A 57,671-nucleotide genomic window follows, 5' to 3' on the forward strand; every position below is an offset into this window, starting at 1 on the left:
AAGACAGCCACTTGGACTCGCATGGCGTTTACAACGAACCGCCTTTTGGTCATGGGGAGTAGGGATGCTCGTATTAGGATTAGCCTATGGCTCCATTCTAGGTGATTTGGAAGATTTCTTTGCAACCAATGAAATGCTAACGAGTATGCTAATTAGCGATTCAGGCAGCACTCTGGCAGCTCAATTTCTTCCTATGCTTATGGTTGTCCTAGCGTTAATCAGCTCCATTCCGGCTCTTTTAGCACTTAACAAGCTCCAATCAGAAGAAAACAAATCCCGTTTGGACCTTGTATTAAGCAGAGCGGTCTCCAAGAGAATGCTGATGGCTTCATATCTTATTGTAGCTCTTTTCAACGGGATAATAATGCTAGGTCTTTCCTCAATCGGCCTATGGATAGCAAGCCAGACCGTGATGGAAGATCCGTTTTCTCTTGGTACTTTGCTCGGTGTAAGTTTTGCACATCTGCCAGCGTTGATGATTCTCATCGCTATAAGCGCATGTCTTATTGGTTTTTACGGAAAGAAGAACTTTCTTGTCTGGCTCTATGTTCTGTACTCTTTTGTCGTGATTTATTTCGGAGGATTATTCCAGTTGCCCGGCTGGATGGAGAAATTGACGCCATTCGGTTATGTATCTAAATTGCCGATTGAGGAAATGAATTGGCTGAATATAGTTGGAATGCTTGTTATGACGATTGTGTTGCTTGCCGTTAGTTTTGACCGATACATGAAAAGGGATCTACATGGTTAAGAAAAGATACCTCTCAGAATCATACGCTCTGCAAAGGCAGGAATAGCAGACCCTTGCCAAGTGGTAATAAACACATCTTTACGTGTTGATTTCATTAGCCAATCATACTCGGCTGCTATCTCATATACCTCTATAGCAACCTAGAAGGCAAAACAAAAAACCCGTTTGCACGGGTTTTTGTTTTATTTTTCAAGCAGTTTCACAGATTCACGGACGAACGCCGGAATGTCATCAGGTGTCCGGCTTGTCACTAGCTGGTTTTGGCAGACGACTACTTCTTTGTCCGCAAATTTGGCGCCGGCGTATTCCATATCGACTTGGATGGATTTATAGCCTGTCGCATCTCGTCCTTCCAGCGTTTTCGCTGTGATAAGCAATTGTGGGCCATGGCAAATGGCGAATACCGGTTTCTTGTCGTCCATGAAACGCTTCGCAAATTGGACGAAGCGATCATCAGCGCGAAGCTGATCCGGCGAAAAGCCGCCCGGGATGAACAAAGCATCAAAGTCATCCGGATTGACTTCATCAATTCCTTTATCAATCTTTACAGTCGCTTGACCTTGCTTGCCTTTTACTTCCTTGCCCGCTTCTTTTTCAATTGTAACGACGTCATGTCCCGCTTCTTTGTAAGCGGACGCCGGTTCCGTATATTCCGAGTCCTCGAATAGATTCGTCAGTACTGTAGCAATCTTTGCCATTTGATTCCACTCTCCTTCAGAATATGCTAATGTCTCACTTTTGTCTATTCCCTTCAGGATAAGGGAATAAACTCAAGGACGGTACTTCGACACGTACGGATTGTCTTTTTCATAGAAACGCCAAGGATAATGAACCGCTTCTCCCGAGTTTCCGATGCCGACGCGGGGACCGCTTTCAACCCGCTGCGCTCCCGGCCCTTCGGAAATGAAAAGCGGTTCATCCCCCCAGTGATGACCGTAATATTTCATTGTCACACCGAGTGCCTTCGACAGCTTTCCCGGTCCGTTTGTCCAATCAATCATCCGCAAGTGTTCCCCCCGGTTCTCCTTCATCCACTCCAGTCCTTCCACCGGCTCACCCGCGCGGATCAATACTGCATGCGGTGTTCCGAGAGGACCGCTGACTACGTTCATCAGCGTATGGGTATGCATCTGATATGTGTAGACCATGCCGGGCTCACCAAACATGACTTCCGTTCGTTTCGTCCGGCGGTTGCCAAAACTATGTGCCGCCCGGTCCTCTGGGCCATGGTACGCTTCGGTTTCTACGATTCGCACAACAAGCAAGCCCTCCGGTCGTTCGTGAACGATGTACTGTCCGACCAGCTCGTGCGCAAGCTGTAAAACAGGCAGTTTAAAAAAATCTTTATCAATTGGCTTGTACAACTTCTCCACTCCAATCATCCAATGTCATGATCGCGACGAAAATATTCAACTTCATTATGGGAAATATTTCACGTATACTCAAAGAAAACATAAAGGGGTGTTGAGTATGAAACAACTGCAAAAAGAAATCCGTCAATTCACAGATGAACGGGGCTGGACAGGCAATCACGATGCACGAAACCTTGCCATTTCTATATCGCTTGAGGCGAGTGAACTGCTGGAGCATTTCCAGTGGCAAGCTCCGGAAGACGCCATTGCGTTGCGGAAAGATGAAATCGCTGATGAAGCAGCCGATGTGTTCATTTACCTTTTGCAATTTGCGGAGGCACTTGGAATTGACCTGGAGGAAGCTGCCCGCTCCAAAATGAAAAAGAACGCATCCCGTTTCCCTGTCAATTCAAACTAAACAGCCCTTATCTCACGATACCCTAAATGGAAAAGTGTGAACCAGAATGTATTTATACTAGTTAATAGCTAGTGTCATCCCTTTAAAAGAACCGGAAATGGAGATCAGTTAGCAGTGTTTTGGAAGGGGGAAAACGATTTGAATGAAGCATCCTTTATTGAGTTAGAGAAAAAACTTAAAAGCATTAAAATTGAAGCTTTTATCATTCATCAAGGGGAAAACCGGATCTTCGAATACTTGAAGAATAAAAAAATTGCAGAAAAACCGGCTAAAGTGTATTCGATCACCAAGAGTATAGTCTCTATCTTAATTGGAATTATGGTGGACAAAGGGATGATTAAAGATATTCATGAACCCATCCAAAACTATTTTCCAGACCTAGATGCGCTTAAGGATCCACAAAAGAGAGAAATTACGATCTTCCATTTGCTCACCATGACTTCCGGGTTACAGGCAGGACAATTTCAAGGATCAAAAAATCGGATCAAATTTATAGTTGAACAACCCATAACACATGAACCTGGTTCCACCTTTCAGTATAATTCAGGGGACTCTCATCTGCTAAGCGCAATCATACAGAAGATCTCTGGATTTACGACCGCGGCATTTGCTGAAAGACACTTATTCTATCCATTAGGAATACATAAATATATTTGGGTAAAGGACCCGCAAGGAATTAACGGGGGTGGTTTTAGTCTCTCTTTAAACGTGGAGGATATGGTGAAGATAGGATTATTGTTTTTAAAGGAAGGACGATTTAATTCAAAACAGATCATTTCTTCCAACTGGCTACATCAAGCGAAAACTCCATATAAACAGTTTGAAACCGAAAGAGAAGGTACAGCCGGCTATGGGTATCAGCTATGGACTTATAAAAGCACTATCAACCCAATTGACTACTATTATGCTAATGGCCTATATGGGCAATATATTTTTATAGTGCCCAAGCTAAATATGATAGCCGTCGCCAAAAGCCATCTGCAGGATGATCAACAACAATCAGCACCAAGACTCTTTTTCGATGAAATAATAGGCAGTTGGCTTAAGAAGAATGATTAAAAGCAGTCGCCCATTAATGAAAAATGTACACGCCTAAAATTAGGGGTGTACATTTTTCATATACCTTAGCTTTTCTATTCAGATGATAAAGTAACAAATCTATATTTTTTACGCAAACAGCCCTTGCCCTTCGGCAAACTCCCTATATAAGGCATGCTTCGCTGCCAATTCCTCGTGCGTTCCAATTCCGGTAATCTGGCCGGCTTCCAGAAAAATGAGCTGATCCGCATGGATGACTGTCGCCAAACGGTGGGCGATGATCAATGTCGTCCGCCCTTCCATCAAACGCTGGAGTGCTTCCTGTACATGCGTTTCAGAGCCGCTGTCCAAATTGGAGGTCGCTTCATCGAGTAGCAGGATTTCCGGATTATGAAGCAGTGCACGTGCAATCGCAATACGTTGGCGCTGGCCGCCCGAGAGTTTCATGCCTCGCTCACCTACAAGTGTATCGAACCCATCTGGCATTTCCTCAATGAATGCAAGCGCATTGGCCGCTTCTGCCGCTTTCCGTACTTCTTCAAGAGATGGCCGCTGATCCAGTCCATAGGCGATGTTGTCAATGATTGTTCCGCTTAACAACGGACTTTCCTGAGACACATATCCTATTTTCTTTCTCCATTCAGAGAGTGACATATCATGAATCGGAAGGGCGCCAAGCCGTACTTCCCCTTCTGTCGGAGAATAGAACCGTTCAATTATCGAAAAGATCGTCGTCTTCCCGCCACCGCTTGGCCCGACAAATGCTGTAACTGTCCCGGGTGCCGCGTTGAACGAGACCCCTTTCAGCACTTCCTTTCCGGATTCATAAGAGAAGCTGACGCCATCAAATTGTATGGCCCCGTCTACCGCCAATTGCGTTCCATCAGCCGGCTCGCTCTCCATCTGCAAGATTTGCTGAATCCGGTCCGTAGCGCCGACAGCTTTCTGGAAGATGGTAAAGACTTGCGCCATCTGGGCAAACGGCATGATGATCTGGAACATAAGGAAGATGATCGCTACGAGTGTTCCGGCAGTTAAGTCTCCCCGCGACACTTGTGCTCCGCCATAGCCAAGAATGACGACGAGGATGCCCATCATGACGAGCGTCATGACAGGCGAAATGATCGCCTGGATTTTCGCTTCTTTCAAACCGAAAGAAAAGAGCGAACGAATCGCCTTCCGTCCATTCTCCTCCTCAGCCGGTTCCGCACGATACGCCTTCACTAAACGAATTTCCCCTAGCACACGTCCTAAGTGGCCCGAAAACTTCGCCATTTCTCCTTGCGTCGCCTTTGCAATTTTATGCATAATCCGGCCAAGCGGCAGAATGATTGCAAAGCTGACAGGCACGCTAATCAACATAATGAGCGTCATTTTCCAATCAAGGAATAGCAAAATGGCGACCGCCCCGATAATCGAGATGATGCCTGTAATAAAACTGACCATATGATCAGACACAAGCGTCTTCAACATTGTCGTATCTTGTGTAATCCGGCTCATTGTTTCTCCGGTCTCATTGTCATCATAATAGGAGACTGGTAGCCTTAGGATCTTCGCCCAAAGCCTGCCCCTGAGGTCAGCGACAATGGTCTCCCCAATATAGGCCAGCAAATAGAATGAGACCCCGCCGAGCACAGCCTGCAAGATGAAAACGACAAACAGGAAAGCCCCGGTCTGCCAGGTGAAGGACGCTTGTGTCAGTGAATCGACAAGCTCCCTTGTGACAAGTGGGACTGCGAGGCTCGCAATTGTTGAAAACAATGCGAGGGTGAGTGCCAGCGCTGTTTTTCCCTTCGGCCAATCTAACTGTTTGAGCAAGCTAAAGAATTCTTTCATTGAACCTTTGGCATGTACTTCTTTTTCCACTGCATTCACCCGATCTCTTTCAGATTTTGGAGCCACTTCTTCTGCTCAGCAGGATTCTTCAAAATGAGAATATCCGCATTGCAACGACCCAGCATCTCGAGGACGCCGGGACGTTTTTTCTTTGGATAGGTCCAGATGAACTTGATGAATTCGCAATCCACTTTTTCAGGACATCCTTCCCCCATGTCAGGACGCGTCTTTCCCCTGTACATCCATCGTCGTTTCAATATCCGGGCGAGACAGAGCCAATTCGGGAAATCGAGAAAGATTACCAAATCTGCATACTGAGCCCGCATTTCGATCGTAGAATTGAAATTGCCATCGATGATCCACTCGGGTTTCTCCAGCTCCTTTTGCAAGGCTGCGCGGAATTCAGCCTTGGGGGTAGGCGTCCAGCCTTTATTCCAAAATAGAGCATCTAAATGAAGGACCGGCAGATCCATCTTCCCTGCTAGCTCCTTTGACAGCGTCGACTTCCCCGCCCCACTGCTGCCAATGATTAGGACTCTCTTATATGTCTTCATTGATTAGCGTCCTTCCAAAAGTCGTCCGATTTCCAGCCAGTCCGCCTCCAGTGCAGGACGGTGCGAAGGCCGGTAAAAGATGGAGGCCGGATGGAATGTCGGGACAATCGAGTATGTTTTCTCCGTCCATCCAAATGTACTGCCATCTAAACTTTCTAAATGGCGGATTGGCCCAGTGATCAGCTGTCCGTGCAATTCGGTCACTTTCGCCTCTTTCCCGAGCAGACGCTGCAACCCGACATTACCAAGGGTTACAATGAGTTTCGGCTGCACATGCGTCAGCTCATAATCCAACACGGGGGCATGGGCGATGATTTCCTTCTGCGTGGGAGGCCGGTTGTACTTCCGTTTCACAACCGTGCCATCTCGCTCCTTTTTTGTTCCCCACTTATAGGGCCTGCTGCGGACAGCACTCGTTATGTAGACGTCTTCTCGAGTCAAACCGATTGTCGCAAGTGATTTCATGAGTTCTTTGCCCGCTCGCCCGATAAACGGGATGCCATCCACGATTTCAAACTCCCCCGGCGCTTCGCCAATGAGCATAATTTCGGGGTTTTGCGGTCCTTCTCCGTAAACGAACCCTTCCACAGGAAAGCCTTCGATTCGCTTCCGCCCAAGCTCCGCAACCGATTCAGGTATCCGGAACATCAGATCACTCCCTTTCAGGATTGTAATAAAGAAATCGTCTCCTCGATAAATTGCTTTCCATCGCCCTGTTTAATCTGTTCAATCCCTTCCTCTACTCGGTCATACCGGAAAGGCCGGATGACCGAGACCAAATCGGGGATGACCTGTAATTCAAGCTCCGTAAAGGGCCGCTCTTTCGTGTAGGCCGCCAAGAAGGCTTCATAACGCGCTTCTTCGGATTCATCCCCTTTGAATCCTTCATAATGCCAGGCGAGATAGATAGCGCTCGCTACACTATCGTTAACCAAGCGCTCATCTCCCGCAATATTATAATCATACACAGCAGATATCCGATTGCCATCAAAAAGCATATTATAAGGCGCCAGATCACCTTGCGTCGCTCCAATTGGCAGATCGTCCCAAACTTGGTGGAGTGCCGCCCGCCTTGATTCATACAGGCTGCGAATCAACTCCTGTTCCTCGGGAAAGGAGCCATTCTCCTCAAGCGCCTTCATCAAGTCCAGAAAGCATAATTCATTTTCGTCGTAATCGCCAAGCGCATCAGTCGCATTGCCGCCGAACATTCCCCAGGAAGTCCCCCTGCCAAGCCGCAGCTCTTTGGAGAGGGAAAGCGCATGTTCCTTCCCCGTTAAACAGGCGATCTCTTCTATTTGCCGTAGATTGATTCCTTCCACTTCTGCCCCTTTGCCTTTTCGTTCGAGGATGAACAGCAAGCCCTCGCGCTCCACATAATCTGCCCCGTCTAATGTTTTTTCCGGTCCGATATACGGCAAGCCGGACATGCTCGCCTCTCGGATAAAGGCAATTAGCCTCTCAAGGAATGGTTTCTCGATTTTTTCACCTTTTAAATAAAACGTGTCTCCGTTCACCAGAACTTCCGCAACAAGCCGTTCTTTATCTCGCAATATTTCAAAGCTCGTGAGCGGCTCCTCTACGAACTTTCCCATCACTTCAGAAATCAAAACGATCTTCCCCTCCGATCCGGTGAGGCGCAAGCGCTCTGGCGACGCTATTCGCGAAATTACTGCCCGCGCCCCAGTCAAAACGGAAGAACACACCTTCCGAACTTCCAGCCGCCACCACATGAACAGTCGTCACGCCTTCAAAATTATCAATGGTTGACGTGACAGAAGCCCGATTATTGGACCGCATATAATATTTTTCCATGATCAGCACATGCATTTCATACTCGCCGACCTGGCGGGAATAACTGTCAACCAGTGTACCGCTAATGTTGCGCTGCAATATTTCATTTTCGATCAAATCTCTCGCCTCTCTAGGCGATATGCTCACTTGAAAAGTTTCTTTTGCCATTGGAATAACCCCCTTCTTTTTATTACGAAAGAAGGCAGGTAGAAGTTTCAAAATGGAAAAAGACCCCTTACACAGGGGTCTGTCTTAGTCCTTCGAAAACTACGTATCTTCTCGGTTAGCTACGATAAACTCATACCAATTCGACTGCTCATATCGAAGAATGTAATGGAAGTCTTCCCAATAAGATTCCCGATTCGTCCGCTCGAACGCTTCGGAAGTCTCTTCCTTGAGAGGATACACTTCATCCATAATGCGCTGTTTCTCCTCATCATTTAATTCCGGTTGGACGGATTCAATGACGGTCTCTATGAGTACATTCGCATCCTCTCGGGGTGCCTCAATACCCTCAAGCTCCAACTTGATCGCTTTAATTTCCTTGTTTTTAGGCATTTCAATGACACTCAGCAGAACATCTTTATCCAATTGGATGGATGCCGTCCGCGTATCGTCACTCTCCTGCCATTCATACTCCTTAATTGTAACGGGGAGTTTACGCCTTTCTGCATTGGCATTGAACGCCTCCTCAAATTCATCCATCGTCAAACCGATCGTCAAGTCATTCTTCACACCTGTTTCCTTGCTGTCTTCCTGTTGGCCCGCATCGGACTGTTCGTCTTTTGATGTGTTGCCGCCCTTCGAGGAGTCCGACTCATCAGTTTTATTGCTGCAGGCGGCCAGACTCAAGACCAATGCGAAGACGAGCAGGAGAAATGTAATCCGTTTGTTCAATCTGCTCCCTCCTATTCTTCAGTCAGAGTAATCTATTATCTTTACCCGTTCCCTCTGAGATGAATCATAGAGTCCTGTTCCGCGCTTACCGTTTTTTAAGGCGTTTGGCATTTCGGCTGTGCGTCGAGTTTTGTTGACGTTTCTCCGACTTGGTGTTTAATTTTGGACGTTCCTTGTGCGACTGTTGTTTCTGATACTTCAGCTTCAGCGGCCGCTCGCCTTTGTAGTAGGAACCCGTCCGCCTTTTTCGTCGCATCATGATGAAAGTTAAGCCGACCAGCCATGTCAAGACAATCGTTACGTAATAAATCATCATCCGAGAATTAAAAGCGAGTTGAAATACACTCATGGTATCGATCTTCGATACAAACACATTGTACGGGTTATCTTTCATATAACGGATTGGGAGTGTGCCGTCCTGCTTGTTGTAAACTGACCCCGTCACTTCTTTACTAACAATTATTCGTTCGCCTTCCTTCGTTTCAAATGTTAGCATCAAGTAATAAATTCTATTTTCGTACCGGTTGCTTCTTCTCTCATAATACATATCACCGACTTCAGCAACTGTCTCCACTTGCTCACCAGTTGCAAACCTCTCTGCGACGTTTTGAATGACCAGAATCGCTGTCCAGTAGGAGTACAAGAGACCGATCGCGATAACGCCCAGAAAAATGTATGGAGAAAAAATGTTGAACAGCTTGTCTTGACGATCCAACCACCGATTGAATGCCGGTATTTTGAACAATATATACAAGAGGTAACCCAGTGGATAGACCGACCAGACGAGCAAGAAAATCGGAAACTCACTGAAGGAGCCCTTTATATCCAAATCACTGTAGAAACTTTTCCCGATTTGATAAACCGGAATAGTTTCGTATACTTCCACTGCATCGAACTGTTCCTTCGTCAACTGGACAAACGTTCCCGGATCCAGCTTAATCGGATTTCTCCATTGATCCATCATTTGCAGCGTTGCAATATAATCCAGATCACCGAACAAATCCTTCACGCCTGTCTTGCCGTACACCATCGCCTCCGTCTGCTCACCTTTTGATTCTTGTCGCACTTCCAGAAACTCTGTCAAATCTTCAATGAACAAACTGACAAACACATAACAGACAAAAAGCAAGATACTCTCTTTCGCGATCTTCTTAATTAATTTCATCTGATTCTCCTTATACAGTAAAACTAAGTACCAGTTTGCTAGAAAGTTGGGGTGGATACAAGTGATAACAATTTGGATTGATTTGTTGGGGTGGAGATTTTCCTTACATGGAGTGTTTTGATTTAGGGGCACGGTTATGCACGGCGTTAATCTGGCTGCTTTATGCGCAAATATCCTCCTGATATGCGCGGGTGGCACCGTTTATGCGCGGGCTTCCCCCCTGCCGAAAGCATAGCGCCACTCCCTTCAGCCGCTGCGCATGGCTGTTTACAACATACTATCAGATCCACTCCACAAAAAAGAGCCGCTCCCAGGCGGCTCCTTTATTCCAGTTCCATTTGTTTCGTTTCCGTTCCTAGCGCCAGTACCGCGATAACACCAATTAGTATGGCACCGCAGAAAATGGAGAAGATGACTCCAAAATCGTAGCCTGCGGTCAACAGCCAGCCGACAAGCAACGGGCCGAAGATGCCGCCGATCCTTCCTACCGCAGCGGCCATCCCGGAACCCGTGGCCCGTACTTCTGTCGGATATTGCTCGGGAGAATAGGCATACAATGCGCCCCATGCACCCAAATTGAAAAACGACAGGAATGCGCCCGAGGTGAGCAGCCAGACAAGATGATCGGCATTGCCGAAGAAGAAAGCACTCGCAGCTGTTCCTAGAAGATAGGTGGCCAGCACAAATTTCCTTCCTGCCCGTTCAATCAGCCAAGCGGCCGTGAAGTATCCTGGCAGTTGAGCCAGTGTCATCAAGAGAACATAGCCGAAGCTTTTGATCATATCAAATCCTTTTAGGACCATGACGCTCGGCAGCCATAAGAACATCCCATAATAGGAAAAAACAACGGTGAACCAGACGATCCACAGCATGAGCGTCCGGCGACTATAGGGCTTCGTCCAAATAGATTTGATTTTAAACCACACAGATTGTTTTGGCTTTCCGTCTAACTCAAACTTCGGGGAGTCCGGCAAGTTTCTACGCAGGTAAATTGCGTAGAATGCTGGTAGAGCCGTTATTACTAACGCCACCCGCCAGCCAAATTCCGGGATGATAAAGTAAGCAATCAACGCGGCAATTAGCCAACCGACCGCCCAAAAGCTTTCCAGCAGAACGACCACCCTGCCCCTTTCATGCGCCTTTACACTTTCAGATACTAAAGTTGAGGCGACCGGCAATTCTCCACCAAGCCCTGCTCCTACCAGAAACCTGAGAACTAAAAAGATAAGCAGCGTGGAAGTGAGGGCCGACAATCCGCTCGCCACGGAAAAGAGGACGAGGGTCATCATGAATACTGACTTCCGGCCGATCCGATCAGCCAGCAAACCAAACACAAATGCGCCGACCGCCATCCCGATCGAGTTGACACTGCCGATCCAGCCCATCTCCGCCGGGGATAAATGCCACTCCACCGCTACTGCTGCAATGACAAAGGACAAGATCCCCACATCCATTGCATCAAACATCCAACCCGTTCCGGCAATGGCTAATAGCCGGTTACGGGATAATTTCTTTGTTGTTTTCAAGTGAAAAAATCTCCTCGCTTGTAAGTGTCTTGACACGTGTAATTATAGTTCGAGATTCACAACTTCACAAGAAGATTTTTTCCAACGAGACTCCTTTTCATTCTAGAAGATGGTCTTCCCCTCCGTATTCATGCTTATACAATCAGCTTCCCATCCACCATTCGTGCAAAAATTCCGATCTGGTCCTTCTCTACCAAATGACATTCGGTACCTACCCAAAGTTCCGTGCCGGTTCTCGCTAATCCAATGGTAATTGTGCCTGACTCACTCGTTTTTAAAACTGTCTTCCCGCCCGTCGCCGATCCGGATTCTAGAACCGAAATTTTTTGATCGGCATACATCTCACCACCCCTGCAGATGCCTTCCACATATACATCTCTCCTAGCGGATACCGAACAGTTGCAAAGACCTCTGTCTGTCACCATAATTGTTCCATTGCAAGTGAGTACACTGTTAAGGGCATAGGGCAACTCCAGAAGGGAATCGAGCTTCCCATCCTCTGCATGACGGTCATGCATTTGCCTGGCCTCGATCACAAGCCGCGAAAACTCCTGTGCATTTCGAACGCCAGACTTCACAGTATCGGATAAAACATTGTACAAGTGGTTTGCTAAAACCTCCCAATCATCCGAAAGCTGCGATGTATGTTTTTTCACCTTTTGAATAAACTCTTGTTTCATCCGCTGGAAGGGAATGAACTTCTCCTCCAGAATCCAGTGGAAGAGACGGTTCAGCTCGGCCGCATCAATCTCCTCAGGAGACCTGTCCCGTACAACAAGAATTTCACTGATCGCCCGGTCAATCCGTTCCAAGTAGTGGACGACCCCTTCCAACCGTAAAGACAATTCATTTTCCAATGCATCCCGGACACCAACATGAATTGCAGAGGACAGTACATTCCCTCTGATTTGGACTTTCCTTTCCCCTTCCACAATCGCCTTTTGGACAGTGCCTCCGATCTCAATGCTTCCGACTGATTCAATGAACAGCGAGGGTTGGACATTGCCTGTAATGTGAAGATCCCCACTGGAACTGATATTTCCAGTACTGCGATCCACATCGCCATGTATCATTAAAGCCACGCCTTCACAGTTCGCCAAATCATCGGTTTGTTGACGTCGGAACGCCTTCAATTCTACCGGCTGGCCAGGCACATACAATTCCGTCAGCAACTCAATATCCATCTCTTTTCTCTTTTTCAAACTCAGTTCTACAAGCGCCTGCTCAATTGCCTCTTCCAAGGTTGACGCCTTGACTACGACCGACTCCACCATACCCCTCGTCCCTTCTTCCCGGCTCCTTTTTTTCTATCGTAGCATAGACGTCTTCCCAGCGCGCTCGGCTAAAGGTAATGAAAACACAAATAGCTTTCAAATTACCTTATTTTCCGGTAAAAAAAGATCCACCTACCGAGATGGTAGGTGGATCCAGAGATTTTAAAGTCCTGCTTCTACTTCCGAAATCATTTCTTTCATTGAAATCAAACCGCCACCGGATAAGTACCAGTACTCACCGTTCAAGTAGACGATTTTTCCGTTCTTATAAGCATTTGTCTTTTTCACAAGGTCATTTTCAATCGAGTCTTTTGCGCTTGCTCCATTGCCGACAGCCGCATCCCGGTCGACCACGTAAAGGATATCTGGATTCTGTTCAAGAATGTATTCAAACGTAATGTTTTGGCCATGAGTAGAAACTTCAATTTTTTCATCTGACGGTTTTACGCCAAACACGTCATGGATCAGGCCGAAACGTGAGCTTGGTCCGTATGCGCTCACTTTACCTTCTGTAGCAAGTACGATCAGCCCTTTGGAATCCATGCTAGTTGTCTTTTCCTTAATGGCATCGATACGCTTGTCGATGTCTTCCAACTCTGCTTTCACTTCATCTTCTTTATCGAAAATCTGTCCCATCAATTCCGCATTATGTTTGAACGATTCCATATAGTTCGCTGTGTCTAAGCCCACATAGACAGTTGGGGCAATTTCAGCAAACTGGTCATACAACTCCGCTTGGCGGCCCGAAATGAAGATAACATCCGGCTTCAACGCATGTAGCGCTTCAAAATCAGGTTCTTTCAAGCTTCCTAAGTTTGTATACTTGTCATCATCGTACTTAGATAGGTAACCTGGTACGTTTGTACGTGGCAGACCTGCTACCTCAACGCCTAGATCATCCAATGTGTCGAGAGTACCGAAGTCGAATACGACAACTTTTTCAGGATTTTTTGGAACTTCCACATCTCCATATTCGTGTTTGACAGAAACTGTTTCCGATTGTGCAGGCTCTGAAGAACCATTGGAATCTTTTGATGACGATTTGTCGTCTGATTTACTTCCGCAAGCGGCAAGCACAAGCATAAGTGCTGCAAGTAGCAGCGTGATTGAAAACTTTTTCATCCTAAACCATCCTTTTTTGATTTTATGAGTTAAAATAAACGCAAATATTGCAGTTGTTCATCTTTTGAATTGGAATATCCATGTCGTAGATTTCCTTCAATGCATCCGAATTAATGATTTCATCCGTTGGACCATCCTTGACGACACGTCCATCCTTTAATGCGACGATACGGTCGGAATAGACAGACGCAAAATTGATATCATGTAATACGATGACGACCGTTTTTCCAAGGTCTTCAACGAGACGGCGCAATATCTTCATTATTTGAACCGAGTGCTTCATGTCGAGATTGTTGAGTGGTTCGTCAAGCAAGATATAATCCGTATCCTGTGCAATAACCATGGCAATAAATGCCCTTTGGCGTTGCCCGCCTGATAATTCATCCAAATAGGCATACTGCATATCCATTAATTCCATATACTCCATCGCTTGCTCGACGATTCGGATATCCTCGGCATTCAAATGCCCTTTGGAGTGAGGGAAACGGCCGAAGGAGACAAGCTCACGTATCGTCAACCGGACATTCATGTAGTTGGATTGCCGCAGGATTGACACCCGCTTTGAAAAATCATTGGACTTCATTTTCTTCACGTTGTCATTGTCGACTAGCACTTCACCTGTATCTGCATCAAGCAGACGGCTTACCATCGAAAGAAGTGTCGATTTTCCCGCACCGTTCGGACCGATGAAAGAAGTGATTTTACCTCGATGAATGTTGACATTCACCTTTTCCACAACCGCTTTCTTCCCATAAAACTTCGACAGCTCTCGAACTTGAATCATGAAGATCGACTCTCCTTTAACAGTAGATAGATAAAGTACACGCCACCGACAAAATTGATAATGACACTAAGTGTAGTAGAGAAAGTGAAGACACGCTCCACAACCCATTGACCGCCGACCAGTGCAATTATACTCATGATCGAAGCGCCTGCAATCAAGACCGAATGCTTGTAAGTCTTGAAAAACTGATAGGACAAATTGGCAACGATGAGACCGAAAAATGTAATAGGGCCAACAAGCGCTGTTGAGACTGAAATCAGTACAGCCGCAATGACAAGCATCAGTTTGACGACTTTGTCATAGGAAACCCCTAAATTAATCGCCGTATCCCTTCCTAGCGAAAGGACATCGAGTTCATTGAACGACCGCATGCCGATTAGAAACATGAGAATGACGATTGCCAAAGCCCACCAAACGAGCTCTCCGCTAACATTATTAAAGCTGGCGAACATTTTATCCTGCACCCGAAGGAACTCATTCGGATCGATTAGCACTTGAAGGAATGTCGAGATGCTCTGGAAGAATGTCCCGATAATAATCCCGACAAGCAACAAGAAGTAAATCGGCTGCTTTCCTCTTTTAAATAAAAACCGATAGAGTATCAAAGCGAAAACAACCATGGTCGCAACAGATAAAATAAAATTCACATGCCGGTTCACAATCGTAATATGGCTGGAACCGAGGAAGAAAATAACGACCGTTTGAAGCAATATATAGAGTGAATCCAATCCCATAATACTTGGAGTGAGGATCCGGTTATGTGTAATCGTCTGGAATATGACGGTCGAATAAGCGATCGCCACTCCAGTGAGCGCCATAGCCAGTACCTTGATGCCTCGGCGCGGCAATGCATAATCATAGCTTCCATTCAATTCATGGAATAAATACAGTCCGCAGAACAGAGCAGCGAGCGATGCTAAAATGATCATTTTATTTGAGTTACGCATAGGCTTTCCTCCTAAATAGCAGATAGAGGAAGATTCCGCTGCCGATTACTCCGACCATTAAACTGATGGATATTTCATAAGGGTAAATGAGAACCCTGCCAAGAATATCACAAACTAGCAGGAAAATAGCTCCTAACAACGCTGTGTGCGGTAATGTTTTTTGCAAGTGATCCCCTTTGAAGATCGAAACGATATTTGGAATGATCAATCCTAGAAACGGAATCATCCCGACTGTCAAAACGACCGTCGTTGTAATTAATGCAACGAGGATCAAACCGATGTTGACAATCCGTTTGTAAGCAAGGCCCAGATTTTTTGAGAAATCTTCGCCCATTCCGGCAACCGTAAACCGGTTGGCATACAGATAAGTAATGATAAGCACCGGAATGCTTATGTATAAAAGCTCATAACGACCCTTCATGATCATCGAAAAGTCCCCTTGCAGCCAAGCCGACATATTCTGGATGACATTCGATTTATACGCAAAGAACGTTGTGATCGAAGATAGAATATTCCCGAACATTAGACCGACCAGCGGAATGAAAATCGCATCCTTGAACTTGATTCGGTCAAGGATTTGCATAAACAGCAAAGTGCCGGCAAGTGCAAATGCAAAGGCGACAGCCATTTTTTCCAGCATGGAAGCGTTCGTGAATAATAGCATCGAAACGAGTATGCCCAAACGAGTGGCATCGAGAGTACCTGCTGTCGTTGGCGAAACAAACTTATTCCGGCTCAGTTGCTGCATGATGAGACCAGCGATGCTCATACCGGCGCCGGCGAGTAAAATGGCGACTAGCCTCGGCAAACGGCTGATCAGGAATATTTCAGTTTCCTCCGACTTAAAATCTAGCAGATCCATCGGTGTTATATGGCTCACCCCTACAAAGAGCGATAGGAATGAGAGCAGAATGAGTGCGATGATCAAATAGCGTTTCTTCATGAAGATAAAATCCCCGATATCGAATATTTGCTTCTAATTGAGAAACATCAGATGAAAACGATTATCAATTAGCTGCAAATTCAATTATAGCAGGAATGAATGGAGTGTCAACCTCTAACTGAAAATGATTATCACTGAAGAAGAATGTGCCCCCTTTCCAACATGAATAGGGTTGGGAAAATCGCTTGGTTATGAAGTTTGAAGCATTTGTGACGGGATTTTAACATCTGACTGCTGAGGTTTGATTAGAGGAGAAATAGGTTGCGGCAATGAGAAAGAAGTAAGAACGCGAACTGTAGATTACACACCACTGAACTGAAAACGCATTGTTCTTGCATTCGGCTATCCCATCTATATGTCCCCCTTCCACCTCCCATTCTTCACAAAAGATAAGAATTCAAAACTAATAGGTTTACATGAGCGCCACCTTGGGAATACTATTACCATCCCACCCCTTTCTTTTATAAAAAAAAGCACTGCCGACGACATTATTGTCGGGCAGTGCTGTTTTTTTATTCACCCATTAATTCGCTCATATCAACTGCATTGTCAATAACATCTTGTGGAACTGTCACTTCAACTTCGTTGATTTTCGTGATGACAGCCTTCACTTTTTGGTCTGTGTTAACTGTTTCCCCATCGATAACCATATCGAGGCTCATGTCCATGTTGAAAGCAGTTGTGTAGAACGTTTCTTTGTCGATGAAGATTTCAAAGTAGACATCGTGCAATGTCATTTCTTCTGCTTCCGCTTCCGCTCCGCTTGCTTGATCTTCTTCCATTTGTTTCAAGAGCTTTTCAAACTTTTCGCCAGACGCTTTTAATTTTAGAATATAAGAGTCGTCTGTCTGTTCAAATTTGAACTCATCTACGTAGTCTTTGAATAATTTCATGTCTAATGTAGGATCTTCACCGGCCATCTCTTCAAACATTTCAGCAGCAAATTCTTCAGGGAACTTGATCCACTGACCAGTTTCCGGATCGTTCATGTATACTTCTTTTTCAGAGATATACATTTCCATTTCATTCTGGCCGTATTCACCCATATCCATTTTCATTGTTTGGTGAATCGTCATCGGCTCAACTACCGCATCCATATTCAACGTAATTTTACTATTGACTGTCTCGCCGCCAGATTTCATGACTTGCTCAATATCCATGTCCGTATGCATGCTCTTTTGCTCTTGGCTGACTGCCATTGCCTTCTCGTATACTTCTTGAGCTGTCATTTTGCTAATATCTGTAGTTTCCTTTTCCTTGCCTGTCTCGGCATCGACCGTTGTTTTCGGCTCTGCTTGATTACCGCAAGCGGCAAGCGAGAATGCCAATACTCCGGCTCCAATTACTTTTAACCATTTCTTCAAATGTAACGCTTCCTTTCGGATGATAATTTTTGTTGCTGTGTTACATACGACAGGTTTCAACATTAGTTTCATAATCTATTAAAATTACTACATTTGACTTATAATCTATCCACTTTTCGGGATTTTTTACCCAAATTTTTAAAAGAGTCCTTACTCACGTATATTCTCTACACAAAAGGGTATACTCTTTATATCCCACCCCCCTTTCTCTTATATCATAAAAGCGGCACCGCCACTGGTTGATCCAGTGCGGTGCCTTTTTTTTATTAATGACTAATTATATAGGGGTCGAAACGAGACTTCAGCGCTTCCGGCATTTCAACCGTCAGAACCGTCCCGTCTTCCTCATACTCTGTCCGTTTGACAGTCGCTTTTTCATTTAGGAACGAAACAAGATCGCCCCGATCAAAAGGAAGCCTCAATTTACATGTTATATACTGATCAAAAATATATTTTTTGATCAATGCAATCAATTCATCCAGACCTTCGCCTTCTTTAGCCGAAATCCATACATTATCTCCATGAACCCGAGGATATTCGATCATCGCCATATCTGATTTGTTATAGATATGAAGGGTCTGTATATTCTCCACTCCGACATCTTCCAATGTTTGCTCCGTCACTTTCATCATATAATCATGTTCCGGATTGGAGACATCCACGACATGCAAGAGAAGATCTGCCTCTCGCGCCTCTTCCAGCGTCGAGCGGAATGCCTTGACGAGGTGATGTGGCAGTTTGGAAACAAAGCCAACTGTATCTGTCAGAAGGAATTCTTTATGATCTTGGAGACGGACCTTGCGCACGGATGTATCGAGCGTGGCAAACAGCATATCCTTTTCAAAAACTTGCTTGGCATTGGACTCATCCATCCGGAGCAATAACTGATTCAGCAAAGTCGATTTGCCAGCATTTGTATAACCGACAATGGAAACGACCGGGATGCCGCGCTTCTTCCGTTGCTTCCGCTGGGTTTCCCGTTGATCTTTTGCGTGTTCCAAGTCTCTTCGAAGCTTGGCAATTTGGTCCTCAATCTTCCGGCGATCGAGCTCCAATTTCGTCTCTCCGGCCCCTTTGTTCTGGAAACCGCCGCCTGTACCGCCGCCTTGCCTGCTGAGAGAAGCACGTAAACCGACAAGCCGCGGCAGCGTATATTGCAATTGTGCCAGTTCCACTTGCATTCGTGCCTCGTGCGTACGGGCACGCCGTGCAAAAATATCAAGGATGAGCATAGTACGGTCAATCACCTTCACTTCCAACTCGGCTTCCAAGTTTCGGATTTGAGAAGGTGCCAGTTCATCATTAAAGATAACAAGGTTTGCCTCTGTCGCTTCATACATATGGCGGATTTCATCGACTTTACCCTTTCCGACGTAATGTGTCGGGTTGCGTCGCTCCAAGTTTTGTGTCACGCTTCCGACGACTGTTACGTCAATTGCTTCCGCCAAGTTTTTCAGTTCTTCCATTTCATATTCGAAATGCTCGTCATCCGCTTCTTTTACTCCGACGAGCACTGCATGTTCCACTAAGATATCCATAGAAGGCCCCTTTCAATTGTTATCTGCTTTTATGCTTCAGTTTTGCCAATGATGACGTCTGCCAATCTTTCTTTCCCCTCATCCCGTTGATGAAATGATAACCTTACGTTTTCCAAACGGATGGAATGATCGTCTCCTACTTTTTGCGAAAGGAGTACCGCCCACTCACCTGTTTCTTTTAATGGATCTTGCACATGAAAGATGCATTCACGGATGGCCAGTTTTTCATTTTCAGAGGGCAGCGTGCCTTCTTTTTTTAATTTCTCCATGCGGACATCTTCCGGCTCGTCCCATTTAATGAAAAACGGATAAGGCAGCTCATCAGTGACCGGCTGTTTAATAAAAAGCATCTTCCACTTTTTCAATTCTCCGCGAGCCGTTCGACGCTGGGCTTCCAATACTCCCGACGTTTGAAATCCTTTATTTTCAACTTCTGCCTGAAACGATTCGATACCTTCCACCGAAAGACAGAGCGTCCCCCAACCTTCGCCATCGGGAAGATCATGCAACAGCAGACGCGTCAGCGGGTGGTCAACTTGACTGGCAAGCTCTGGTTTCTCGACTGCCAGCCATTCCACATACGCATTTCCCGCATATAATAAAGCATTGTGCGTTCCCCATTTCTCATGGCGGCCCCCTTCAACAGCATGCCGTCCTTCTTCCGCTTGCTGCCGGACTGCTTCAGCCGGACTTTTTTGTGTGAAATATACGACATGATCCAATTTCATACCCAAAACTCCTCCTCTTTATAGTAGCTTTTCTATTACTCTACATGATAGCATCAAGTTGTTGAATTGCATTGCATGTGTTAATTAAATAAGGGTACTCATACAATATATTTAATTTTTATTGAAAGGAAGGTGTTTGCATGGATACTCCCTTTGTTCTTCATATCAGTGGTTCGTTATCGGAAACCGAGTGGTTATCAGAATTTATGGACTCGGAGCAGCTCCCTGGCGCAACGGTAAAGTCAATCAAAGATGGCCTGGACCGCCTCGATGTCCTGCATCCATCCGTCATTTTACTTTCTCTTCCATCTACAGCTGCTATGACATTGCTTTCAGAAATTAACGAGCTGGCTGACCAAGCATTGAAACGCCTGATCCCATTGCTCATTATCGGAGATCCGCCGTCGGACTTTGGCAAGGAGAAATTATTCGAACAAGGAGCTTTCGATTTCGTAGTCCGTCCTTTGGATCAGCAAGCATTTCACCATCTTTTGCAAACAAGAATCGCTTTTAAACGAAAAGTGGACCAACTCTTATCTTCACGCAAACATTCTGATGATAACCTAGCGCAACCTCTATCTTCCCGGACAGTAGAAATTATTCTAATCGACGATGATCCGATTGCATTAGAAATAATGAAGCAACAATTTTCCACCTTACAAATAGAAGATAGCGAGGTAAAGATTATCACATTTAAGAATGGCGCAGACTTCGTTGCCGCCGATTGGTATGATCCAAAACATTATTACGCCATCATCTTGGATGGCATCATGCCAAAGATGACCGGGTTTGAAGTACTATCCCATATCCGATCTGCCTATTCAAATAAAAACATTCTTATTTTCATGTTGACGTCCCGATCGGGTTCATTGGACATGGAGCATGCATTAGAAGCCGGTGCAGATGACTACATCACCAAGCCGTTCCGGCCCAAAGAAGTGGCGCTCCGCGTCCGGCGGCTTATGACGAGGTTATTCAAATGAATGTAGACTTTTCGATTATTGGTTGGACCATCAGCATTTTAGCAGCCCTGCAAGTCATCCTTCTCGCCATACTGATTTGGCGCAAAGTGCTACGAAATCGAAAGGAACGGAAGGAACAGCAACGCTATGCCGAATTGCTTCCAGAATTCGTCTCGTATTTATATGGTGAGTCAGCATTGGACGTCGCTAAACTGAAAACTGATTATCGGGTTGCACAACGATTGGCTAGCGATATTATGTCTTCCACGCGTGACGAAGCCATTCAAGAGAAAGTACGTTCAACCGCTTTCGCTGCTTTGCAAAAACCTTATGAACGTGCATTGGAAGACCCCTCATGGCCTGTCCGCATGAATGTGCTGTATTATGTCCAATCGTTCCAAATGAAAGGGCTTGCCCCTCTCTTGCAAACCAAGTTTCAGAAGATGCCCTTGTGGAATGAAGAGAAAAAACAGATGGCCCGCACACTTGCTTCTCTTGGCGATACCTCCATACTGCCCGCTGTCTATTCAGGAAGTCAGCATTCGCAGAAATTTTACCGGGATGTCTTATTGCGCTTTCCCGCAGAAGCCGACTTACAGTTGCTCGCCTTTTATGAGGAGACCGACAATCCATCCTATCAATGCGCCTATTTGCAACGGATCGGTGACCGAGAAGCACAGGAGCAGATCGCTCAGGTGGAATCGGCATTGGCAAGTGATCTCACTGAAGTTCGTATTCAAGCGTTAAAAACAATTGGCAACCTGTACTATATGCAAGCACCGGAGCTGTTACGCCCGTTTTTCTTTTCGACCCATTGGCAAGAGCGGATGTTGGTCGCTCAAACTGTCCGGAAACTTGACATACACGAGTTTTCGGAAGAGCTCGGCCGAATACTCGGCGATTCCGAATGGTGGGTCAGGTATGCTGCCGCAGAAACAATTCTGGAAGTAGAGGGGGCTGAGAAATTGGCGTACTACGTGAAGAACCATCCGGATTCCTTCGCCCGTGACATGGCAAGTCAATGGCTCAGTACGGAAAGCAGGTCGAATGCGTATGCATAATGCACTCTTTATCGCACTCAGCAGTTTATCGGCTTTTGTCATTATTTTCATGGCAGGGACAGCACTCAGCTATCTATTTCTTTTCCTGTCCTCCATGCGGAAAGTAATGCGGGAAGGCAAACTGGAGAAACGGTCCATTTTAGATGATCTTTCGTTGAAGGATCGGACCTACCCGGTGTCCATCCTCGTGCCTGCCTACAATGAGGAAGTAGGCGTCATTTCTACTGTTCGATCACTATTGACTTTGGATTACCCGGAATATGAAATTGTCGTCATTGACGACGGCTCCAAAGACCAGACATTGACCAAGCTAATCAGCGTTTTCCAGATGAGACAAGTGAATCATGCAACAAGGCTCACACTTCCCTCAAAACCCATCAAAGGCGTTTACCAATCGGCGGCTTATCCTACAGTGAAAGTGATTTCAAAAGAAAATGGCGGGAAAGCAGATGCCCTTAATTGCGGAATCAACGCCTCCGTCTATCCGTATTTTTGCGCGATCGACGGCGATTCCATTTTAGAGCAGGACGCGCTAATGAAAACAATGAAACCGATTATCGATTCGGAAGAGGAAGTCATTGCAGTAGGCGGTTCCGTCCGTATCGCGAACGGCATTACCATTTCGCGCAGCCAAGTTGAAAAGATAGATTTGCCACATAAGCCAATCGTCATTATGCAAATCATAGAATATTTGCGTGCATTTTTGATTGGACGCCTCGGTTTCAGCCGATTCAATCAGCTGCTGATCGTCTCAGGAGCATTCGGATTGTTCAATAAAGGCGCTGTCATCCAGGCCGGCGGCTATACAGAAGGCCTAATCGGGGAAGACATGGAACTGATCGTCCGGCTTCATCGGGTGAATATCGAAAACAAACTGAAGAAACGGATTGAGTATATCCCGGATCCCGTCTGCTGGACAGAAGCGCCGGACACATTCAGCGTATTGCGAAAACAACGTGTGCGCTGGCAGCGAGGGCTTGCCGAAACATTGCTGGCTCACAAGAAAATGTTGTTCAATCCAGCCTATGGTGCTGTGGGGTTGGTGACCTTCCCTTATTTCCTATTTGTCGAATTGCTCGGCTCTGTTGTGGAACTGATTGGATTCCTGATTATTATTATCGGTGTCTTTTTTGATATTCTGAATCCCGTAATTGTAGGGACAATCTTTGCCGTTTCCCTCCTTTATGGCTCGTTCATATCCTCTCTCGCAGTTCTGCTGGAGGAACTGACTTTGCATAAATACCCGAAAGTCCGGCACCTGATTGTTTTGTTCGTCTGGGCTCTGACCGAATCACTTTGGTATCGCCCGCTGCTCGTTCTATGGCGAATCGAAGGGCTGCTGAATACGTTCAAGAAAAAGGCAGAGTGGGGGAACATGGAACGTAAAGGCATTTCATCAAATGAAGGCTAATTGGTTATCATGAAAAAATAGCACAAAGGAAACCCCGTCACACAACGACGGGGTTTCCTTTTATTCGATCGATTTAAAAAGCTGTTGCAAGATCGTGTAGGATTGCTTCAGGCGTTCTGTATGTGGTGGTTCTTCCCAAGTGTCCCACGTATACCGGTAGCCATCTTTTGCGTCAGGCGCTAGTTGAAGCAGTTTCTCCTTTTCATTCACGGCAGCCAAATATACACCGATATCGTCAATGCTCCGGCTACTGGCTAGGCCGTCCCCGCCGTATAAATTCCCCATTACTTCCCGCTGGCTCGGATCTTTAAAGTTCAGTAGAAGCCATGGCAACCGGACTTCCAATACTCTACCGTCCTCTGAAACCGCAAAGTCAGTCAGGGAATTGTACGATGCGGAATCCGAATTTCCATTGCCAAACTGCAGCTTCCCTGTCTCGTAATAAGAAAACGGCATGACTTCTCCCGTGTCCGGACGTGTCGTTTCTTTATTCAAGGCGAAGCGGATCGGATGAAACATCCCATCTCCTTGTTTCGGTAATGGACCATCCTTTTTCAACATATTCAGCTCGACGCCATACATGTAATAGAAAGGATCATACGCTGCTTGCACAAATGCCTTGCTGTCATATTTGGACGTCAAGCTGATATGGAAATCAGCTGTCGGTTCCGCCAGCTCCACACCGGGCAACTGATTGGATGAACGGCTTCCCTGTTCCGGAGCAGTATCCAATAGAAAATGAGCCTCGGTATCCTCCAGCCAGCGGCCCGCACCTTTTTTCAAATCCGCTCGTAAATAAAGATAGGCTTCATCATGATGGACATACATTTTCTCGATTTTGTCTTCAGATGATTCAAAGGCAGGAGCAATCCCCTTCCAATCGTCTGTCTCCCCATCCACACGGATCGATAGCGTATTAAAGCTAAGCAAGCCGAAGTTCTGTTCATTCGTTTGGACATTCGACCAGAACGGACGCCTGTCTGGATCATCCAGATCCATCGTGTTCCATGTACGTTTAAACCATTCATCCTGCCATGTAAAAACGAGACCGCCCATCAATCCCTCCTGAACGATATCTTCATAGAGCCTGCTTAAAATTTGTCCCTGCTCCTTTTCGGAATGAAAGCCTTGGTTCCAGCCATTCACATTCTCATGTGTCATCCCACGGGAAGCCGGCATCCCAAATTCAGCAATTAAAATCGGCGTTTTAGTTGATTGATGTAAATCGTTCAAATAGCCTGCATAGTTGTTCTTTTCACCACGATGATCAATAAACTCAGTATACTTTTTCTCCAAATTCAAGAAATCCGGATAATAGGGATATACGTGATAGGAAGCGAACATCCCTGCCTCCTGTTCCTCCCGGATAAATTCGATATGGTCAGGATGAATGCTGGCCATATCTTCCTGTTCGCTCGGCTCGGCCGGCTGTTCCAGGTGATCCGTTGTCACCCAATTCGTATAGCTGATCGGCCGGGTCCAGCCGTACGTATCTGCCTCGTAGGATAACAAATCGTCCATTCGTTCCGCGAGCCAAAGCTCAAACCCTTCTCCCGCATTCGTGCGAATATGCTTTCCTTCGTACTGAGGACGTTCGGCGTACACCTCTTTCATATTGGCGACCATATGGGGATACCACTCAATCCCGATGACCCATCCAGAGACATATTCTGATACATCGGATCCGTAGACACCGGATGCATGACCTGGAAGGGGCTTCACAGTTGCATTCCCATGAATGACATCGGCAATCCGTTTCATCTCTTCCTCAAACGTTTGGACAATCTCAGGCGTGTATGCATCCAGCGTCTCCTCCAGAGGTGCTTCGTCCGCCCAAACCCCATGCAGGACATAGAGCTTTTGTTCATGAGATTCGTTGTACTCCAGCAACGCATCATAGAAGGCAGGCGGATGCAAAGTGTACACCCGGATCGTATTGGCATTCATTTCTCCGATTTGCTTGAACCATCTGCTATATTCCTCTTTCGTGATAGCTGCCTCTCCTGGAAATGAACCCGGCCGTCCCATGCCGATGTTGACTCCTTTCACCGTCATTGGCTTCCAAATTCCATTTTGAAACACTTCAAACTTGCCTTCTTCAATCCGGGAAGAATAGGTTAAGCCAGATGCAGTCTTCTCAAGCGCTTTATTCTCTTTCTTTTTTGGAGCCTCCTTATCCAAGTGGCCTTTCAGGATCGCTTGCATGACCGGCACATATGTCCGCCAGAAAAATGAACGATCTGACGAAGAATCAAAGCTGGAAATCCATTGGTGCATTTTTGCATATCCAGCATATTGATAAATGGACGGAACCTCTTCCACTGTACTGAACTCACCTGACAAATAATAATTTCCTCTTCTTTGCACAATTGCCGGGAAGCTTGCAGGAAGCCCGGCTGCTATTGCCTGTTCTTTTCCTTTCGGAGTAAGACCTAGCGAAAACTCCGCCATGGTCTCCCCCTCATCCCCGATTGTTTCCACCACGTCGAACCACCCTTCGTAGATAGGGCTTTCCGTAATACCAAAAACCGTTTTCCCTTTTTCGGTAAAACGCAGGATGTTTCCTGCACTTTCTATATCCCCTTTGTCCTCTGAAAACACAACGACTTCTTCTGTGTTTTCATTCACAAACAAGTAGCCTGGCCCCGTAAATGACCATAATTGGCCGGATGTCTTTTCGTAACCGCCGACGGACCAATCAGGCAAATCCTCATTGCTTTTGGATAAATCCTTCATATAGCGGCCATTCCAACCCGTCTGGCGAATGCCGACCAACTCGGAGGCAGCCGATTGACTATTAGAATCTATACCAGACGACAGCGAATCGAATTCAAAGACGACTGTAGCATTTCGTTTACTCATTGCTGTCCTGATTCCATTTAACATATCCACGTCAAGCGGCATAGCTTGGTCAGTTGTAGAAGGCACATAAATAACGTCCGCCTCCTCAAAATCCGCTGCATCCTTTACCCGTTCCTGTCCGGAAATCTTCATATAACGCAAGAGCCACGATATCCCTTGAACAGATGCTTCTTCCCCGGATGGTTCCCAAACTGCAAACTTTATTTTTTTATCAGATTGGACTTGCCAAATGAACCAGGGCAACAGAACAATCACCAGTACCACGGCACCAATTTTCAAGTATTTCACGCATGCACCTTCTCTCATAAACTTCCATACTCGTATCATACCAAGTAGTCATACTCCATGAAAGAAATTGCACAAAAAAAGACCGTCACTTTGGACGGTCTTTTTACTTATCTTTCCTTCTCAAGCAAATCCAATGCCTCTGAGAATTCCTTATTGATTTCCTTGTTAGGACGATACGTGAGCAAACTGACGACCACTGTAACGATCAGACAGATTGCAAAGCCTGGAACAATTTCATATAGCATATCTGACAATGCTTTAATGTTGCCCCACACGCCCACCGTAATCGCTCCTGCAACCATACCCCATAATGCGCCGGCTGCAGTAATTTTACGCCAGTACAACGATAGGATAATGATCGGACCGAACGCCCCACCAAAACCAGCCCATGCAAATGAAACGAGCTTCAAGATGGATTCTTTATTCGGCCAAGCAAGCGCCATCGCGATAAGTGATACGACTAGGACTGCCATTCGACCAAGGAAGACATACTGTTTGTCTGAAGCGTCCGTTTTAATAACTGCCTTGTATAAGTCTTCAATCAAAGCGGAAGAGGTTACGATCAATTGAGATGATATCGTACTCATAACAGCTGCAAGAACCGCAGCTAACATGATTCCTGCAATGAAAGGATGGAAAATGATTTGACCGAGGGAAATGAAAACTGTTTCTGCATCGACCAATTCCACATTCGCATTTTGATGATAGTAGGCAATTCCAACTAAAGCAGTTGCAATCGCTCCGAACAAGCTAAGAATCATCCAGCCAATACCGATACGTCGGGCGCTCTTCGTTTCCTTAACGGATTTGATGGCCATGAAACGCACGATTATATGCGGCTGTCCGAAATAGCCGAGACCCCATGCAACGGAAGAAATAACTCCGACGACCGTGACCCCTTTGACAAGGCTCAGCAAGTCAGGATTCACTTCCCGGATTGTTGCCGTTGTCTCCGGTATGCCTCCTGTAATGAAAACGCCTACAATCGGTACAAGCAGTAACGCTAAGAACATGATAAGACCTTGTACAAAATCAGTATAACTTACTGCTAAAAATCCTCCAAACAGGGTATAAGCGATAACAACAGCGGAAACAATCAACAGTCCGGCATGGTAATTAAGTCCGAAAGAACTCAAGAAAAATTTACCGCCAGCAACCATTCCGGATGAAACATAAAATGTGAAGAAAACTAAAATGATAATACCGGATGCAATCCGCAATAATCTGGATTTGTCCTTTAGGCGATTCTCCAAGTAACTGGGGATTGTAATGGAATCATTGGAAACTTGTGTATACGCACGAAGTCGAGGTGCAACCAATAGCCAGTTCAAGTAGGCACCGATTGTCAACCCTACCGCGATCCAAGCTTCACCAAGTCCGTGCAGATAAATAGCACCAGGCAATCCCATGAGCAACCAGCCGGACATATCGGCAGCTCCCGCACTCAATGCTGTAACAGCTGGACCTAGAGAGCGGCCGCCTAGCATGTAATCCGTCAAATTTGCTGTCCGTCTGAATGAATACCAGCCGATAAACAGCATCGCCGCCATGTACAAAATAATGGCGATGAGTTGATATACATCATTTGACATAGAATCTCCCCTTTCTTATTTAATTTATCATATCATTGTCAACACAAAAAGAAAGCAGGAATTTTCTGCTCTGTCCCGAATAGTATGGATGACAAAATATTTATTATTCCGTAGTATTTCCCGGGAAATGCTGACTATTCGACAGGAGGTTTTTATATTGACACACGAGGATTGGTTATCCAAGACTATTGAAATGGCAGTGGAAAATGTAAAGAAGGGAGGCGGCCCTTTTGCCGCTATCGTAGTGCGGAACGGCAAGATCATCGGCAAAGGGACTAATCAGGTACATGTCCTGCATGACCCATCCGCTCACGCAGAAATGTCGGCAATTCGCGAAGCATGCGAAGCACAGCAATCGATTGATTTGTCGGATTGCGTCCTGTATACGAGCGGCGAGCCCTGCCCTATGTGCTTAGGAGCAGCGTATTGGTCGACTGTCGGTCGCATCTATTATGCATGCGACAAACAAGAAGCGTCTGAGGAAGCCGGTTTTCCAAACCCGCTGGAACGCTATTTTACCGACCAACAATTACCTGGTGAACAACGGCTTGTCCCCTTTATCCAAGTAGCATGCGAAAATGCACTTGAACCATTTTCCGAATGGCAAAAGGCTACGGAGCGCAAATAGGTTTACAGAAAGAGTGTATCGGGAATTGGCTCGTAAAGGAGGCGATGTATATGCCATGGGACGAGCAAGATTACCCCGCATCATTTAAGAATTTGGATAAAGAGGTACGCCATAAAGCAATTGAAATCGCAAATGCCTTGCTAGAAGAGAAGTACGACGAAGGCCGTGCCATTGCGATCGCTATTTCAAAGGCACGGGATTATGTGCATGGAGATGACAACAGCCGGACCACATATGAGGTGAAGCCAGAAAAAGAAGACTGGATTCTGGTGGAAAAGGGCGGAGACCGTGCAATTTATAAGGAAGCTGTGAAAGAGGATCTGCTTGAGAAGGCAAAGCCCTATGTGAATGACAAAGATGGCATCTTAGCGGTTTACCATGCAGATGGCTCTCTTCAAGATACGCTTTACAAATAAAGAAGAGGCAGTCGAATGACTTTGCCTCTTCTTTATTTTGCTGTCCTTCATCATTCTCGGCTGTTTATTGGCGCATAAGCGCCTCTTCCACTGCCATCTCCCGCAACTTGAACTTTTGGATTTTACCCGAAGCCGTCATCGGATATTCCTTCGTAAACATGATGTATTTGGGTATTTTATGATATGAGATATTGCCTTTACAAAATTCCCGAACGGACGCTTCATCCAGTTTGGCCCCTTCTTTCGGAATAATCCAGGCCATCAGCTCTTCCCCGTATTTCGGATCGGGCACACCAACGATTTGCACATCTGAGATGGCAGGGTGCTGATACAAGAATTCCTCCACCTCACGCGGATAAATATTCTCCCCTCCGCGGATGATAACGTCTTTAATCCTTCCGGTAATATCGATATAACCTTCTTGATCCATGACTGCAATATCTCCTGTGTGCAGCCAGCCTTCCGAATCGATGGCGTCATGCGTTGCTTCCTCGTTGTTATAGTAGCCTTTCATCACATGATAACCCCGTGTGCACAGTTCTCCAGGAGTCCCAATCGGCACTTCTTCCCCTGTGAGCGGGTCGATGATTTTCACCTCGACATGAGGATGCGGTTTACCAACTGTTGACACACGCTTTTCAATCGGATCATCCGTCTTCGTTTGTGTGATGACCGGCGACGATTCCGTCTGGCCATAACAGATTGTAATTTCACTCGCGCCCATATCATGGATTACTTGCTTCATGACTTCAATTGGACAAGTCGAGCCAGCCATGATTCCTGTACGGAGTGAAGAGGTATCGTACTTTTTGAAGTCCGGATGGTTGAGCTCCGCGATGAACATCGTAGGAACTCCATGCAGAGCGGTACATCTTTCATCCTGAACTGCCTCCAGCACAGCCAACGGATCAAATTGCTCCACAATAACCATAGTTGTGCCATGAGTAACAGCAGCCATGGTGCCGAGCACACAGCCGAAACAGTGGAAGAACGGTACAGGAATGCACATCCGGTCTGCCTCGGACAAGTTCATATAGTCACCGATTAGTTTGCCGTTATTCACCACATTATAATGAGTCAGCATGACGCCCTTCGGGAACCCGGTTGTCCCGGAGGTATACTGAATATTAATCACATCCTGCGGATCCAACGTGTTGAATCTCGATTCTAATTCATCGTCTGATATACCGGCTGCATGTGCTAAAAACTCAGACCATTTGTAAATGCCCGGCTCTGCCCGATCTGTCATCAGAATGACCCGTTTCAGCTTCGGAAGCTTGGCACTGTGGATCCTGCCATTCCGGCTATCGAGCAGCTCAGGGCAGATCGTTCGAATAATGTCGATATAACTCGTTCCCTTAAAGCCCTCATCTAAAATTAATGTCGTTGCATCCGACTGTTTTAATAAATACTCCAGTTCTGCAGCTTGATAGTTCGTATTCACTGTGACTAACACCGCGCCCATTTTGCCAGTTGCAAACTGGCTCAGCAGCCATTCTCTCTTATTATCCGACCAAATGGCGACATGCTCTCCTTTTTGGATGCCCATGCCGATAAACGCCTTTGCCAATTCGTCTGTCTCTGTGTCGAATTGAGCGTAATTCCGCCGGATATTCAGTTCGGGATAGACATAGGCTTCCTGTTCAGGATGCATCTTAGCGCGTTCTCTTATGATTTGCCCAACAGTTTGTTTCACTAAAGACATCGTCATGCTCCCTTCCCTAAATATTTCTCCCCTTCTTTTAATATTATCATAAAGTTTAGACAAACGAAACAAAAGATTCTGAGTCTTCATAATCAAAAAGCCATTCCGCCAAATAGGCGGAATGGCTTACATTATTCAACCGGGTACACTCGGCCCCGTTCATCTTTGTATACGATATGATGGCGCTCGAGTTTTGTCGGAGAATCAAGACCGGCTGCTGCCGCAATTCGAAATAAACCTTCACGCATCGTCAAAATATAATTGGTCACACGGAATTTTTTCTCTTCGACAACCAAGCCCTTCTGCAATTTCGCATCTGTCGTCGCAACGCCGGCCGGGCAATCATTCGTATGGCAGCGCTGGGCCATAATGCAGCCGACTGAAATCATGAATCCGCGGGCTACCTGTACTAAATCCGCACCCATAGCCAGGGCAATTGCTGCTTTGTCAGGCGTCGTGATTTTGCCGGAGGCGATCACTTTCACCCGATCCCGAACTTCATATTTCCGAAGGGCATCATCCAGCAAGATGAGTGACGAACGAAGTGGCAAACCGACACTGTCTGCCAGATCCTGATAAGTGGCCCCTGAACCACCTTCCGCTCCGTCCAGTGAAATGAAGTCGGGACCTTTCCCCGTTTCCTCCATGAAAGAGGCGAGGTCTTCTGCATCCTGCTTGCCGCCAATCACAATTTTTATGCCAACCGGCTTGCCCGTGTGGTCTCGGACCTTTTCAATGAAATCAAACAACGTCGGATAATCCGAGAATTGTTTGAAACGGTTTGGACTGTTGATAGTCGTATAAGGAGTGACATTGCGGATTTTCGCAATCTCATCTGTTACCTTCTCCCCTTCCACATGGCCGCCTCGCATCTTGGCGCCTTGTGCCATTTTAATTTCAAAAGCTTTCACTTGCGGGAGTTCTGCCTTTTCAGTCAGCCGTTCCCAACTAAATTCTCCATCTTCTGTCCGGAAGCCGAATAAACCGGAACCAATTTGGGCAATAATATGAGCATCCCCCGCAAGATGATACGGTGAGAGCCCCCCCTCTCCCGTATTCATCCATGCTTCTTTCGCCATCCCAATCCCTTTTGACAGGGCGGTGATGGCATTTTGTCCGAGGGCGCCATAACTCATCGCCGACTGGCCGAGCAGACTGCGGACATGAAAAGGATGCCGGCAATCCGGCCCGATGACAATCGCATCCTCTTCCGGCAATAACCATGGCAAAGCAGGCACCTCTTCCCGATGTTCATGTCTGGAGAGAAGCCCTTCCTCGTCAATATGGTATCGCATCGTTGTAACCAGATCTTCATTGTCCACCCGCATCTCTTCATTCTGCTTCGTAAACATTGCATTGCGGATATAAAAGCCCGCCCCTTCAAAATCACGCTTGGATCCAAAACCGATGATGCCGCTTAAGTATTTCCCCGGCAGCACCATATGCAAGTACTCCGTACGGCTGAACGGCTTTCCTTCATTATCACCTTCAAATAAATATTGCCGTAGTTCAGGGCCCGCTTTTTCCGTCGTGTAACGGAGCCTCCCCAAAATCGGGTAATTCCGTAAAATCGCATGCTGCTTCTGACGCTTGTCATAGAAAAAAATAAAAATAGCTATGGAGATTGGTACGACGACAAGCACCAATACAAGTATCGTTGTTGTCATCGAAATTCCTTCCAACCAGTTCACAAGACACACCCCTTTTCAAAACATATGGTAATGTCATATACATACCCTGATTTCACAAAAATAAATGTATTTGGAGGGATAAATATGGTTATGGAACTACTCACATCACATGCATCTGTAAGAAAATACAAAGACGTACAACTGTCTGCCGAAGAAGTTCGTGATTTGATCCACGCAGGACAGCATGCTGCAAGCTCCCATTTTGTTCAAGCCTACTCTGTTATCCATGTGACAGACACGGCCAAGCGCGAGAAACTGGCGGAGCTTTCAAAGAACAAACGGCAATTTTTATCAGCCGGCGCCATCCTCATCTTTTGTGCCGACTATGCACGCTTAGAAAAAGCCGCAGCAATTCACGGCAAGACAATTAATTACTCGTTTGCTGAAAATCTGCTTGTTGGTTCTATCGATGTCGCCCTCTTCGCCCAAAACGTCGCCATTGCCGCTGAATCAAAAGGATATGGCATCTGCTACATTGGCGGTGTTCGGAATGCACCCGAAGAAATCAGCGAGCTGCTCGGCCTGCCAAAAGGTGTCGCTCCCATGTTCGCCATGTCTATCGGCGTACCCGACGAAGCGAATGAAGTAAAACCAAGACTGCCGGTGGAAGCCATCATCCATGAAAACAGCTACGATGCTTCCAAATATGATGATCTCCTGCCAGCTTATGACCAAACGATGCACGACTATTACTTGCACCGGGGTTCCAACCAAAAGGACACGGCTTGGAGCCAGCAGATGGCAGAGTTCCTCCACGAACCGAAACGGACATATATGAGGGAGTTTTTGAAGAAGCGCGGATTTGAGATGAAATGAGGAAAGCTTTGGCGATGCTGTTTGGCATTATGCTACTTGTATCCGCATGCACCAAAGAATTATCGATACAAGAAGTACAACCTGAAAAGGCTGACCCCAAAGTGCTGGAATCAATTCAACCAGCCACCTCTGAAAGCGTTCAAATGCTTACCGATCAACAGAAAGGGCACTATGTTGTCGTTTATGCGTATAGTCCGGTCACCCTGTCGGTTAATGAAGAGGGGACTACCCTCAAAATTCACATAAAGAGCAGTGAAGAAGATGAGACAGAAATGGTGAAACGCTATATTTTCAAATTAACTACAAATCGTGACTATGACACCATCCAGCTCTACCGTAATGCGAAGGAAATTCCTTTTGACCACATTACATCTTATTAATAAGCATGCAAGGGGTTAGCAATTGCTGGCCCCTTTTGCTATTCTGTGGATACAGAATTTGACCATAAAGGAGTCAACCTCAATGGAATTTGAACAATTGATCAACGAACTGGCGGAACGGCTGTCAAACGGCCAACTGATTCGGGCAACCGCCAGCCAGCCTCGCCATAAATCGGAAGGCTTGGCTAAAGTAAAGCTCAAGCCAGTTGAAATAAAAAACGAACTGCATATCCAATTCGAATATCACTATGAACGGATCCTCAAGCATGAAAACGTAAAAATTGCCGATATTCGTACTGCACTTCAACAGCTGATGGAGCAATTCAAGCAAATGCAAGCCGAATTTACTGAGGAGAATGTACATATTCAGCTATCCAAAAAATTCAAGGTCTCTTGGAAATCAGAAAAAACAACGGAACGCAAGGTGGCGGATCTGTCCCATAACCGAAAGAAAAATTACTTATTGGATGAATTCACTCCTTATCCGTTCCTGATCCGGTTAGGCGTACAGACAGCAGAAGGCAAAGTGAAAAAGCAGAAGTATGATAAATTCCGCCAAATCAATCGCTTTATTGAATTTATTGACGATGCGCTCGAGCACTTGCCAAAGGACCGAACGGTACGGATTCTAGATTTCGGCTCCGGGAAGTCCTATCTCACTTTCGCCCTGTATCATTATTTGCATATCGAAAAAGGGCTCGACATCCGCGTCACGGGACTCGATCTAAAAAAGGAAGTCATTGAAGAATGCAACCGTATCGCCCAGGACCTCGATTACAAACAGCTGGAGTTCCTCGTCGGGGATATTAATGATTACAACGAAGAAACAGCGGTTGACATGGTCGTCACGTTGCATGCGTGCGATGTCGCAACGGATATGGCCCTTGCCCGTGCAGTGAAATGGGGAGCCGAAGTCATTTTAAGCGTTCCGTGCTGCCAGCATGAACTCTTTTCACAAGTGGCCGCTCCTGAACTGGACGTCATGCTCCAGCATGGATTGATTAAAGAACGTTTTTCCGCACTTGCAACCGATTCGATTCGGGCTGAACTACTCAACCTAGTCGGTTACGATGCCCAGTTGCTCGAATTCATTGATTTGGCACATACGCCTAAGAATATCCTGATCCGTGCCTATCGGACCCGCAAGACACCGACAAGCGCAGACGTTGGCCGGTATGAAGCTTTCCGCGACATGCTTCACGCCAAACCGTTTCTTGAAAAGGAATTAAAGGAGTATGGGTTCCTGTCTTGAGGTCTTCTGATGATAACTTGCCGGCACAAGTTGACCTGCTACAGTACTGTTAAGTATTCAATTAAATAGAGTTCCCTAATACATTGCGATTGGTGAAGGAGCATACATTCCCTTTGTCGAATGTAGGCAATAGCCTAATGGAATAGGAGTGGTATTATGCCGACATACAATAAACTTGTTCGAGATTTCATTCCAAAAATCATTCAGGATGCCGGCCAAGCATGTCATACCCGCATCCTCGGTGAAGAGGAGTACATAACGGAACTGAACAAGAAAATGCACGAAGAACTGGCCGAATACGAAGCTGCCGAAAATGCCGAGGATGCCATCGAGGAATTGGCAGATTTACTCGAGCTTATTCACGCAGCGGCTTCTTTTCATGAAATTACATTTGAGGAGCTGGAAAAGATCCGTGCGCAAAAAGCAGAGAAGCGTGGCGGTTTCGAAGAACGGATTTTCTTGACGAATGTAGAGGAATTGTAAACAGAAATAGTTCAGATAAGGAATGAAGCAGTTGGAGAGACGATTATTTTACGCCATGCTAGGGATGTTGCTCTTTTTCATTATCGGTACAGTTTTAGCGGTAATTGAGCAATATTCATTTCTTATTAAAATGCATTCGGCAGGCATCATCATCACCGTACTCTCTTCTTGGATTCATTTTAAAAGAATGAAAAAGGATGAGGCTTCCCGCCCTAGTTCTACCTGACCCAAAAGACCGTCGCCGGTTAGCCGGCAGACGGTCTTTTGGGAATAATAATTAAATAATAGCCAATGAATCCTGCGTAACTTTCCTTTCTTGATAGACGGCCAAATCCTTTTCGTAGGACGTCTGGTAGGATGCCATACTATGCTCCTTCACCTTCAAGAAATCCTGCCAATCAATAATTTCATAGTAACGGTTCAACAGTTCTGCATTCGCCCAAGCCGTCTCTTCAAAGACGATATCCCGCTCATGCTCTTCAATCAGCATCTCCATGAACGGCAAATCTCGATCTCGTTTTTCGGCACAAGCCTGTTTCTTCGCTTTAATAATTTCCACAGCGCGGTCCAACGAGGCAAGCAAGGCATCCCGGTCCATTCCATGGCCGAGTTCATGGATCGTCAATGTGCGGATATACGTTTCGAAAGGCATCGATTCAAGAATCTCCCCATACGCCTTTCGTATGCGTTCCATATCGATCAGGATTTCATGTTTGATAAAATCATACATCATATTGACCCCTGTCGCTTCCTGCTTTACCGCGACCTCCATTTCCACATCTCGAATCGTTTGTTCCACTAAATCTTGAATCTGCCGAGCTGGTCTTCTCATTCTCTCCCCTGACTTCCTTTTTAATGTTTCACAGTCTCTTGCAGTGGGTATATAAACTAGTTAATAAAAACCAAGAAGTTCATTATATGAAAATAAAAAAAGGCTTTCAAGCAGACGGGCGCTTGGTCGCTCGCCACGCTAGTCAGCCTTCTTCTTCCGTTCAACTTTCAACAGAAAGAGTCGACCGTTCTCCTTTAGTGGCTCTACGCCAGGAGCCCGCTTCGGCACAACGAAGATCCGGCCATCTTGTGAGCCGGCCCAGAAAGCTAGATAGATCGGCTTATCCAGGTGAAGCTGTTTTTTTCCATTATGGAGTGTATCCCCTCCATAACTGTTATACAGCCCATCTAGGATCACCAATTCCATTTCATCTGCTGGTCCCAGTACAATCGTTTGCTGTTCCTCAAAGATGTCATTCTCCACGATAAAGCTCATCTTTCGGTAGTCCCTCAGATTCCCTGCCAACGGAAGGATTATCGGATCATTCATCTCGTTTCCTTCGTCATATTGCTCGACTGTGAATACCAGCTCTTCCTTCTCCTCTAAGTTCCCGTAAAGTGAGAGCTGTACATTATTCTTTTTCATCGCATTGTCCGTTTCATCATCCAACATGCTCGCCTTAATGTACATCTTTCCACCCACAGCGCAGCCACTTAGCATCAGCGTCAAACTCATTAAGACAGATAACTGTAGTTTTTTCACTGCCTCACTCCCGGTTCATATTGGACCACTTTTGGCGTTCCACCTTCACGAGATAACATTGCTTGTTTTTTAGTAATGAAGCATATCCTTCTTCATTTGGAGAGGAATAATGAAATGTCCCATCGTCTGATCCGAGCCAATATGCGATATAAACAGATTCCTCAAGCGGAATATCGAACTTGCCCTTGAGCATCGTTCCGATAGCACCGTATTTGGTAGTCCCGTCAATTGTTATAGAGGTGGCTTCATTCTGTTTCTGGAAGGAAAACGTCAAACGATCTTGCTCGCTGTCACTTGTTAAACCGAACCATATATCTGTTTTCGCTTTCAAATCCCCAAATGTCAATAATGAGTCCCCTAGGCTTTGCCCATCTCTGTAATATTCTATCGTGAAAACATACGTTTCGCCTTCCGGTAGCTTTCCTTCTATTCGAAAAGGAATGACGTCAGTGGCTTCCATTGTTTCGTCTGCCTGCACGGTTTCCAGTTGAATTGTGGAATATCCCGATCCTTGACATGCGCCAACTGTGTGCAGTATAAGCACCAATAAACAAAGGAACAGGACCCGCTTCACTCTGCCATACTCCTTGCCTCGGCGGTGGCCTGTGCATCTCCACCCTTTTCAAACGCTTCAGCGCTCCGGATGAAATGACTGCGCGATTGCTCCAATTCCCCTGTTTCGTTATAAGTTTGGCCAAGCCCTCGATGAGCACAGCCGATACAAATGCTACAACCGGCAAGCTCGCCTTCCTGCAAGGCTTCCTCAAAATAGCGGAACGCTTCCTGGATCCGTTTTTCAGTCAGTGCGAGGAGACCCAGCTCATAAGCGACAGCGGAAAAGCCAACGTGATTCTCAGCCAATTTTGCGTTGCGCTGCGCAAGCTCTTGAGTAAATGCCTCTTTGGCAAGATCATATGCGCCTCGCATTCGATGCACCATGCCGATTTGATGAAGTGCAATTGCTTCATCTGAAATATTGCCTTCTTCCACTGCCCAACTATGCAGTTTCTCATAGCATGCCAGTGCCTCAGCCCACTCTTCCTTCATCGCAAGGGCAAAGCCAAGTCCATGCAACGCACTCTGTTCGTCCTCTCTGTTTTCCGCCTGCTCCAGACATTGCCGGTAAATCGATTCACTCTCCTCTAGTTTGCCTTCGTCAAAAAGCCGAAACGCTTCCCCCAGCGCTTGTTTGACGTCCATTCCCCCTCCACCTTCCTATCGTTATGCTTCCAGCTGCACTTCCAGAAATACATAGCCGTCCCGTTCATGTTGCTGTTTAAACATAATTGGCACCCGCTTGCTAAAGATCGGCCCATCGACGACAACGGTATGAAATTCACCTGACTCCCCACAAGCATCAATGCCGAGTGCCTCCAGTTCATCCATCAGTTCAAGTGTAAATTCTCGGCCTATGAATTCTGCAGGCATCATTTTTGTATTCACTACCACAATATATGCTTCAAATCCGGCTTGAACGAATTCTTCGAGCAATGCCCTGCGCGGCTCCATCCATAACGGATGTACAGCCTCCATTCCGACCTTGGCGCACGTCTGCTGCACCCACTTCAGATGGTCCTCCAGATCAATGTCACCGAAGACACCTGTCGAAACGCCATCGTCGACACATTCTTTCATCGCATCGAGAAATTGTGCTTCGTAGCCATTCCAGTCAGCGCCCCGTGTCATGAATGGCACCCCAATGCTCTCCGCTTGCGCCCGCACGACCGCAAATGGCAACGCATGTGATTTGGAACGCTCCTCATCCGTTTCAAACATCGTCCACATCCGTTTCGGTTCGCCCCCTGCCTCGACTGCTCGATAAAAAGCAAGTGCCGAATCCTTTCCGCCGCTCCACGAGGCGACAAATGGCTGATTGTCCAACTTTAAATCCTTCATCTTTTGCTCATCTCCTATTTCATAAGTTCATTTGCTCTTTCTCTAGTATCAGATGGAAGGGCAATCGTGTTCACTTCGCCATATCCCATTTCTGCATTTGCATGCTAAACGTCTATAATAAAGTCAGTTACACATGGCAAGAAATAGAGCGAATCTCACGTTTCCATTCTTCCCCGAGCTAATTGTAAGAAAATTATACCATGAGCCATACATTAATGATTTACTAATTACGATTTACTAACTCCAAACTATTTCCCTTCCCACTCCGTCCAACTTATTGAGACGCAAGCGCGCTGGCGTTATTTCTATAGAAGGTGATTTGATTTGTCATGACAAAAGATGAAAAGTTCAAATTGGTAGAGGATTTTATTGTGGAACACCAGCAAGCACACTACCGACTTGCTTATAGTTATGTAAAAAACAAGGACAATGCACTGGATATCGTGCAGGAATCGATCTTGAAAGCTCTCCGCTCAGTGGACCGGCTAGAGGAAGTGAAATTTCTGAAGACCTGGTTTTATCGAATTGTCGTGAATACAGCCATTGATTTCCTCCGTAAAAACGGGCGAATTTCTGTCATGGATGACGAAATCCTGGGGACACACCTTCCTGCCTCCACAGATGGCAAGGCCGATCTCGATTTGCGGGATGCAATTGATGAATTGCCAGCCGTGCATAAGACCATCATCATCTTACGCTTTTTTGAGGACCTGAAAATCGATGAAATCGCCGCTATCACGGGAGACAATGTAAACACAGTGAAAACCCGGTTATATGCGGCTTTGCGGAAGTTACGAGTGGAAATGGGAGAGGAGTACAACATATGAGTAAATTTGATGAATTAAAAAAGGAATACGAGTCTGTGGACATTCCAGAAGAGCTGGCGGGTGTAGTCAAGCGATCCATCCGTGAAGCAAAACAGGAAAAAGCAAAACGGCCAGTCATGCGGAACTGGTTGATTGGTACAGCTGCGGCGGCCGCCCTTTTCGTCGGAAGCATCAATGTCAGCCCTGATTTGGCTAAGGCCATGGCGAAAGTGCCTGTTCTCGGATCACTTGTTGAAGTGTTAACCGTCCAGCAAATTTCATTCAACGAAAAAACTTATGATGCAGACGTATCCACACCGGGCATTACAGGACTCGGTGACAAGGACTTGGAAGCGGCCTTGAATGAAAAATATTTGAAAGAAAACAAAGCATTATACGAGCAGTTCCAAAAAGACATCGCCGAACTGGAGAAAGCGGGAGGCGGCCATATGGGAATGGATGTCGGCTATGAAGTCAAAACGGACAATGACCGCATTCTATCCATCGCTCGCTATGAAGTCAACACCGTCGGTTCTTCCTCCACCGTCATGCAATATGACACAGTGGATAAGGTGGACAATATCTTGATCACCTTGCCGAGCCTCTTCAAAAACGATCAATATATCGAAGCAATTAACAACTATATTGCAGGTGAAATGAAACGGCAGATGGCAGTAGATGACAACATCTCCTACTTTACGGCAGACGATGAATACGCAGACGGCTTCACAACAATTAAACCCGATCAATCCTTCTATATTAGCGACGGAGGGAAGCTCATTATCTCCTTCGATAAATACGAAGTGGCCCCCGGCTATATGGGAATTGTAACATTCGAAATACCAACCAACGTAATTCAGGACTACCTGGTGAGCGACGTATATATTCATTGATAGCCATCCCCATGCATCACGCATGGGGATTTTTTATTGGAAGGGAGCTGGTGTTCATTGAGTAAAGGCAGGATAAGGCTCCGCCGTGTGAACTCGTTCTATCACCGGGTAAAACCCTCCAATCACCGCCTAAATCATTTCTACCACCGGGTAATCCCCGTTCTATCACCGCCTAAATCATTTCTACCACCGGGTAATCCCCGTCTATCACCGCCTAAATCATTTCTATCACCGGGTAATCCCCTTCTATCACCGCCTAAATTGAATTGATCACCGCTTCGCTACAATTCAAAAAAGAACAATCTAATCAACTCTTCTGGGAACATCCTAATTCATGTTACGTTCTAGTAAAATAGAAAAGCATAGGAGGTTCTTACATGAAATTCACCTTATGGATTGCCTTACTATTTGCCATGATTGGCGCACTCTTCGGTTATTTCTTCCAAGACATGTTTTATTGGACCGGTCATTCTTTCTTATGGTTTAACGCCGGAGCTGCGCTCGCTGTTCTCTTTTCACTAACAGCGATTATTTTAGTCATCGTCAAGCACTTAAAAAAGGGCTCTACTTCTCAAGATGCGCTTTTGCTAGTAATCATTCTTCCGGTTGCGATTGCGACTTTCTTCTGGACGATTTTTGTTTTTGCCATGTGGCACAGTTAATTCCCATAAAAAAAATCCCAATGCCTCATTCGCATTGGGATCAGTCGTTCCGTCCGCCGACTGGCTCGAAAGGACGGTTCTCCATTTTCAATTCGTCAATTGTCTTCCGGAGACGCTTCAAATGGCATTTTTCGTAAAGTCCGATGAACGGAAACCATTGGATGAGCGGGATATGCCCGTAGTTTGGATGGGCAAAAGATTTGTCGCGCAACGCATCTTTGCAACTGGCGTCATATACGTCTAGCAGATAGATTCTAGAATTATGAAGCTCTTCCTTCAAATCTGCAATTGTTTTATATTGCTCCGTCGGTTGTGTTTGCTCCGGCAGGTTCACGTTTACGACCCGGTCGCTCGCCAAAAGGATGATCTTTTTAGAAGTACGGAGGCTATCCGGGTTTTTCATTTCCTTCATTATCTTTGTTGCTATATAAGTTTCCATCAACGTCAGATGCTCCAGAATCTGTTTAGGGGACCAGCCGCCGCCAGATGGTTTGCCGTTAAATTCTTCATCTGTTAATCCTTCGAGTGCCTGATAGATTCTTCTCCGGATTTTATTATTGCCTTCGAAAACCATTTCATCTCTCCCTCATTTGCTAATGAAATAGAGTGTCATCCGGTACAACTATGCACCGGTTGTCCAAATTCATTCCCACATCATAAACCCTTTTGCAGGAAATTTAAAGTCCTACGCACAAATTCAGAAAAGTGAATGTAAGTTTGTCAATCAAAGCGACTTAGCGACTTTTTGGCTTTCCCTAAAAATGAATCAAACCGAGCCTATTTGACGATATTTAAAGTGAACTCCAAATCTGCTTCCAAATGCTTCTCCATTAACCGCCCGGCTTCTTCGATTTCCCGATTGCGGATGGCCTCACAAATTTGTTCATGCTCCTCGAGCAGAAAAGGGCGTTTGTGGAAAACGACGGCTCTACTGAATAAGTAGATGATGGATTGCATCTTATCAACGGTTTCAATCATGATCGGGTTGCGGCTTTCTTTGACAATCAAGTCATGGAATCGTTTATTCGCTTTCACAATTTCATCATGTGTTCCGGTTTTCGCCTGTTCGATGGAGTCTTTCAGCTTCTCAATGTCTTCTACAAGCATGTACGTCGCAGCCATTTTGGCGGCATGGCTTTCAATAAGCATCCTCATTTGGAAAATGTGGCGCATGTCCTGCTCTGTCGGTTTGATCACCTTTTTTCGCTTGATCAACCCTTCCTGCTCCAGGCGGCGGATGGCTTCACGAATCGGAGTTCGGCTTACTCCAATCTCCTCGGCTAATCGTTCCTCCACCAGCTTCATGCCGCCGGGATACGAACCCGTGACAATTTGCTCCCGAATCGTTTCGTACGCCAGCAACTGTGCGGTTCCCGCATGCTGTTCCATGTCGCACCCCCTGTTCTTACCCATAGTATACAGGATGATGGACAAGAATAGGTTATTGTATGCAAGTATAATCATATTGTATACAAGTCAGAATTATTGTTGTATACTCAAATTGCAATTCGATAGATACGAAGGAGGCTTTCCCATGAAAGTTGGTTTTATTGGTTTAGGAATCATGGGCCGTCCGATGGTCCTCAATTTGCTGAAGGCCGGCTTCGAAGTTCGCGCATTTGACGTGAATGAAGAAGCACGAAAGGCCGTTGTTATAGAGGGTGCACATGAGGCAAAAACGCCAAGAGAGGCAGCAAATGGAAGCGATTTCATTATTACGATGCTGCCGAATGCAAAAATTGTAGAACACGTATTATTTGGTCCTGAAGGGGTCTCGGAAGGCTTGCAGGCAGGCTCTATTGTTATTGATATGAGCTCGGTATCCCCTGTCGACTCGGTTGCCTGCGCAGATAAATTGAAAGCATATGGCGCTTCCTTCCTCGATGCGCCTGTAAGTGGAGGCCAACCGAAAGCAGAGGACGGCACTCTATCCATTATGGTGGGCGGTGACGAAGAGGCACTTGCAAAAAGTCGGCCAGTGTTAGAAGCGATGGGAACCGATGTAACGAATGTCGGCGGAAGCGGAAGCGGGTCTACGACGAAGCTGGCGAATCAAATCCTAGTGAACGTCACGATGGCCGCCATGTCCGAAGCGGTTGTGCTTGCTGCCAAAGCTGGTGTTGATATTGAAAAAATGTACCAAGCGATCCGTGGCGGACTTGCTGGCAGCGCGGTACTCGATGCCAAAATTCCACTGATCTTGGAACGCAATTTTGCACCGGGCGGACGGATTGATATTAATATGAAAGATTTAACGAATGTCGTGAACGCAGGCCATGACATTGGCGTGCCGATGCCGCTCACGTCAAGTGTTCTCGAAATGTTCCATGCGCTTAAAGTGGATGGCAAAGCGACAGATGACCATTCGGGCGTCATTCAGTATTACGAGAAGCTGGCGAACTTCGAAGTGCCGAAAGGCGGGAAGTAATCGTGGGGAATATAACGGAACAGGTCCAGCAGCTCCCATCACATGGCGAGGAACTTGAAAAGTTATGGAAGGAGGAACGTTCTTCTTTCACCCACAAAATCATTGTGCTCGACGATGATCCAACGGGTGTCCAGACCGTGCATGGTATTCCAGTCTTTACGGACTGGTCGCTAGAAACGATCCGCGCCGTCTTTCAAGATGAACGCCAAATGGTGTTTCTATTAACTAACTCGAGATCCTTTTCGGCTGATGAGACAAGAAAAGTGCATACGGATATAGCTGAACGGATCGCGAAGGTTTCTACAGAAATGGAGATGCCCTTCCTGTTGATCAGCCGCGGAGATTCCACGTTGCGCGGCCACTACCCACTTGAAACGGAAGTATTGCGAAACACGTTGGAAAGCAATATGGGACAAGCGATCGACGGAGAGATTATTTTGCCATTCTTTCAAGAAGGCGGCCGGGAGACAATCGGTGATATCCATTACGTTAAGCAAGGCGGCGACTACGTGCCTGCCGGAGAGACAGAGTTCGCGAAAGACCGGATGTTCGGTTTCCAAAGCAGCGATTTGAAACAATGGATAGCCGAAAAAACTGAAGGCACTTATCCGGCTGATAATGTTGTATCCATTTCCTTGGAGGAATTGCGCTCGCTCTCCATTGATTTGATTGCTGATAAATTACTCAGTCTGAGCAGCTTTCAAAAGGTAGTCATCAACGCCGTCTCTGAAGATGATGTTAAAGCCTTTTCCATTGCTCTCCTGCAGGCCATTGCCAAAGGCAAACGGTTTTTATTCCGTACGGCCGCTTCCTTTACGAAAGTCATTGGCGACGTTTCAAGCAAACCTTATTTGACAAAAAGGGAATTGCTTAAAGAAGCCTCGAGCAACGGCGGTTTGATCATCGTCGGCTCCCATGTGCAGAAGACGACCGATCAGCTGAATGAACTTCGCAATGTTGCCGGCATTCATTTCATCGAATTTGATTGCCATCTCGTCCAAAACGGCATTAAGTTTGAAGTGGAACAAGCGCGGATTCAGCAACTCATCAATCAGAAAATCAGTGAAGGCCAGACGGTTTGTGTTTACACAACGAGGCAGCGGCTCGATTTGGGAGAAGGCCGGAAAGAGGAGGAGCTCGCTTTATCCGTCTCTATTTCCGATGCGATGACGCAGTTCGTCCACAATTGTAATCCGAGCCCATCCTATGTAATCGCGAAAGGCGGCATCACGTCAAGCGATGTGGGGACAAAAGGATTAGGTGTGAAGAAAGCGGAAGTAATGGGACAAGTCGCTCCCGGCGTTCCTGTTTGGCAAACTGGCCAGGAAAGCCGTTTCCCGGGCATCCCTTATATAATCTTCCCGGGTAACGTCGGCGAAGTGGATACATTAAAGAAAGTCGTTCAAGAATTGGAGTCTTAAAGAGAAAAGGGGTTATGAAATGGTTGAAGGCAATATGCTTATTGTGATTTTTCTCCTGGCTTTGGCCGCATTGTTTTTCTTAATTCTCAAATTAAAAGTGGAGCCGTTCATTTCACTAATCAGCGTGGCTCTCGTAGCAGCCCTGGCACTCGGCTTCCCGCTTGCTGATATTCCGAAAACTGTCGCAACAGGCTTTGGGAATACGTTAACTGGCGTTGGAATCCTGATCGGTCTCGGCGTCATCTTCGGACAATTTTTAGGTGTTTCAAGTGCAATTGAGAAGATTGCCCAAGCCGTGTTGCGTGTGTTCGGCATTAAACGGTCGGCGGCAGGACTCTCCTTGACGGGGGTCGCCGTTTCCATTCCCGTTTTCTTTGACGCCGCTTTTGTTATTCTGAGCGGATTAGTTAGAAGCTTGTCCAGAAGAACCGGCATCTCCATCGTCACGTTCGTTACAGCGCTCGGTATCGGTTTGATCGTCTCTCACAGTATGATCGCACCGACGCCTGGACCGCTCGTCGTTGCGGAAAACACTGGGGCAGATCTCGGCCTCTTCATTCTGTATGGAATCATTTGTGCAATTCCTGCCGCTATGGTGGGCGGGTACTTGTACGGTACATTTATCGGCAAGCGAATCAAAACGGACGCAGATGCTCCCGAAGAAGAAATGATTGCCGATCCCGTCGCTGCACCGCGGAAAGAAATTTCCACTGGCTTGTCATTTTTCATGCTCGGCTTGCCGATCATTTTGATCCTATTGAATACCGTTACTCAATTATGGCTGGAGGAAGGTACATTATCCAATATCCTCGGGTTCATTGGAGATAAAAACGTCGCCTTGCTTATTAGTGTGATCGTCGCGCTTATTGTATTGCGTCCTTACATTTCGGTTCCCTACAAAGATCTCTACGATGATGCCATCAACTCGGCCGGGATGATTATTCTAGTTACCGGTGCAGGTGGAGCATTCGGCGCCGTCATTAACCAAAGCGGCATCGGCGATTACTTGATTGGCACGATGCAAGGCTGGAGCATCCCAGTACTCGTTCTGGCATTTATTTTTTCTCAAATTCTACGGGCTTCCCTTGGTTCTGCGACAGTCGCGCTCGTCACGACTTCCTCTATTTTGGGACCGATGGCCGTCGAACTTGGCGCCTCCCCGATTTTGCTCGGCCTCGCCATCTGCGCAGGGGCAATCGGATTGTCCTTGCCGAACGATTCGGGCTTCTGGGTTGTTAATAAATTCGGGCGTCTCACGATTCCCCAAACGATTCAAGCCTGGTCTGTCGGCGGCTTCATCGCCGGCCTGACTGCGCTTGCCATGGTATATCTCCTCAGTTTGCTAAGCGGCATCTTGCCAGGCATCTGATGTTGCAAAAGCCGGTAAGAGAAGGTACTCCTTCCCTTACCGGCTTTTTTAGTTTGCTTCGTCTGCTTGAAAAGCCAGTGTCTGCCTGAGCCCTTCCTCATAAGGCGTTCTCGGGAGAGCCCCGATCTCCCTTTCATATTTGCTGCCATCCAGTTGGAATGGGTTCTCGTATAAATAGGACAGCTCGAGAAATTCTCGCATAAATGGATTGAAAAGGCCAGCTAACCGGATCATCGGCTTCGTAACTGAACTGACTTTTTTATCATAGCCAGTCAGACTACGAATCATATCGACGAGTTCATTTCCCGTCACCAAACGTTCACCGGGAATATTCCAGTTTTGGCCGTATGCGCTTTCGTTCATCGCCAGTTCTACAAGCGCCTTGGCGCCGTCCGGAGTAAAAATGAATTCCCGGGGGATATCCAACCTGCCGACATACCCCGCTTTTTTATTTAATAGAACACTTTTTAATGTATGATGGAGAATCGTACTCTCCGCTCCGGGTCCGTAGAAGTCTGGAAAATGCGCTATGATACAAGGAATTTCGGATTCTTTTAGCTCCTGCTCCAACGCCAAGCGAAGCTTTCCCTTTTTGGTGTGCGGGTTTTTCTTTGTCTCCTCCGAAACCCTTTTGCCCTCTTGCCTGCCGTATGCATAGACATTGTCCACTACGACAAGCTTACGGCCAGTCGACGCATTCATCACATTCTTCATAATGCGCGGCAGTTTTTCATTCCACTGCTCATAGGAAATGCTCACGGAATGGAAAACTGTATCAACACCTGCTGCCGCCTTGTACACTGCTTCCCTGTCAAGTACATCTCCAGGATGGATTGTGACGAGTGGATTTGAAGCAAACAGTGACTTCAGCTTCGCTTCGTTTCTTGCAAATGCAACTACCGCTATACCTCTTCCAGTCAATTCATTGACTAGAGAATATCCCATTCCTCCTGAAGCTCCCAGGACAATCGCTTTTTTCATTGTTATTCCTCCTTTTAATTAACCACTGTTCAATTAAATTCAAAAAGGGACCATTACATCCCCTTCATCAAAAATGCCACGTGCGCCTCCGCTAATACCCGTACATCTTCAAAAGTTTGGGAGGTGTAGCAATAATACGATACGAATCCATGCAAAGATAAAAACAAACACCACATATCTTTAATGGTCATCTTCCCATTCGTAAGTGTTTGTAAGGCGTCCGCAAACTTCTCATAACTTTGATTCGGATGATCCTGCAAATAGCCTTGCACTTCTTGATCCTTCAGCATGAACATCATTTCATAATGGCTTTTGTTTTGAAGGCCGAACTCGATATACTTTAATAAAATTGCACGGCATTTTTCCAGAGGCTGCGAGTCAGTTGCCATAATCTCATCAATGAGAAAATCCAACTTCGAAAAATCATGTGAGACGACCGCTTGGAATAAATCCGCCTTGTTCTTGAAATGATAATAAATGGCGCCATGACTGCATTTTAATTCGGTTGCCACTTGCCTCATCGATGTTTTGTCATACCCATTTTCAATAAACAGCTGCCGGGCCGTGTCCAGTATGGCTTCCCTCGACAGTTCTTCATTTGCCGTTCTTCTTGCAGACATTTGAGCTCCTCCTTGATTGACCACTGTTCAATAAAGAGTAAAACAAACGCACGATTTTCGCAAGAAGCGCCTACTGCTCCCAAACTGATATGAAGATTCGGTTCACTACAACCAAGACCCCATACCCCCATCCAAGTGCTCCTTTCCCAATAAATAGAAGCAACACTGCTGGGGTTAGAAAAACAACGCCCTCCAGAACTGCATGAAGGCTCGCCGGTAACTGTACTGCTGCTTGCGGAGAACCGAATAATCCCCAGATGACTGCAATGCTGAAAGGCAGCCCTATGGATAATCCGAATTTTATCATTGGCGTTGTGCCCAGTTTATATCCTGCATATCCATAGATGGCCAGCCCAAGCAGCTCTAACAGAAAGCGCAGCATAATGTTCATTGTTTGCAACCCTACTAGAATGTAAATCACCTCCCGGCATTTATTTGACCACTGTTCAATTAAGTATATTCGCTTGTTTTCTCTCGTGCAACCGAAATGGTACAATAAACAAAAAAATCGGCAAGTCTTTGTTTAGACTTGCCGAGAACACCAATCATCTTACGCTGGCATCGGTGTGTCGGTTGGTTCAGCATAACCGTCACTATATGTGCTATCAATGTATTCGCGAATTTCCTTCATTGACTTGCCTTCTTGCTTCATTTGCACAGATTTCGCCGCAATTTCCAGGCAGACGAGGCAACGAGTGCCGTGATCGTCCCAGACGACAGATCCATCTTCGCGAATTTCATCAACGAAGCAATTTAGATTGCTCCCGTGACCCGCGCTTTCACCACAACCGCAATAGCAAGGCATGTAAGCTAAGACATCTTCAGCATTAGCTGCCACTTGATACACAAGCCGCATATCTTCCGGTTTGTCATCCAAGAACTTCGGCAGAACCGCTGCAGATTCCGTCACTTCCTGTAAATCGCCGTTCGGCAAATGCTTTTCATGACCCACTTCCATCTCCCCATGGGCAGAACCGTTATCTTTCGACTTGTCTCCGCATGCGGAAAGGACAAGCACAAGTATCACTATGATAGGCATGAGCTTTTTCATCATTCATGTCTACTCCTTTATATTGTAATGTCCTTCCATCATAACGGAGTTGCGGGTGCAAGAGGGTTACAACTTTGTGGACATTCCATGCATTTTCCGTGCATTTTTGTCTTGTTTGATCCAATACCGGATTCCCTTTCCCGCAAACGGCTCATCCGCAAAACGCGGAATCACATGTAAGTGCGCATGCATAATGGACTGTCCCCCGACTTCGCCTGTGTTCCAGCCAACCGAATAACCTTCATGGTTATACCGCTCTTCCAAATAAGCCTTCGCCTTTAAAAGCAGCTCCTGTGTATCCCGCCATTCGTTTTCCGTCAGCCCGAACACATCCGACACATGACTCTTTGGGATAATTAACCCGCTGCCTTCTAAAATGGTCTGCTCAGAAGCCTTCTGGATATAAGCGCACGTCTCGTTTTCAAATAGTATCTGCTGCTCGGGATCCTCGGTCAGATGGCAATAGGGACAACCTGTCTTCTCCATCGCTTACCGGCCGATCATTTTGGACGGATCGACGTATTCATCGAACTGCTCTTCGGTCAATAAACCCGTTTTGAGCGCCGCCTCTTTCAATGTTGTGCCTTCCTTATGAGCCGTCTTCGCAATTTTAGCCGCATTTTCGTAACCGATATGCGGATTCAATGCTGTTACGAGCATAAGCGAGTTCTTCACTTTGCGATCAATTTCCTCGCGGTTTGGCTCGATGCCGACTGCACAGTTGTCATTGAAGCTATGCATGCCGTCAGCGAGCAGCTTCGCGGATTGCAGGAAGTTGTAAATGATGACCGGCTTGAACACGTTCAATTCAAAATTCCCTTGGCTTGCCGCGAAGCCGATTGTCGCGTCATTCCCCATGACTTGCGCGACGACCATCGTCAACGCTTCACTTTGTGTCGGGTTCACTTTCCCCGGCATGATGGAGCTGCCCGGTTCATTCTCTGGAATCGTGATTTCCCCGATGCCCGAACGCGGACCGCTTGCAAGCCAGCGCACATCGTTTGCGATTTTCATTAAATCTGCCGCAAGTGCTTTGAGAGCGCCATGTGTGTAGACGACTTCATCATAGCTGGTGAGGGCATGGAATTTATTCGAAGCGGATGTGAACTCAATACCGACCGATTTTGAAATTTCCTCCGCTACTTTGTCTCCAAAGCCTTTCGGTGCGTTTAAGCCTGTGCCGACTGCAGTTCCGCCAATGGCAAGCTCTTTCATCGATTGAACGCTGTCCTTCAGCATGCGCTCGGTCTTTTCCAGCATCCGGTGCCACCCGCTAATTTCCTGTCCAAGCGTAAGAGGCGTCGCATCTTGCAAATGAGTACGGCCGATTTTTATAACATCCATGAATGCCTCGGATTTTTTACCGAGTGTTTCTTTTAACACGGCAATCGCCGGTAAAACGTCACGTTCCACCGCGATAACACCTGCCACATGCAGAGCTGTCGGGAACGTATCGTTGGAACTTTGGGATTTATTAACATCATCATTCGGATGGAGGCGTTCTTCCTCTCCCCATTCCTCAAGCAGCTGGTTACCTCGGTTCGCTAACACTTCATTCATATTCATATTCGATTGCGTTCCGCTTCCGGTCTGCCAGACGACAAGCGGGAAATGGTCGTCCCATTTGCCTTCCAACACTTCTTCCGCTGCCGCGGCAATCGCCTTCATTTTCGCTTCGGACAAATTTCCGAACGAATGGCTTGCGATAGCAGCCGACTTCTTCAGATGCGCAAACGCACGAATGACTCCGAGTGGAATCCGTTCGCCGCCGATTTTGAAGTTTTGTTTACTCCGCTGGGTTTGGGCGCCCCATAGCTTTTCTGCCGGAACTTTAATTTCTCCAAATGTGTCATGCTCGATACGATATTCCATACTTCCTCCGCCTTTCGAAAATAGAATGAAACTCCTCTTTCTATCATGCACCTTTTTGTCTGGGAAATAAAATGAAAAGACCCGGTCTCCCAGGTCTCAGTCGTTATTTTATACAATTTTTCCCTGTCGCCCATTCCTCAATAAATTGGCGTTGACGCGGGTTCAGATTCACAGGCAGCTCTTCTTTTGCAAAAAAATGATGGGCTATGCTTTCCGCCCCACTCTGTTGGAGGCTGCCGCTGAAATCTGATGTAATGAAGATCACCTGGACGCTATACGTTTCATCTCCATTCGGATAGGTTACAAAACAGGCATCACCTGAATACAGGCCGAACAACTGCAATTGATTCACATGAAGGCCCGTCTCTTCAAACGTCTCCCGCCTCGCTGTTTCCTCAAACGTTTCCCCGATTTCCATCACGCCGCCCGGGATACACCAATTATCCTCATCCACACGGTGCTGAAGCAAAATACGGTCATCTTTTGTTAGAATGACACCACAACCGACCGTCAACAAAGGACGCTGGCCAATTAGCTTTCGCATTGCTCGAACATAGTCCATCCAATCTCGCCCTTCTTCTCTGCTATGACTTCCACAAAAGCGTCCACCACAGCCGGGTTGAATTGCTTCCCTTTTTCTTTCAACAACTCTTCCAATGCTACCTCTACGGGCGTGGCTTTCTTGTATACGCGATCCGTCGTCATAGCATCAAAAGCATCCACAACAGAGACAATGGCCGCTTCCAAGGAGATTTCCTCTCCTTTTAACCCATAAGGATACCCTTTGCCATCAAACCGTTCATGATGCTGCTCTACGATATAGGCCGCCTCTCGCAACCACTCTACCGGATGATTCCGAAGCATGTCCGCCCCTCTCTGCGAATGGGATTTCATAATATCCCATTCCGCTGGTGTCAGCTTTCCTGGTTTATTCAAGATGGCGGGCGGAATTGCCAATTTCCCAAGGTCATGGAAATAGGCTCCCCATCTCATCAGCTTTAAGCTGGCGGCAGGCCGATCGAACTTCTTCCAAACCTCAATTGCGTATTGCCTAATGCGATCACAGTGCTGATACGTATAGCCGTCGACCTGGGCCACAGCATCCATTTCACTCTGAAGCAATTGCATCTCAAAGAAATTTTTCTCGTAAAATGGTGCATCCATATGGATTACCACTTCCGCTTCCGTCAACGCGTAGAACGTAATCACTTTGGTATGCTGGGAGGCATCGATTGTCTCTCCTATTGCCATTCTCCGCCTGCTGCCTTCATGCTCGTAATCCATTGTTCCGCTAATTAACGTATACTGCTCCACCTTGGTATGTTCTGGATTATATTGCGCGCAAAACGAGCCGCCCGGCGGCAAAGCAAAAATCGCTTCCGCGATAGTTTGACGCTTCTCCATCAACGTTACCGTTCCAGAAGACAGATACAGCACGGGGCGACCGCTTTTTTTCTTTGGCGCAACCTTTCTCTTTTTCTCCTTCATCGGCACCCTCCGCCCGTCATAAATCGACTGTATGTCCCATTTTTCTTCATTATACAGGAGGAGGGCAAAGCTGGCTATCATATTTTTAGAATTAATAGATTATTTTATTATAGTTCTTGACGCAAGGCTTGAATCACATCAATCTTGGTCGCTTTTCTAGCTGGACGCCACCCTGAAACCATTGCAACTGTAATACTGATCGCAGAGGCAATGAGTACGAGCTGCCATGGAATAATGGAAAATGTTACATCCAATCCACCAAGATCCTCTTCGCTAAGAGCTGCCGAAACAATCATTGGCAAGACCATATTTGCTATATAACTGATGCCGTACGAAAGGATGACGGCAATCACTGTCCCTAAAATACCGATCCAAGCACTCTCCATTAAGAAAAGCCGCTGAATTAATTTAGGACTTGCGCCGATCGCTTTCATGACGCCTATTTCACGGGTCCGTTCTGTCACAGCCATCGTCATAGTGTTAAAAATACCAATCGAAGCAATCAATATGGCAATGGTTCCGACAAACACCAAGCCTGCTTTGAACGCGAGGAAAAACACATCAATCTGTTCCAGCTGGTCAGCAATGGAGTAGACAGAATATCCCTCTTCCTTCAATGCGTTGCTCACAGTCTTCACATTTTCCAGCTTATCTGCGTACATTTTTACGTTGCCATAAAACAATTCGCCATCCGGTTCTTCGACATTCGCCTGGTAGATTTGATTCAAGGTAGGGATAATGCTTTCATCCGCATATATATTGGCATCCTGAATCCAATCTTTCGCAGGTTCTTTTGCAATACCAACAATCGTAAACGCCGTCTCTTCCGGGAATGATTCTTTTTCATCATATAACCCCATCTGATACGTAAACTGTTTTCCCATCAGTTCCCCATCATAAGTCACAGGCAATTCCGGATCCTCACCCGGCTCTATCAGATTCTGGGCAAAATGACTGCCGACCACAACCTCATTTGAAGTTTTCGGTAGACGCCCTTCCTTCAGGGCAAAGCCTACTTTCCCCTCCTCTTTAAAGTCCGTGATAATAAGCTGCTGACTTCCTTCGAAACCATCTAGGGATATCGTAGACTGCAGGTCCATGGATTGCCGGTACACAACCGCTTTGATATGGTCACGCTTCTTCAGTTTCTCAACCGTCGACTCGTTCATCTGATCCGAATACACTTCAATTTCATTTACCGCGCGATTATCCAAAATCTCTTTTCGCATCGTATCATGGATACCGAAGCCGACCGATGCCAGAACGATTAGAAAAGCCGTTCCCATTGTTGCAGCAAGAATGGTCATGAACACGCGTAACTTATTCTTCTTAATATGCTGACGGACAAAATCCAATTGATCCTTAAACTGCATGCGTCACGCCTCCTTCCTTCAATTCTCCATCGTGCATCCGATAAATCCGGTCGGCCGTCTCCGCCACCGTATCGTCATGCGTAATGATAATGAACGTAATCCCGCGGGTACGGTTCAACGACTGAATCAACAGCAAAATATCCTGCTCCGTCTCGGAATCCAAACTCCCCGTCGGCTCGTCCGCGAAAATAATAGGCGGATCCGTAATAAGCGCACGCGCGATACTCACCCGCTGTTGCTGCCCACCGGACAACTCGTTTGGATAGTGATGCTGTACGTCCGTCAATCCAACGATCGTAAGAAGCTCCTTCACTTTCTGCTTCCGGATGGCCCGGTCCACCCCGCTCAACTTAAGCGGCAACTCCACATTCTCAAACGCCGTTAACCCCGGCATCAGCTGGAAGTTCTGAAAAATGAACCCGTACGTCGAAAGCCGAAACGCCGCTCGCTCCGCCTCCGAGTAAGAAGTCGTCATCGTGCCATCCACCCGAATCGTCCCCCGATCCGGCGTCAAAAACCCCGCCAATATATGCAGCAACGTCGACTTCCCCGACCCGCTCCGTCCTACAATCGAAACGATCTCGCCTTTCTGTATCGAAAAATTCAACCCCTTCAGCACCGGCACTTCCTTCTCCTTGCCCTTCTTGCCAATCTTAAACGAATGATACAACTCCCGAACCTCAATCATCCTGCAACCTCCATTTGTTTCATTTGTAGGTCCAGTATAGACGGCGAATCTTAAGAGGGAGTGAGGGGGAAAATGAAGAATTTCTTAAGAATGGAGTGGGTTGGGGGTGGGTGTTTGCTGGGAGGATTGATTAATTGGCGTTTGGGCTGCGGTTCTGGCGTTCAGATGTGTTTTCTGGCGTTCGTTTCGTTTTTCTGGCGTTCAACTGCTTTTTCTGGCGTTCGGTTCGACTTTCTGGCGTTCAGCCGCTGTTTCTGGCGTTCGATTCGACTTTCTGGCGTTCATTTCGATTTTCTGGCGTTCAGCCGCTTTTTCTGGCATTCGCTTCGACTTTCTGGCGTTCAGCCGTGTTTTCTGGTGTTCGTTTCGTTTTTCTGGCGTTCAGCCGCTTTTTCTGGCGTTCGTTTCGACTTTCTGGCGTTCAGCCGCTTTTTCTGGCGTTCGTTTTGACTTTCTGGCGTTCAGCTGCTGTTTCTGGCGTTCGGTTCGTTTTTCTGGCTTCAGTTAAATATTAAACCTTTCTTGTTGATCACTAGTTCCTGTAATAGTAAGCATCTTTAGATACTCCGTACATAGTGAGTCCCGAGTTTTGAAGAAGCCTTTTAGCAACATGAATGTCTTGAATACATGCAAACTCTCTAAATTGTTGATTTGTTAGCTTCCTTTCCACCAAAACCAACCAATCCTCAATCAGTTCCAGATGAGCATCTGTAGATGTGCATCCACAATTACTGCAACTCCATCTTCTTAGCAGTCTTTTCATACCGAAATGAAAGCAATTCGGACAGATAACACCAGGCAAAATATCGATCAATGGGATCCCAAACATTTGTAATAGAGGTTCCGGTACATACTCTTGATGTTCAACAATCATTACACTTGCTATCTCTCGAATCTGCTGAGAGGTAATAATCTCTTGCTCGAGCCTTTGACTGTACAAAAGGATTGGCACATCCTGTGTACTTACAACTTGCTTGGCAGGTTGTTCATTCATGATAATTTCGTTTGTATAAGCCAAGACAACAATACCGATGATCGGCAAATCAATTCCCCTTTCTAATAGCCACTGCTTAAGGAATATCTCCTTGCGCTCCAGTTCCAAAATGGGATTCTGAAGTACTTTTCTTTCATTCAAGTTTTCTTGAATAAACTGAGTAGGATCAGATTTTACAATTATTTTTCCTGCTAAGTTTTTCACTTCAAAAATGAAGATTCCAGTGGGAGTAATTAACAATGAGTCCATTTGAAAGTAAATGCCATTCTGCTTTAAGCAAACATCATGAAGTATAACATAGGGATAGGATGGTCGAAACTCATTAATATGCTTATCAAAATAGGACTCCCCCGAAAAGCCCGCTGCCCTCCTCCTAAAATCCTCAGATACATAACCGTATTTCTCATGTGTCTCCGGTAATCTTCTTAATAACTTTCTCAAAGCCTGCAACGTAGCTGGTTCTTTCCTCTTCTTGTATATCATTTTCCTCACCTCGATTGCACCATATCAAAGTTTCTCTATTACTCAAAATCCGTAAATCGAGGATTTGATGTTGTTTTGATTATCAAAATGAGGATTTCAAGAGTTTACAAATTGGACAAAGCCTATACTCTCAACATTTGAAGAAATACAAAGTACATATTTGGGATATTCCTATTTTCTGGCGTTCAATCCGATTTTCTGGCGTTCAGCTGCTGTTTCTGACGTTCATTTCGATTTTCTGGCGTTCGCCTGCTGTTTCTGGCGTTCATTCCTATTATCTGGCGTTCACCTACTTTTTCTGGCGTTCATTCCGATTATCTGGCGTTCAGCTGCTGTTTCTGGCGCTCATTTCGATTTTCTGGCGTTCACCTGCTGTTTCTGGCGCTCATTTCGATTTTCTGGCGTTCACCTGCTGTTTCTGGCGTTCATTTCGATTATCTGGCGTTCAGTTGCCTTTTCTGGCGTTCAGCCCGATTTTCTGGCGTTCACCCGAAATTCCCTAGCGATCACCATCCACCAAACAAAAAACCCCCGATCCGCCAGGCGGGTCGGGGGCACTTCATTAATTATTCTTCGGTCGATGCATTTTCTTCTTTTGTAGCGACACCGGCACTCGACTTAGTAGCGGATAGTTCTTCGGTCAGTCGGTCGATGCTGGGACGCAGTGTGTTTTTGCCTACGTAGCTTTCCATCATTTCTTTGACGTCGATGCCGGAAGAAGCCTTTAAGGATTCTTGGAGCGTGGACATCAGGTTCGTTGCGTAGGAGGTTACTTTGTTGGCGCCGCCGCCTTCGCCGCCGCCCGTGTCAACGACAGTGATCTTGTCGATGTTGGATAGTGGGCTTGCAACTTGTTTCGCATATTCAGGGATCATGCGGACAATCATATCAAGGACAGCTGCCTGGCCGTACTGTTCGAAGGCTTCCGCAATTTTGCGTTTTGCTTCGGCTTCGGCCAGACCTTTAAGACGAATGACATCGGCTTCGGATTCCCCTTGTGCCCGTTGCGAGTCGGCTTTTGCCAAACCATCAAGCCGGATTTTTTCCGCTTCGGCAGCGGCTCTAGCCTCGATGCGGTATTTTTCCGCGTCGGCTTCTGCCAACTGACGGGATTTTTCAGCGGCTGCATTTTGTTCAATCGCATACCGGTCGGCGTCTGCCTTTTTCTTAACTTCGGAGTCGTACTGTCTTTCCCGACGCAAGATCTCTTTCTCTTCCAATTCGATTTGCTTTTGACGTTCGATGATGCGGACTTGCATCTCCTGCTCGGTTACTTCTTGCTTGGCACGAGCGGATTCCAGCTCATACGCCTGGTCGGCACGCGCTTTCGCCACGTCTTGCTCTCGGCGGTACTCAGCCACTTTCAACTGGTTTTCTTTTTCTGCTTCAGCAATTTCAGTAGCACGCTCAATTTCAGCCTTTTGTGCTTCCTTCGATGCTTCAGCATTTTTGATGCGCGTTTCTTTTTCCGCTTCTGCAGTTGCAATATCAGCGTCGCGTTTTACTTGTGCGATCCTCGGCTTCCCTAATGAAT

61 protein-coding genes and 1 pseudogene (1 of these 62 cut by a window edge) are annotated in these 57,671 nt (G+C 46.3%); 21 read left to right on the forward strand and 41 right to left on the reverse strand.

From position 1 onward, the window contains the following. Window positions 1-751: pseudogene (locus NCCP2222_RS04180) on the forward strand (ABC transporter permease); the annotation flags it as partial. Window positions 752-933: 182 nt separating this feature from the next. On the opposite strand, the gene NCCP2222_RS04185 reads toward NCCP2222_RS04180, so the two are convergent. Continuing rightward, a complete protein-coding gene (locus NCCP2222_RS04185) occupies window positions 934-1,449 on the reverse strand; it encodes a type 1 glutamine amidotransferase domain-containing protein (RefSeq protein ID WP_248509909.1) in 516 nt (171 codons plus the stop codon). A gap of 72 nt (window positions 1,450-1,521) precedes the next feature. Continuing rightward, entirely contained in the window at window positions 1,522-2,115 is a 594-nt protein-coding gene (locus tag NCCP2222_RS04190) for a DNA-3-methyladenine glycosylase (protein WP_248510826.1), read from the reverse strand. A gap of 106 nt (window positions 2,116-2,221) precedes the next feature. On the opposite strand from NCCP2222_RS04190, the gene NCCP2222_RS04195 reads away from it, so the two are divergent. Both NCCP2222_RS04195 and NCCP2222_RS04200 read left to right on the forward strand, forming a co-directional pair. Next, window positions 2,222-2,521: a nucleotide pyrophosphohydrolase gene (locus NCCP2222_RS04195; RefSeq protein ID WP_248509910.1), complete on the forward strand. Its 300-nt coding sequence runs from the start codon at window positions 2,222-2,224 to the stop codon at window positions 2,519-2,521. A 138-nt stretch (window positions 2,522-2,659) separates the two neighbouring features. Continuing rightward, window positions 2,660-3,580 (forward strand): serine hydrolase domain-containing protein, encoded by a 921-nt coding sequence (locus tag NCCP2222_RS04200; RefSeq protein ID WP_248509911.1) that lies wholly within the window; start codon window positions 2,660-2,662, stop codon window positions 3,578-3,580. Window positions 3,581-3,688: 108 nt separating this feature from the next. Here NCCP2222_RS04200 and NCCP2222_RS04205 read toward each other — a convergent pair whose 3' ends face one another. From NCCP2222_RS04205 to NCCP2222_RS04280, 16 genes are all read right to left on the reverse strand, one after another. Next, entirely contained in the window at window positions 3,689-5,395 is a 1,707-nt protein-coding gene (locus NCCP2222_RS04205; RefSeq protein WP_248510827.1) for an ABC transporter ATP-binding protein, read from the reverse strand. Window positions 5,396-5,430: 35 nt separating this feature from the next. Next, a complete protein-coding gene (locus NCCP2222_RS04210) occupies window positions 5,431-5,949 on the reverse strand; it encodes an AAA family ATPase (protein ID WP_248509912.1) in 519 nt (172 codons plus the stop codon). Window positions 5,950-5,952: 3 nt separating this feature from the next. Further along, window positions 5,953-6,597 (reverse strand): uracil-DNA glycosylase, encoded by a 645-nt coding sequence (locus NCCP2222_RS04215; protein ID WP_248509913.1) that lies wholly within the window; start codon window positions 6,595-6,597, stop codon window positions 5,953-5,955. A 14-nt stretch (window positions 6,598-6,611) separates the two neighbouring features. Beyond that, a complete protein-coding gene (locus NCCP2222_RS04220) occupies window positions 6,612-7,559 on the reverse strand; it encodes a phosphotransferase enzyme family protein (protein WP_248509915.1) in 948 nt (315 codons plus the stop codon). After that, a complete protein-coding gene (locus NCCP2222_RS04225; protein ID WP_248509917.1) occupies window positions 7,549-7,911 on the reverse strand; it encodes a DUF6054 family protein in 363 nt (120 codons plus the stop codon). Before NCCP2222_RS04225 ends, NCCP2222_RS04220 begins: the two co-directional genes overlap by 11 nt. 99 nt (window positions 7,912-8,010) lie before the next feature. Next, window positions 8,011-8,640, reverse strand: coding sequence for a hypothetical protein (locus NCCP2222_RS04230; RefSeq protein ID WP_248509918.1), 630 nt, complete (start codon window positions 8,638-8,640; stop codon window positions 8,011-8,013). A gap of 85 nt (window positions 8,641-8,725) precedes the next feature. Further along, window positions 8,726-9,805: a hypothetical protein gene (locus NCCP2222_RS04235; protein ID WP_248509919.1), complete on the reverse strand. Its 1,080-nt coding sequence runs from the start codon at window positions 9,803-9,805 to the stop codon at window positions 8,726-8,728. 323 nt (window positions 9,806-10,128) lie between these two features. After that, complete coding sequence (locus NCCP2222_RS04240; RefSeq protein WP_282570672.1) at window positions 10,129-11,271, reverse strand: MFS transporter; 1,143 nt, start codon at window positions 11,269-11,271, stop codon at window positions 10,129-10,131. 194 nt (window positions 11,272-11,465) lie between these two features. Continuing rightward, window positions 11,466-12,605, reverse strand: coding sequence for a FapA family protein (locus NCCP2222_RS04245; protein WP_248509921.1), 1,140 nt, complete (start codon window positions 12,603-12,605; stop codon window positions 11,466-11,468). 162 nt (window positions 12,606-12,767) lie between these two features. Beyond that, complete coding sequence (locus NCCP2222_RS04250; RefSeq protein WP_248509922.1) at window positions 12,768-13,727, reverse strand: siderophore ABC transporter substrate-binding protein; 960 nt, start codon at window positions 13,725-13,727, stop codon at window positions 12,768-12,770. Between the two features lie 22 nt (window positions 13,728-13,749). Then, window positions 13,750-14,511: an iron ABC transporter ATP-binding protein gene (locus NCCP2222_RS04255; RefSeq protein WP_248509923.1), complete on the reverse strand. Its 762-nt coding sequence runs from the start codon at window positions 14,509-14,511 to the stop codon at window positions 13,750-13,752. Then, window positions 14,508-15,458: an iron chelate uptake ABC transporter family permease subunit gene (locus tag NCCP2222_RS04260; protein WP_248509928.1), complete on the reverse strand. Its 951-nt coding sequence runs from the start codon at window positions 15,456-15,458 to the stop codon at window positions 14,508-14,510. Before NCCP2222_RS04260 ends, NCCP2222_RS04255 begins: the two co-directional genes overlap by 4 nt. Then, on the reverse strand, window positions 15,451-16,401 hold the full coding sequence (locus NCCP2222_RS04265; RefSeq protein ID WP_248509930.1) for an ABC transporter permease: 951 nt from the start codon (window positions 16,399-16,401) through the stop codon (window positions 15,451-15,453). The genes NCCP2222_RS04260 and NCCP2222_RS04265 overlap by 8 nt, the downstream gene beginning before the upstream one ends. 512 nt (window positions 16,402-16,913) lie before the next feature. Beyond that, window positions 16,914-17,765 (reverse strand): DUF6612 family protein, encoded by an 852-nt coding sequence (locus NCCP2222_RS04270; RefSeq protein WP_248509931.1) that lies wholly within the window; start codon window positions 17,763-17,765, stop codon window positions 16,914-16,916. Between the two features lie 266 nt (window positions 17,766-18,031). Beyond that, window positions 18,032-19,303: a GTPase HflX gene (gene hflX, locus NCCP2222_RS04275; protein ID WP_248509932.1), complete on the reverse strand. Its 1,272-nt coding sequence runs from the start codon at window positions 19,301-19,303 to the stop codon at window positions 18,032-18,034. A 29-nt stretch (window positions 19,304-19,332) separates the two neighbouring features. After that, window positions 19,333-20,031 (reverse strand): VOC family protein, encoded by a 699-nt coding sequence (locus NCCP2222_RS04280; RefSeq protein ID WP_248509933.1) that lies wholly within the window; start codon window positions 20,029-20,031, stop codon window positions 19,333-19,335. Between the two features lie 140 nt (window positions 20,032-20,171). On the opposite strand from NCCP2222_RS04280, the gene NCCP2222_RS04285 reads away from it, so the two are divergent. The 3 genes from NCCP2222_RS04285 to NCCP2222_RS04295 are packed head-to-tail and all read left to right on the forward strand — an operon-like array spanning window position 20,172 to window position 23,465. Then, entirely contained in the window at window positions 20,172-21,014 is an 843-nt protein-coding gene (locus NCCP2222_RS04285) for a response regulator (protein WP_248509934.1), read from the forward strand. Beyond that, window positions 21,011-22,054, forward strand: a complete 1,044-nt coding sequence (locus NCCP2222_RS04290; RefSeq protein ID WP_248509935.1) for a HEAT repeat domain-containing protein — start codon at window positions 21,011-21,013, stop codon at window positions 22,052-22,054. The genes NCCP2222_RS04285 and NCCP2222_RS04290 overlap by 4 nt, the downstream gene beginning before the upstream one ends. After that, a complete protein-coding gene (locus tag NCCP2222_RS04295; RefSeq protein WP_248510835.1) occupies window positions 22,047-23,465 on the forward strand; it encodes a glycosyltransferase family 2 protein in 1,419 nt (472 codons plus the stop codon). Before NCCP2222_RS04290 ends, NCCP2222_RS04295 begins: the two co-directional genes overlap by 8 nt. Before the next feature lie 60 nt (window positions 23,466-23,525). On the opposite strand, the gene NCCP2222_RS04300 is transcribed toward NCCP2222_RS04295, so the two are convergent. Together NCCP2222_RS04300 and putP are read right to left on the reverse strand one after the other, a co-directional pair. After that, window positions 23,526-26,615, reverse strand: a complete 3,090-nt coding sequence (locus tag NCCP2222_RS04300; protein WP_248509936.1) for a hypothetical protein — start codon at window positions 26,613-26,615, stop codon at window positions 23,526-23,528. 107 nt (window positions 26,616-26,722) lie between these two features. Next, window positions 26,723-28,207 (reverse strand): sodium/proline symporter PutP, encoded by a 1,485-nt coding sequence (gene putP / locus NCCP2222_RS04305; RefSeq protein WP_248509938.1) that lies wholly within the window; start codon window positions 28,205-28,207, stop codon window positions 26,723-26,725. A 157-nt stretch (window positions 28,208-28,364) separates the two neighbouring features. Between putP and NCCP2222_RS04310 the strand changes: the two genes are divergently transcribed. Continuing rightward, window positions 28,365-28,835, forward strand: a complete 471-nt coding sequence (locus NCCP2222_RS04310) for a nucleoside deaminase (RefSeq protein ID WP_248509940.1) — start codon at window positions 28,365-28,367, stop codon at window positions 28,833-28,835. A 50-nt stretch (window positions 28,836-28,885) separates the two neighbouring features. After that, a complete protein-coding gene (locus tag NCCP2222_RS04315; RefSeq protein WP_248509942.1) occupies window positions 28,886-29,251 on the forward strand; it encodes a DUF2188 domain-containing protein in 366 nt (121 codons plus the stop codon). Window positions 29,252-29,315: 64 nt separating this feature from the next. On the opposite strand, the gene NCCP2222_RS04320 is transcribed toward NCCP2222_RS04315, so the two are convergent. Beyond that, complete coding sequence (locus tag NCCP2222_RS04320) at window positions 29,316-30,956, reverse strand: AMP-binding protein (protein WP_248509944.1); 1,641 nt, start codon at window positions 30,954-30,956, stop codon at window positions 29,316-29,318. 131 nt (window positions 30,957-31,087) lie between these two features. After that, window positions 31,088-32,623: an FMN-binding glutamate synthase family protein gene (locus NCCP2222_RS04325; protein WP_248510837.1), complete on the reverse strand. Its 1,536-nt coding sequence runs from the start codon at window positions 32,621-32,623 to the stop codon at window positions 31,088-31,090. Between the two features lie 108 nt (window positions 32,624-32,731). Here NCCP2222_RS04325 and nfsA point away from each other — a divergent pair, with 108 nt between their 5' ends. The 5 genes from nfsA to NCCP2222_RS04350 all read left to right on the forward strand — a co-directional run bounded on the left by nfsA (window position 32,732) and on the right by NCCP2222_RS04350 (window position 35,804). Next, entirely contained in the window at window positions 32,732-33,463 is a 732-nt protein-coding gene (nfsA, locus tag NCCP2222_RS04330; RefSeq protein ID WP_248509946.1) for an oxygen-insensitive NADPH nitroreductase, read from the forward strand. Between the two features lie 8 nt (window positions 33,464-33,471). Continuing rightward, window positions 33,472-33,843, forward strand: coding sequence for a hypothetical protein (locus NCCP2222_RS04335; RefSeq protein ID WP_248509947.1), 372 nt, complete (start codon window positions 33,472-33,474; stop codon window positions 33,841-33,843). Between the two features lie 82 nt (window positions 33,844-33,925). Beyond that, window positions 33,926-35,095, forward strand: a complete 1,170-nt coding sequence (locus NCCP2222_RS04340; protein ID WP_248509948.1) for a class I SAM-dependent methyltransferase — start codon at window positions 33,926-33,928, stop codon at window positions 35,093-35,095. A gap of 156 nt (window positions 35,096-35,251) precedes the next feature. Next, window positions 35,252-35,578, forward strand: coding sequence for a nucleoside triphosphate pyrophosphohydrolase (locus tag NCCP2222_RS04345; protein WP_248509949.1), 327 nt, complete (start codon window positions 35,252-35,254; stop codon window positions 35,576-35,578). Window positions 35,579-35,609: 31 nt separating this feature from the next. Further along, entirely contained in the window at window positions 35,610-35,804 is a 195-nt protein-coding gene (locus tag NCCP2222_RS04350) for a hypothetical protein (protein WP_248509950.1), read from the forward strand. A gap of 51 nt (window positions 35,805-35,855) precedes the next feature. On the opposite strand, the gene NCCP2222_RS04355 is transcribed toward NCCP2222_RS04350, so the two are convergent. From NCCP2222_RS04355 to NCCP2222_RS04375, 5 genes are all read right to left on the reverse strand, one after another. Further along, the gene (locus tag NCCP2222_RS04355) at window positions 35,856-36,410 is read right to left on the reverse strand and encodes an integrase (protein ID WP_248509951.1); all 555 of its coding nucleotides are present in this window, start codon (window positions 36,408-36,410) and stop codon (window positions 35,856-35,858) included. Between the two features lie 138 nt (window positions 36,411-36,548). Further along, window positions 36,549-37,112, reverse strand: coding sequence for a hypothetical protein (locus tag NCCP2222_RS04360; RefSeq protein ID WP_248509952.1), 564 nt, complete (start codon window positions 37,110-37,112; stop codon window positions 36,549-36,551). 4 nt (window positions 37,113-37,116) lie between these two features. Beyond that, the gene (locus NCCP2222_RS04365) at window positions 37,117-37,686 is read right to left on the reverse strand and encodes a hypothetical protein (protein ID WP_248509953.1); all 570 of its coding nucleotides are present in this window, start codon (window positions 37,684-37,686) and stop codon (window positions 37,117-37,119) included. After that, window positions 37,683-38,312, reverse strand: coding sequence for a tetratricopeptide repeat protein (locus tag NCCP2222_RS04370; protein WP_248509957.1), 630 nt, complete (start codon window positions 38,310-38,312; stop codon window positions 37,683-37,685). The genes NCCP2222_RS04365 and NCCP2222_RS04370 overlap by 4 nt, the downstream gene beginning before the upstream one ends. A gap of 21 nt (window positions 38,313-38,333) precedes the next feature. Next, the gene (locus NCCP2222_RS04375; protein WP_248509958.1) at window positions 38,334-39,008 is read right to left on the reverse strand and encodes a Dph6-related ATP pyrophosphatase; all 675 of its coding nucleotides are present in this window, start codon (window positions 39,006-39,008) and stop codon (window positions 38,334-38,336) included. Window positions 39,009-39,337: 329 nt separating this feature from the next. Here NCCP2222_RS04375 and NCCP2222_RS04380 point away from each other — a divergent pair, with 329 nt between their 5' ends. The 3 genes from NCCP2222_RS04380 (at window position 39,338) to NCCP2222_RS04390 (ending at window position 41,369) form a co-directional block, all read left to right on the forward strand. Then, entirely contained in the window at window positions 39,338-39,835 is a 498-nt protein-coding gene (locus tag NCCP2222_RS04380; RefSeq protein ID WP_248509959.1) for an RNA polymerase sigma factor SigV, read from the forward strand. After that, a complete protein-coding gene (rsiV, locus tag NCCP2222_RS04385; RefSeq protein WP_248509960.1) occupies window positions 39,832-40,707 on the forward strand; it encodes an anti-sigma-V factor RsiV in 876 nt (291 codons plus the stop codon). The genes NCCP2222_RS04380 and rsiV overlap by 4 nt, the downstream gene beginning before the upstream one ends. A 377-nt stretch (window positions 40,708-41,084) precedes the next feature. Further along, the gene (locus NCCP2222_RS04390) at window positions 41,085-41,369 is read left to right on the forward strand and encodes a hypothetical protein (protein ID WP_248509961.1); all 285 of its coding nucleotides are present in this window, start codon (window positions 41,085-41,087) and stop codon (window positions 41,367-41,369) included. Window positions 41,370-41,409: 40 nt separating this feature from the next. On the opposite strand, the gene NCCP2222_RS04395 is transcribed toward NCCP2222_RS04390, so the two are convergent. Continuing rightward, on the reverse strand, window positions 41,410-41,943 hold the full coding sequence (locus NCCP2222_RS04395) for a DinB family protein (RefSeq protein ID WP_248509962.1): 534 nt from the start codon (window positions 41,941-41,943) through the stop codon (window positions 41,410-41,412). 203 nt (window positions 41,944-42,146) lie between these two features. Beyond that, on the reverse strand, window positions 42,147-42,758 hold the full coding sequence (locus NCCP2222_RS04400) for a GntR family transcriptional regulator (RefSeq protein ID WP_248509964.1): 612 nt from the start codon (window positions 42,756-42,758) through the stop codon (window positions 42,147-42,149). A 145-nt stretch (window positions 42,759-42,903) separates the two neighbouring features. Here NCCP2222_RS04400 and garR point away from each other — a divergent pair, with 145 nt between their 5' ends. From garR to NCCP2222_RS04415, 3 genes are read left to right on the forward strand one after another with little or no spacing between them, the layout of a single operon-like run. After that, window positions 42,904-43,797: a 2-hydroxy-3-oxopropionate reductase gene (gene garR / locus NCCP2222_RS04405; RefSeq protein WP_248509966.1), complete on the forward strand. Its 894-nt coding sequence runs from the start codon at window positions 42,904-42,906 to the stop codon at window positions 43,795-43,797. A gap of 2 nt (window positions 43,798-43,799) precedes the next feature. Continuing rightward, window positions 43,800-45,218, forward strand: a complete 1,419-nt coding sequence (locus tag NCCP2222_RS04410) for a four-carbon acid sugar kinase family protein (RefSeq protein ID WP_248509968.1) — start codon at window positions 43,800-43,802, stop codon at window positions 45,216-45,218. 19 nt (window positions 45,219-45,237) lie between these two features. Beyond that, window positions 45,238-46,587, forward strand: a complete 1,350-nt coding sequence (locus tag NCCP2222_RS04415) for a GntP family permease (protein ID WP_248509970.1) — start codon at window positions 45,238-45,240, stop codon at window positions 46,585-46,587. A 48-nt stretch (window positions 46,588-46,635) separates the two neighbouring features. On the opposite strand, the gene NCCP2222_RS04420 is transcribed toward NCCP2222_RS04415, so the two are convergent. The 10 genes from NCCP2222_RS04420 to NCCP2222_RS04465 form a co-directional block, all read right to left on the reverse strand. Next, window positions 46,636-47,568 carry an SDR family NAD(P)-dependent oxidoreductase gene (locus tag NCCP2222_RS04420; RefSeq protein ID WP_248509971.1) on the reverse strand — a complete coding sequence of 311 codons (933 nt, stop codon included), beginning with the start codon at window positions 47,566-47,568 and terminating at the stop codon, window positions 46,636-46,638. Window positions 47,569-47,621: 53 nt separating this feature from the next. Continuing rightward, entirely contained in the window at window positions 47,622-48,188 is a 567-nt protein-coding gene (locus NCCP2222_RS04425; RefSeq protein ID WP_248509972.1) for a TetR/AcrR family transcriptional regulator, read from the reverse strand. 70 nt (window positions 48,189-48,258) lie between these two features. After that, window positions 48,259-48,579, reverse strand: coding sequence for a YrdB family protein (locus NCCP2222_RS04430; RefSeq protein ID WP_248509973.1), 321 nt, complete (start codon window positions 48,577-48,579; stop codon window positions 48,259-48,261). 159 nt (window positions 48,580-48,738) lie between these two features. Next, a complete protein-coding gene (locus tag NCCP2222_RS04435) occupies window positions 48,739-49,242 on the reverse strand; it encodes a PCYCGC domain-containing protein (RefSeq protein ID WP_248509974.1) in 504 nt (167 codons plus the stop codon). A gap of 63 nt (window positions 49,243-49,305) precedes the next feature. Then, the gene (locus NCCP2222_RS04440) at window positions 49,306-49,725 is read right to left on the reverse strand and encodes an HIT family protein (protein WP_248509975.1); all 420 of its coding nucleotides are present in this window, start codon (window positions 49,723-49,725) and stop codon (window positions 49,306-49,308) included. 3 nt (window positions 49,726-49,728) lie between these two features. Then, entirely contained in the window at window positions 49,729-51,111 is a 1,383-nt protein-coding gene (fumC, locus tag NCCP2222_RS04445; RefSeq protein ID WP_248509977.1) for a class II fumarate hydratase, read from the reverse strand. A gap of 103 nt (window positions 51,112-51,214) precedes the next feature. Beyond that, the gene (locus NCCP2222_RS04450; protein ID WP_248509979.1) at window positions 51,215-51,673 is read right to left on the reverse strand and encodes an NUDIX hydrolase; all 459 of its coding nucleotides are present in this window, start codon (window positions 51,671-51,673) and stop codon (window positions 51,215-51,217) included. Further along, complete coding sequence (locus NCCP2222_RS04455; RefSeq protein ID WP_248509982.1) at window positions 51,643-52,599, reverse strand: HD-GYP domain-containing protein; 957 nt, start codon at window positions 52,597-52,599, stop codon at window positions 51,643-51,645. The genes NCCP2222_RS04450 and NCCP2222_RS04455 overlap by 31 nt, the downstream gene beginning before the upstream one ends. Window positions 52,600-52,706: 107 nt before the next feature. Then, window positions 52,707-53,972 (reverse strand): ABC transporter permease, encoded by a 1,266-nt coding sequence (locus NCCP2222_RS04460; RefSeq protein ID WP_248509984.1) that lies wholly within the window; start codon window positions 53,970-53,972, stop codon window positions 52,707-52,709. After that, window positions 53,962-54,660, reverse strand: a complete 699-nt coding sequence (locus tag NCCP2222_RS04465) for an ABC transporter ATP-binding protein (protein WP_248509986.1) — start codon at window positions 54,658-54,660, stop codon at window positions 53,962-53,964. The genes NCCP2222_RS04460 and NCCP2222_RS04465 overlap by 11 nt, the downstream gene beginning before the upstream one ends. 134 nt (window positions 54,661-54,794) lie before the next feature. On the opposite strand from NCCP2222_RS04465, the gene NCCP2222_RS04470 reads away from it, so the two are divergent. Then, window positions 54,795-55,175 (forward strand): hypothetical protein, encoded by a 381-nt coding sequence (locus tag NCCP2222_RS04470; RefSeq protein WP_248509988.1) that lies wholly within the window; start codon window positions 54,795-54,797, stop codon window positions 55,173-55,175. 17 nt (window positions 55,176-55,192) lie between these two features. Here the strand turns inward: NCCP2222_RS04470 and NCCP2222_RS04475 are convergent, their stop codons facing one another. Next, complete coding sequence (locus tag NCCP2222_RS04475) at window positions 55,193-56,137, reverse strand: nuclease-related domain-containing protein (protein ID WP_248509989.1); 945 nt, start codon at window positions 56,135-56,137, stop codon at window positions 55,193-55,195. Between the two features lie 137 nt (window positions 56,138-56,274). On the opposite strand from NCCP2222_RS04475, the gene NCCP2222_RS04480 reads away from it, so the two are divergent. Further along, window positions 56,275-56,640: a hypothetical protein gene (locus NCCP2222_RS04480; protein ID WP_248509991.1), complete on the forward strand. Its 366-nt coding sequence runs from the start codon at window positions 56,275-56,277 to the stop codon at window positions 56,638-56,640. Between the two features lie 63 nt (window positions 56,641-56,703). Here the strand turns inward: NCCP2222_RS04480 and NCCP2222_RS04485 are convergent, their stop codons facing one another. Further along, window positions 56,704-57,671 carry the 3' portion of a flotillin lipid rafts scaffold protein FloT gene (locus tag NCCP2222_RS04485; RefSeq protein WP_282570653.1) on the reverse strand. The gene runs 586 nt beyond the window's last position, so the window shows 968 of its 1,554 coding nt (coding positions 587-1,554); its start codon lies off the right edge, out of view; the stop codon is at window positions 56,704-56,706.

The organism is Sporosarcina sp. NCCP-2222 (assembly GCF_023168145.1).
Taxonomy (GTDB): Bacteria; Bacillota; Bacilli; order Bacillales_A; family Planococcaceae; genus Sporosarcina.

Bases quoted from the DNA above. Each gene is read 5' to 3' on its own strand.
- NCCP2222_RS04185 (WP_248509909.1), bottom strand. From the start codon at position 1,449: ATGGCAAAGATTGCTACAGTACTGACGAATCTATTCGAGGACTCGGAA.
- NCCP2222_RS04195 (WP_248509910.1), top strand. From the start codon at position 2,222: ATGAAACAACTGCAAAAAGAAATCCGTCAATTCACAGATGAACGGGGC.
- NCCP2222_RS04205 (WP_248510827.1), bottom strand. From the start codon at position 5,395: ATGAAAGAATTCTTTAGCTTGCTCAAACAGTTAGATTGGCCGAAGGGA.
- NCCP2222_RS04210 (WP_248509912.1), bottom strand. From the start codon at position 5,949: ATGAAGACATATAAGAGAGTCCTAATCATTGGCAGCAGTGGGGCGGGG.
- NCCP2222_RS04215 (WP_248509913.1), bottom strand. From the start codon at position 6,597: ATGTTCCGGATACCTGAATCGGTTGCGGAGCTTGGGCGGAAGCGAATC.
- NCCP2222_RS04225 (WP_248509917.1), bottom strand. From the start codon at position 7,911: ATGGCAAAAGAAACTTTTCAAGTGAGCATATCGCCTAGAGAGGCGAGA.
- NCCP2222_RS04235 (WP_248509919.1), bottom strand. From the start codon at position 9,805: ATGAAATTAATTAAGAAGATCGCGAAAGAGAGTATCTTGCTTTTTGTC.
- NCCP2222_RS04240 (WP_282570672.1), bottom strand. From the start codon at position 11,271: ATGTTTGATGCAATGGATGTGGGGATCTTGTCCTTTGTCATTGCAGCA.
- NCCP2222_RS04245 (WP_248509921.1), bottom strand. From the start codon at position 12,605: ATGGTGGAGTCGGTCGTAGTCAAGGCGTCAACCTTGGAAGAGGCAATT.
- NCCP2222_RS04250 (WP_248509922.1), bottom strand. From the start codon at position 13,727: ATGAAAAAGTTTTCAATCACGCTGCTACTTGCAGCACTTATGCTTGTG.
- NCCP2222_RS04255 (WP_248509923.1), bottom strand. From the start codon at position 14,511: ATGATTCAAGTTCGAGAGCTGTCGAAGTTTTATGGGAAGAAAGCGGTT.
- NCCP2222_RS04260 (WP_248509928.1), bottom strand. From the start codon at position 15,458: ATGCGTAACTCAAATAAAATGATCATTTTAGCATCGCTCGCTGCTCTG.
- NCCP2222_RS04265 (WP_248509930.1), bottom strand. From the start codon at position 16,401: ATGAAGAAACGCTATTTGATCATCGCACTCATTCTGCTCTCATTCCTA.
- hflX (WP_248509932.1), bottom strand. From the start codon at position 19,303: ATGGATATCTTAGTGGAACATGCAGTGCTCGTCGGAGTAAAAGAAGCG.
- NCCP2222_RS04280 (WP_248509933.1), bottom strand. From the start codon at position 20,031: ATGAAATTGGATCATGTCGTATATTTCACACAAAAAAGTCCGGCTGAA.
- NCCP2222_RS04285 (WP_248509934.1), top strand. From the start codon at position 20,172: ATGGATACTCCCTTTGTTCTTCATATCAGTGGTTCGTTATCGGAAACC.
- NCCP2222_RS04290 (WP_248509935.1), top strand. From the start codon at position 21,011: ATGAATGTAGACTTTTCGATTATTGGTTGGACCATCAGCATTTTAGCA.
- NCCP2222_RS04295 (WP_248510835.1), top strand. From the start codon at position 22,047: ATGCATAATGCACTCTTTATCGCACTCAGCAGTTTATCGGCTTTTGTC.
- putP (WP_248509938.1), bottom strand. From the start codon at position 28,207: ATGTCAAATGATGTATATCAACTCATCGCCATTATTTTGTACATGGCG.
- NCCP2222_RS04315 (WP_248509942.1), top strand. From the start codon at position 28,886: ATGCCATGGGACGAGCAAGATTACCCCGCATCATTTAAGAATTTGGAT.
- NCCP2222_RS04320 (WP_248509944.1), bottom strand. From the start codon at position 30,956: ATGTCTTTAGTGAAACAAACTGTTGGGCAAATCATAAGAGAACGCGCT.
- NCCP2222_RS04325 (WP_248510837.1), bottom strand. From the start codon at position 32,623: ATGACAACAACGATACTTGTATTGGTGCTTGTCGTCGTACCAATCTCC.
- nfsA (WP_248509946.1), top strand. From the start codon at position 32,732: ATGGTTATGGAACTACTCACATCACATGCATCTGTAAGAAAATACAAA.
- NCCP2222_RS04340 (WP_248509948.1), top strand. From the start codon at position 33,926: ATGGAATTTGAACAATTGATCAACGAACTGGCGGAACGGCTGTCAAAC.
- NCCP2222_RS04345 (WP_248509949.1), top strand. From the start codon at position 35,252: ATGCCGACATACAATAAACTTGTTCGAGATTTCATTCCAAAAATCATT.
- NCCP2222_RS04355 (WP_248509951.1), bottom strand. From the start codon at position 36,410: ATGAGAAGACCAGCTCGGCAGATTCAAGATTTAGTGGAACAAACGATT.
- NCCP2222_RS04370 (WP_248509957.1), bottom strand. From the start codon at position 38,312: ATGGACGTCAAACAAGCGCTGGGGGAAGCGTTTCGGCTTTTTGACGAA.
- NCCP2222_RS04375 (WP_248509958.1), bottom strand. From the start codon at position 39,008: ATGAAGGATTTAAAGTTGGACAATCAGCCATTTGTCGCCTCGTGGAGC.
- NCCP2222_RS04380 (WP_248509959.1), top strand. From the start codon at position 39,338: ATGACAAAAGATGAAAAGTTCAAATTGGTAGAGGATTTTATTGTGGAA.
- rsiV (WP_248509960.1), top strand. From the start codon at position 39,832: ATGAGTAAATTTGATGAATTAAAAAAGGAATACGAGTCTGTGGACATT.
- NCCP2222_RS04390 (WP_248509961.1), top strand. From the start codon at position 41,085: ATGAAATTCACCTTATGGATTGCCTTACTATTTGCCATGATTGGCGCA.
- NCCP2222_RS04395 (WP_248509962.1), bottom strand. From the start codon at position 41,943: ATGGTTTTCGAAGGCAATAATAAAATCCGGAGAAGAATCTATCAGGCA.
- NCCP2222_RS04400 (WP_248509964.1), bottom strand. From the start codon at position 42,758: ATGGAACAGCATGCGGGAACCGCACAGTTGCTGGCGTACGAAACGATT.
- garR (WP_248509966.1), top strand. From the start codon at position 42,904: ATGAAAGTTGGTTTTATTGGTTTAGGAATCATGGGCCGTCCGATGGTC.
- NCCP2222_RS04415 (WP_248509970.1), top strand. From the start codon at position 45,238: ATGGTTGAAGGCAATATGCTTATTGTGATTTTTCTCCTGGCTTTGGCC.
- NCCP2222_RS04420 (WP_248509971.1), bottom strand. From the start codon at position 47,568: ATGAAAAAAGCGATTGTCCTGGGAGCTTCAGGAGGAATGGGATATTCT.
- NCCP2222_RS04425 (WP_248509972.1), bottom strand. From the start codon at position 48,188: ATGTCTGCAAGAAGAACGGCAAATGAAGAACTGTCGAGGGAAGCCATA.
- NCCP2222_RS04430 (WP_248509973.1), bottom strand. From the start codon at position 48,579: ATGAACATTATGCTGCGCTTTCTGTTAGAGCTGCTTGGGCTGGCCATC.
- NCCP2222_RS04435 (WP_248509974.1), bottom strand. From the start codon at position 49,242: ATGATGAAAAAGCTCATGCCTATCATAGTGATACTTGTGCTTGTCCTT.
- NCCP2222_RS04440 (WP_248509975.1), bottom strand. From the start codon at position 49,725: ATGGAGAAGACAGGTTGTCCCTATTGCCATCTGACCGAGGATCCCGAG.
- fumC (WP_248509977.1), bottom strand. From the start codon at position 51,111: ATGGAATATCGTATCGAGCATGACACATTTGGAGAAATTAAAGTTCCG.
- NCCP2222_RS04450 (WP_248509979.1), bottom strand. From the start codon at position 51,673: ATGGACTATGTTCGAGCAATGCGAAAGCTAATTGGCCAGCGTCCTTTG.
- NCCP2222_RS04455 (WP_248509982.1), bottom strand. From the start codon at position 52,599: ATGAAGGAGAAAAAGAGAAAGGTTGCGCCAAAGAAAAAAAGCGGTCGC.
- NCCP2222_RS04460 (WP_248509984.1), bottom strand. From the start codon at position 53,972: ATGCAGTTTAAGGATCAATTGGATTTTGTCCGTCAGCATATTAAGAAG.
- NCCP2222_RS04465 (WP_248509986.1), bottom strand. From the start codon at position 54,660: ATGATTGAGGTTCGGGAGTTGTATCATTCGTTTAAGATTGGCAAGAAG.
- NCCP2222_RS04475 (WP_248509989.1), bottom strand. From the start codon at position 56,137: ATGATATACAAGAAGAGGAAAGAACCAGCTACGTTGCAGGCTTTGAGA.